The 55604-nt window shown below is 68.7% G+C and carries 51 protein-coding genes and 1 pseudogene (2 of these 52 running past the window's edge); 38 read left to right on the forward strand and 14 right to left on the reverse strand.

All coding sequences use genetic code 11. The features are described 5' to 3' along the window. The 5 genes from ACTJI6_RS06795 to ACTJI6_RS06815 all read left to right on the forward strand — a co-directional run. On the forward strand, nt 1–1286 hold the 3' portion of the coding sequence (locus ACTJI6_RS06795; protein WP_440799002.1) for an ATP-binding protein. The gene continues 121 nt to the left of window position 1, outside the view; the window shows 1286 of its 1407 coding nt (coding positions 122–1407); the start codon falls outside the window, past its left edge; its stop codon occupies nt 1284–1286. Nucleotides 1287–1337: 51 nt separating this feature from the next. Continuing rightward, nucleotides 1338–2426 carry an ABC transporter substrate-binding protein gene (locus ACTJI6_RS06800; RefSeq protein WP_440799004.1) on the forward strand — a complete coding sequence of 363 codons (1089 nt, stop codon included), beginning with the start codon at nt 1338–1340 and terminating at the stop codon, nt 2424–2426. Next, complete coding sequence (locus ACTJI6_RS06805; RefSeq protein ID WP_440799006.1) at nt 2402–3460, forward strand: FecCD family ABC transporter permease; 1059 nt, start codon at nt 2402–2404, stop codon at nt 3458–3460. Before ACTJI6_RS06800 ends, ACTJI6_RS06805 begins: the two co-directional genes overlap by 25 nt. Further along, complete coding sequence (locus ACTJI6_RS06810) at nt 3457–4224, forward strand: ABC transporter ATP-binding protein (protein ID WP_440799008.1); 768 nt, start codon at nt 3457–3459, stop codon at nt 4222–4224. Before ACTJI6_RS06805 ends, ACTJI6_RS06810 begins: the two co-directional genes overlap by 4 nt. A 501-nt stretch (nt 4225–4725) precedes the next feature. After that, the gene (locus ACTJI6_RS06815; protein ID WP_440799147.1) at nt 4726–5922 is read left to right on the forward strand and encodes a winged helix-turn-helix domain-containing protein; all 1197 of its coding nucleotides are present in this window, start codon (nt 4726–4728) and stop codon (nt 5920–5922) included. 7 nt (nt 5923–5929) lie between these two features. Here ACTJI6_RS06815 and cobS read toward each other — a convergent pair whose 3' ends face one another. The 3 genes from cobS to cobU are packed head-to-tail and all read right to left on the reverse strand — an operon-like array spanning nt 5930 to nt 8189. Then, nucleotides 5930–6679: an adenosylcobinamide-GDP ribazoletransferase gene (gene cobS / locus ACTJI6_RS06820; RefSeq protein WP_440799010.1), complete on the reverse strand. Its 750-nt coding sequence runs from the start codon at nt 6677–6679 to the stop codon at nt 5930–5932. Continuing rightward, nucleotides 6676–7680: a nicotinate-nucleotide--dimethylbenzimidazole phosphoribosyltransferase gene (gene cobT, locus ACTJI6_RS06825; RefSeq protein WP_440799012.1), complete on the reverse strand. Its 1005-nt coding sequence runs from the start codon at nt 7678–7680 to the stop codon at nt 6676–6678. The genes cobS and cobT overlap by 4 nt, the downstream gene beginning before the upstream one ends. After that, nucleotides 7677–8189: a bifunctional adenosylcobinamide kinase/adenosylcobinamide-phosphate guanylyltransferase gene (gene cobU / locus ACTJI6_RS06830; protein ID WP_440799014.1), complete on the reverse strand. Its 513-nt coding sequence runs from the start codon at nt 8187–8189 to the stop codon at nt 7677–7679. Before cobU ends, cobT begins: the two co-directional genes overlap by 4 nt. A gap of 44 nt (nt 8190–8233) precedes the next feature. Here cobU and ACTJI6_RS06835 point away from each other — a divergent pair, with 44 nt between their 5' ends. Genes ACTJI6_RS06835 through cobD form a run of 4 tightly spaced genes read left to right on the forward strand, consistent with a single transcriptional unit; the run spans nt 8234 to nt 11511 of the window. Next, nucleotides 8234–8812 carry a histidine phosphatase family protein gene (locus ACTJI6_RS06835; protein ID WP_440799016.1) on the forward strand — a complete coding sequence of 193 codons (579 nt, stop codon included), beginning with the start codon at nt 8234–8236 and terminating at the stop codon, nt 8810–8812. A gap of 3 nt (nt 8813–8815) precedes the next feature. Next, a complete protein-coding gene (locus ACTJI6_RS06840; protein ID WP_440799018.1) occupies nt 8816–9601 on the forward strand; it encodes a propanediol utilization protein in 786 nt (261 codons plus the stop codon). Next, nucleotides 9598–10533, forward strand: coding sequence for an adenosylcobinamide-phosphate synthase CbiB (gene cbiB / locus ACTJI6_RS06845; RefSeq protein WP_440799020.1), 936 nt, complete (start codon nt 9598–9600; stop codon nt 10531–10533). The genes ACTJI6_RS06840 and cbiB overlap by 4 nt, the downstream gene beginning before the upstream one ends. Before the next feature lie 9 nt (nt 10534–10542). Continuing rightward, nucleotides 10543–11511 carry a threonine-phosphate decarboxylase CobD gene (cobD, locus tag ACTJI6_RS06850; RefSeq protein WP_440799022.1) on the forward strand — a complete coding sequence of 323 codons (969 nt, stop codon included), beginning with the start codon at nt 10543–10545 and terminating at the stop codon, nt 11509–11511. Between the two features lie 27 nt (nt 11512–11538). Here cobD and ACTJI6_RS06855 read toward each other — a convergent pair whose 3' ends face one another. From ACTJI6_RS06855 to ACTJI6_RS06865, 3 genes are all read right to left on the reverse strand, one after another. Next, on the reverse strand, nt 11539–12054 hold the full coding sequence (locus ACTJI6_RS06855) for a PEP-CTERM sorting domain-containing protein (RefSeq protein ID WP_440799024.1): 516 nt from the start codon (nt 12052–12054) through the stop codon (nt 11539–11541). Between the two features lie 72 nt (nt 12055–12126). After that, nucleotides 12127–18225 carry a hypothetical protein gene (locus tag ACTJI6_RS06860; protein ID WP_440799026.1) on the reverse strand — a complete coding sequence of 2033 codons (6099 nt, stop codon included), beginning with the start codon at nt 18223–18225 and terminating at the stop codon, nt 12127–12129. A gap of 375 nt (nt 18226–18600) precedes the next feature. After that, the gene (locus tag ACTJI6_RS06865) at nt 18601–19482 is read right to left on the reverse strand and encodes a LysR substrate-binding domain-containing protein (RefSeq protein WP_440799028.1); all 882 of its coding nucleotides are present in this window, start codon (nt 19480–19482) and stop codon (nt 18601–18603) included. Nucleotides 19483–19659: 177 nt separating this feature from the next. Here ACTJI6_RS06865 and phnC point away from each other — a divergent pair, with 177 nt between their 5' ends. The 5 genes from phnC to ACTJI6_RS06890 all read left to right on the forward strand — a co-directional run bounded on the left by phnC (nt 19660) and on the right by ACTJI6_RS06890 (nt 24301). Then, nucleotides 19660–20478 (forward strand): phosphonate ABC transporter ATP-binding protein, encoded by an 819-nt coding sequence (gene phnC, locus ACTJI6_RS06870; protein ID WP_440799030.1) that lies wholly within the window; start codon nt 19660–19662, stop codon nt 20476–20478. Between the two features lie 34 nt (nt 20479–20512). After that, nucleotides 20513–21415: a phosphonate ABC transporter substrate-binding protein gene (gene phnD, locus ACTJI6_RS06875; RefSeq protein ID WP_126154355.1), complete on the forward strand. Its 903-nt coding sequence runs from the start codon at nt 20513–20515 to the stop codon at nt 21413–21415. A 62-nt stretch (nt 21416–21477) separates the two neighbouring features. After that, entirely contained in the window at nt 21478–22356 is an 879-nt protein-coding gene (gene phnE / locus ACTJI6_RS06880; protein ID WP_440799032.1) for a phosphonate ABC transporter, permease protein PhnE, read from the forward strand. Further along, nucleotides 22353–23684 carry a phosphonate ABC transporter, permease protein PhnE gene (phnE, locus tag ACTJI6_RS06885; protein ID WP_440799034.1) on the forward strand — a complete coding sequence of 444 codons (1332 nt, stop codon included), beginning with the start codon at nt 22353–22355 and terminating at the stop codon, nt 23682–23684. Before phnE (ACTJI6_RS06880) ends, phnE (ACTJI6_RS06885) begins: the two co-directional genes overlap by 4 nt. After that, nucleotides 23684–24301 (forward strand): chloramphenicol acetyltransferase, encoded by a 618-nt coding sequence (locus tag ACTJI6_RS06890; RefSeq protein WP_440799036.1) that lies wholly within the window; start codon nt 23684–23686, stop codon nt 24299–24301. Before phnE (ACTJI6_RS06885) ends, ACTJI6_RS06890 begins: the two co-directional genes overlap by 1 nt. Here the strand turns inward: ACTJI6_RS06890 and phnF are convergent. Next, nucleotides 24298–25008, reverse strand: a complete 711-nt coding sequence (gene phnF, locus ACTJI6_RS06895) for a phosphonate metabolism transcriptional regulator PhnF (protein ID WP_440799038.1) — start codon at nt 25006–25008, stop codon at nt 24298–24300. The genes ACTJI6_RS06890 and phnF overlap by 4 nt on opposite strands. 102 nt (nt 25009–25110) lie before the next feature. Here phnF and phnG point away from each other — a divergent pair, with 102 nt between their 5' ends. The 8 genes from phnG to phnN are packed head-to-tail and all read left to right on the forward strand — an operon-like array spanning nt 25111 to nt 30631. After that, nucleotides 25111–25545: a phosphonate C-P lyase system protein PhnG gene (gene phnG, locus ACTJI6_RS06900; protein WP_440799040.1), complete on the forward strand. Its 435-nt coding sequence runs from the start codon at nt 25111–25113 to the stop codon at nt 25543–25545. Continuing rightward, nucleotides 25545–26111: a phosphonate C-P lyase system protein PhnH gene (phnH, locus tag ACTJI6_RS06905; protein ID WP_440799042.1), complete on the forward strand. Its 567-nt coding sequence runs from the start codon at nt 25545–25547 to the stop codon at nt 26109–26111. Before phnG ends, phnH begins: the two co-directional genes overlap by 1 nt. Continuing rightward, entirely contained in the window at nt 26111–27202 is a 1092-nt protein-coding gene (locus ACTJI6_RS06910; protein WP_440799044.1) for a carbon-phosphorus lyase complex subunit PhnI, read from the forward strand. The genes phnH and ACTJI6_RS06910 overlap by 1 nt, the downstream gene beginning before the upstream one ends. Further along, entirely contained in the window at nt 27199–27786 is a 588-nt protein-coding gene (locus ACTJI6_RS06915; protein ID WP_440799045.1) for an HAD family hydrolase, read from the forward strand. Before ACTJI6_RS06910 ends, ACTJI6_RS06915 begins: the two co-directional genes overlap by 4 nt. Further along, a complete protein-coding gene (locus ACTJI6_RS06920; RefSeq protein WP_440799047.1) occupies nt 27783–28643 on the forward strand; it encodes an alpha-D-ribose 1-methylphosphonate 5-phosphate C-P-lyase PhnJ in 861 nt (286 codons plus the stop codon). The genes ACTJI6_RS06915 and ACTJI6_RS06920 overlap by 4 nt, the downstream gene beginning before the upstream one ends. Continuing rightward, complete coding sequence (phnK, locus tag ACTJI6_RS06925; protein ID WP_440799049.1) at nt 28643–29416, forward strand: phosphonate C-P lyase system protein PhnK; 774 nt, start codon at nt 28643–28645, stop codon at nt 29414–29416. Before ACTJI6_RS06920 ends, phnK begins: the two co-directional genes overlap by 1 nt. A 4-nt stretch (nt 29417–29420) precedes the next feature. Next, on the forward strand, nt 29421–30104 hold the full coding sequence (gene phnL, locus ACTJI6_RS06930) for a phosphonate C-P lyase system protein PhnL (RefSeq protein ID WP_440799051.1): 684 nt from the start codon (nt 29421–29423) through the stop codon (nt 30102–30104). Further along, nucleotides 30101–30631, forward strand: a complete 531-nt coding sequence (phnN, locus tag ACTJI6_RS06935; protein WP_440799053.1) for a phosphonate metabolism protein/1,5-bisphosphokinase (PRPP-forming) PhnN — start codon at nt 30101–30103, stop codon at nt 30629–30631. The genes phnL and phnN overlap by 4 nt, the downstream gene beginning before the upstream one ends. On the opposite strand, the gene ACTJI6_RS06940 is transcribed toward phnN, so the two are convergent. After that, the gene (locus ACTJI6_RS06940; protein WP_440799055.1) at nt 30613–31293 is read right to left on the reverse strand and encodes a DUF1045 domain-containing protein; all 681 of its coding nucleotides are present in this window, start codon (nt 31291–31293) and stop codon (nt 30613–30615) included. The two genes, phnN and ACTJI6_RS06940, sit on opposite strands and share 19 nt — an antisense overlap. A 92-nt stretch (nt 31294–31385) precedes the next feature. Between ACTJI6_RS06940 and ACTJI6_RS06945 the strand changes: the two genes are divergently transcribed. Then, a complete protein-coding gene (locus tag ACTJI6_RS06945; RefSeq protein ID WP_440799057.1) occupies nt 31386–32528 on the forward strand; it encodes an alpha-D-ribose 1-methylphosphonate 5-triphosphate diphosphatase in 1143 nt (380 codons plus the stop codon). 80 nt (nt 32529–32608) lie between these two features. After that, a complete protein-coding gene (locus ACTJI6_RS06950) occupies nt 32609–34084 on the forward strand; it encodes a pyruvate kinase (RefSeq protein WP_440799059.1) in 1476 nt (491 codons plus the stop codon). A 116-nt stretch (nt 34085–34200) separates the two neighbouring features. On the opposite strand, the gene cobO is transcribed toward ACTJI6_RS06950, so the two are convergent. The 3 genes and pseudogenes from cobO to ACTJI6_RS06965 all read right to left on the reverse strand — a co-directional run bounded on the left by cobO (nt 34201) and on the right by ACTJI6_RS06965 (nt 36211). Beyond that, on the reverse strand, nt 34201–34809 hold the full coding sequence (cobO, locus tag ACTJI6_RS06955) for a cob(I)yrinic acid a,c-diamide adenosyltransferase (RefSeq protein ID WP_440799061.1): 609 nt from the start codon (nt 34807–34809) through the stop codon (nt 34201–34203). Nucleotides 34810–35141: 332 nt separating this feature from the next. Next, nucleotides 35142–35417 (reverse strand): annotated as a pseudogene (locus ACTJI6_RS06960) (transposase); the annotation flags it as partial. A gap of 92 nt (nt 35418–35509) precedes the next feature. Continuing rightward, nucleotides 35510–36211 (reverse strand): GntR family transcriptional regulator, encoded by a 702-nt coding sequence (locus tag ACTJI6_RS06965; protein ID WP_440799063.1) that lies wholly within the window; start codon nt 36209–36211, stop codon nt 35510–35512. Nucleotides 36212–36368: 157 nt separating this feature from the next. On the opposite strand from ACTJI6_RS06965, the gene ACTJI6_RS06970 reads away from it, so the two are divergent. From ACTJI6_RS06970 to tcuB, 5 genes are read left to right on the forward strand one after another with little or no spacing between them, the layout of a single operon-like run. Beyond that, complete coding sequence (locus tag ACTJI6_RS06970) at nt 36369–37481, forward strand: ABC transporter substrate-binding protein (RefSeq protein ID WP_440799065.1); 1113 nt, start codon at nt 36369–36371, stop codon at nt 37479–37481. Nucleotides 37482–37484: 3 nt separating this feature from the next. After that, the gene (locus tag ACTJI6_RS06975; RefSeq protein ID WP_440799067.1) at nt 37485–39158 is read left to right on the forward strand and encodes an ABC transporter permease; all 1674 of its coding nucleotides are present in this window, start codon (nt 37485–37487) and stop codon (nt 39156–39158) included. After that, on the forward strand, nt 39151–40206 hold the full coding sequence (locus ACTJI6_RS06980) for an ABC transporter ATP-binding protein (RefSeq protein ID WP_126154371.1): 1056 nt from the start codon (nt 39151–39153) through the stop codon (nt 40204–40206). The genes ACTJI6_RS06975 and ACTJI6_RS06980 overlap by 8 nt, the downstream gene beginning before the upstream one ends. Nucleotides 40207–40208: 2 nt before the next feature. Then, nucleotides 40209–41615, forward strand: a complete 1407-nt coding sequence (tcuA, locus tag ACTJI6_RS06985; RefSeq protein WP_440799069.1) for an FAD-dependent tricarballylate dehydrogenase TcuA — start codon at nt 40209–40211, stop codon at nt 41613–41615. Beyond that, nucleotides 41602–42756 carry a tricarballylate utilization 4Fe-4S protein TcuB gene (gene tcuB, locus ACTJI6_RS06990; protein ID WP_440799071.1) on the forward strand — a complete coding sequence of 385 codons (1155 nt, stop codon included), beginning with the start codon at nt 41602–41604 and terminating at the stop codon, nt 42754–42756. The genes tcuA and tcuB overlap by 14 nt, the downstream gene beginning before the upstream one ends. 15 nt (nt 42757–42771) lie before the next feature. Here the strand turns inward: tcuB and ACTJI6_RS06995 are convergent, their stop codons facing one another. Both ACTJI6_RS06995 and ACTJI6_RS07000 read right to left on the reverse strand, forming a co-directional pair. Further along, nucleotides 42772–43803, reverse strand: coding sequence for an extracellular catalytic domain type 1 short-chain-length polyhydroxyalkanoate depolymerase (locus ACTJI6_RS06995; RefSeq protein ID WP_126154373.1), 1032 nt, complete (start codon nt 43801–43803; stop codon nt 42772–42774). 20 nt (nt 43804–43823) lie between these two features. After that, the gene (locus tag ACTJI6_RS07000; RefSeq protein ID WP_440799073.1) at nt 43824–44240 is read right to left on the reverse strand and encodes a CopG family transcriptional regulator; all 417 of its coding nucleotides are present in this window, start codon (nt 44238–44240) and stop codon (nt 43824–43826) included. Between the two features lie 176 nt (nt 44241–44416). On the opposite strand from ACTJI6_RS07000, the gene ACTJI6_RS07005 reads away from it, so the two are divergent. The 9 genes from ACTJI6_RS07005 to ACTJI6_RS07045 all read left to right on the forward strand — a co-directional run bounded on the left by ACTJI6_RS07005 (nt 44417) and on the right by ACTJI6_RS07045 (nt 55100). After that, nucleotides 44417–45913, forward strand: coding sequence for a phospholipase D-like domain-containing protein (locus ACTJI6_RS07005; RefSeq protein WP_440799075.1), 1497 nt, complete (start codon nt 44417–44419; stop codon nt 45911–45913). A gap of 124 nt (nt 45914–46037) precedes the next feature. Then, entirely contained in the window at nt 46038–46418 is a 381-nt protein-coding gene (locus tag ACTJI6_RS07010) for a hypothetical protein (protein ID WP_440799077.1), read from the forward strand. Continuing rightward, entirely contained in the window at nt 46415–48658 is a 2244-nt protein-coding gene (locus ACTJI6_RS07015) for a 4Fe-4S binding protein (protein WP_440799078.1), read from the forward strand. The genes ACTJI6_RS07010 and ACTJI6_RS07015 overlap by 4 nt, the downstream gene beginning before the upstream one ends. A gap of 15 nt (nt 48659–48673) precedes the next feature. Beyond that, a complete protein-coding gene (gene nosZ, locus ACTJI6_RS07020) occupies nt 48674–50623 on the forward strand; it encodes a TAT-dependent nitrous-oxide reductase (RefSeq protein ID WP_440799080.1) in 1950 nt (649 codons plus the stop codon). A 3-nt stretch (nt 50624–50626) separates the two neighbouring features. Beyond that, complete coding sequence (locus tag ACTJI6_RS07025; protein ID WP_440799082.1) at nt 50627–51955, forward strand: nitrous oxide reductase family maturation protein NosD; 1329 nt, start codon at nt 50627–50629, stop codon at nt 51953–51955. Then, nucleotides 51921–52817 carry an ABC transporter ATP-binding protein gene (locus tag ACTJI6_RS07030; protein WP_440799084.1) on the forward strand — a complete coding sequence of 299 codons (897 nt, stop codon included), beginning with the start codon at nt 51921–51923 and terminating at the stop codon, nt 52815–52817. Before ACTJI6_RS07025 ends, ACTJI6_RS07030 begins: the two co-directional genes overlap by 35 nt. Beyond that, nucleotides 52814–53635, forward strand: coding sequence for an ABC transporter permease (locus tag ACTJI6_RS07035; protein WP_440799086.1), 822 nt, complete (start codon nt 52814–52816; stop codon nt 53633–53635). Before ACTJI6_RS07030 ends, ACTJI6_RS07035 begins: the two co-directional genes overlap by 4 nt. After that, nucleotides 53632–54207 (forward strand): nitrous oxide reductase accessory protein NosL, encoded by a 576-nt coding sequence (locus ACTJI6_RS07040; protein WP_440799088.1) that lies wholly within the window; start codon nt 53632–53634, stop codon nt 54205–54207. The genes ACTJI6_RS07035 and ACTJI6_RS07040 overlap by 4 nt, the downstream gene beginning before the upstream one ends. Beyond that, entirely contained in the window at nt 54204–55100 is an 897-nt protein-coding gene (locus ACTJI6_RS07045; protein WP_440799090.1) for an FAD:protein FMN transferase, read from the forward strand. Before ACTJI6_RS07040 ends, ACTJI6_RS07045 begins: the two co-directional genes overlap by 4 nt. A gap of 4 nt (nt 55101–55104) precedes the next feature. Here ACTJI6_RS07045 and ACTJI6_RS07050 read toward each other — a convergent pair whose 3' ends face one another. Further along, nucleotides 55105–55604 carry the end of a glycosyltransferase family 4 protein gene (locus ACTJI6_RS07050; RefSeq protein WP_440799092.1) on the reverse strand. The gene runs 541 nt beyond the window's last position, so only the last 500 of its 1041 coding nucleotides appear in the window; the start codon falls outside the window, past its right edge; the stop codon is at nt 55105–55107.

Raw genomic sequence — 55604 nt, forward strand, 5'->3', positions numbered from 1 at the left:
TCGGCGATGTCGCCGTTCAGGCGCCGAACCGCGCCCCCATCCATGCGGGCACGAAAGTCACCATCTCGGGCGAGGATCTGGCCCCCGGCCAGCAGATCACCCTGATGCGCGGCACCACGGTGCTGAACGCCGACGGGCCGCTGACCGTGGCCGAGGACGGCACCTTCAGCTTCGACGTGACGGTGGACGAGGAAGCGGCCACCGGCCTGCAACCCATCGTCGTCATCGGCGAAAATCCGGCGGCGGCGACCGTGGTGGACCTGAAGGTCTCGCCGCAGATCCCGGTGTCGGGGGCCGAGCAGTTCACCATCCTCAGCCAGCCGGTGACGCGCGGGCTGTATCAGGTGGCCTACAGCCGGAAATCCGACGCGCTGTTCGTCACCGCCGCCGTGGGACGCCCGCCGGTCAAGGAATCGGCGCTTGTGAAGGTGAACCCGGACACGCTGGAAACTGTCGCCTCGGTCGCCCCCGAGGCCGCCCCCGCGCGCGAGGATGGCAGCGACGGCGGGGTCTTCGCGGTCTATGGCGTCGCGGTCGATGACGCGAACGGCACCGTCTGGGTGACCAACACCCGCCAGAACACGGTGGCGGTCTATCGGCAGGACGATCTGTCGCTGGTCAAGCAGTTCGAACCCGGCGCCGCCACCCATGGCCGCGATGTCGTGATCGACGAGGCGAACGGCCGCGCCTATGTCAGCACCAGCTTCACCCCGGAAATCCTGGTCTTCGACACCAAGACGCTGGAGCCGCTGGACCCGATCACCGTGCAGTCCGCCATCCGCGGCGAGGATTTCGGGACCATGGCCCTGGATCTGGACGCCCAGTCCGGCAAGCTGGTCACGGTCAGCCTGAACACGCCCGAAGCCGCGGTCATCGACCTGAAAAGCGGCGAGGTGAAGGTGATCCCGGCGAAAGGCGCGCAGGGCGCGTCCGGCGCGGCCTATGACGCCCAGGACGGGCTGATCTTCGTCGCCTCGCAAAAGACCGACAACCTGCTGATCCTCAAGGCCGACACGGGCGAGGTTCTGCATGATGTCGAGGTCGGCGCGGGCCCGCTGAACGTCACCTTCGAACCCGTCAGCCGCCATGCCTTCGTCGCCAATCGCGGGTCGGGCACGATCACGGTTGTGGATACCCAGGGCCAGATCGTCGCCAACCTGGACGCGGGCAGCTTCCCCAACCAGTTGCGCGCCGACGGCAAGGGTAATGTCTATGCCGTGAACAAGTCGCGCGGCGAAAACGACGAGGCGGGCGACCGCGTGTGGCGCATCCACGCCGCCGACTGATCGATACCGGCGCGGGCAGCAAAGCCCGCGCCATCAGCTTAAGGAAAGCCCATGCTTCTGCGTTCCCTTGCCCTTGCGGTCTGCACCGGCCTTGGCTTTCCGGCGTTTGCCGACATCACCGTTACCGACATCCTGGACAGGCAGGTGACGATCCCCGAACCCGCCCATCGGATCGTCCTGGGCGAGGGGCGACACCTGTCGGTCCTGGGCCTGATCCACGACGATCCGGTGTCGCTGGTGGCGGGATGGCGGCTGGAACGCGCCCTGGACGAGCCGACCATGGCCGCCTATCGCACGAAATTCCCGGCCATCGACGCGATCCAGACGGTCGGCGGCGGCGCCCGCAGCATTTCCGCCGAAACCGTGATCGCGCTGCAACCCGACCTGCTGGTCATGTCGCTGATGGACGTGAACGACCCCGCCATGCAGCGCGCCCGCGACCAGATCGAGGCGGCGGGCATCCCGGTCGTGCATGTGGATTTCTTTTCCCATCCGCAGGAAAACTCGATCCCCAGCCTGCGGATCCTGGGCAAGCTGACCGGGGCCGAAACGCGGGCCGAGGAGTTCGCGCAGTTCTATCAGGAGCGCCTTGACCGCGTCCGCACCCGTCTGGCCGATCCGGCGATTTCCCGGCCAAGCGTGTTCTTTCACGTCCACGCGGCGCCGCAGGGATGCTGTTCCACGGTCGGGCGGGGGGTGTTTCACGACTTCATCGCCACGGCGGGCGGGCGCAACATCGCCGACGCCGCCACGGGCGTGCAGGCCAGTGTCAGCCTGGAATACCTGATCGGCGCCGATCCAGACTTCTATATCGCCACCGGCGGCACGCATCTGGCGGCGCGGGGCGGGCTGGTGCTGGGATCGGGCGTCGACCCCGACGAGGCGCGTCGGACCTTTGGCGCGCTGATCGGCGCGCCGGGCTTCAACGCGCTGTCCGCCGTCCGCGACGGCCGTGCGGCGGGCGTCTGGCACATGTTCAACGACTCGCCGATCCACATCGCGTTGATCGAATACCTGGCCAAGACCTTCCACCCCGATCTGTTCGCGGATCTTGACCCCGCCGCCACATTGGCCGAGATCGAGGCGCGGTTTTCGCCGGTGGCAGTGGACGGGACGTGGTGGATCGACAATCGGCAATAAGCGGCGTCCTGCTGGATCGCTATCACCGGCAGAACCGGCGGCGCGCGGTTCTGCTGGGCGTGATGGTGGTGATGGCGGCGGTTGGCGTCGTGATGGACCTGATGACCGGCCCCGCGGGCCTGCCACTGGCCGATACGCTGCGCGCCCTGACCGGGGCCGAGGTTTCGCGCGCGACCGAGGTGATCGTCTGGCAGGTCCGCCTGCCCGTCGCCGCGATGGCCCTGTTGGTCGGCGCCGCCCTGGCGCTGTCGGGGGCGGAAATGCAGACCGTGCTGGAAAACCCGCTGGCGGAGCCGTTCACGCTGGGCGTGTCGGCCTCGGCCGCCTTGGGTGCGGCCACAGCGGTCGTGCTGGGCATGACGCTGCCCTTCCTGCCCGCGCAATGGTCGATTTCAGCCAATGCCTTCCTGTTCTCGCTTGGCGCCCTGATGCTGCTGCAACTGCTGGGCCGATTGCGCGGCGGCGGACCCGAGGTGCTGATCCTGTTCGGCATCGCGCTGAATTTCGCGGCGGGCGCGTTCCTGTCGATCCTGCAATTCGTGGCATCCGCCGATGCGTTGCAGCAGCTGGTGTTCTGGACCATGGGCAGCCTCGCCTCGGCCACCTGGCAGGGGGTCACGGCCCTTGTCCTGGTGCTGGCGGCGTGCGTCCCCTTTTCGATCCGCGCCGCCTGGCAGCTGACCGCCCTGCGCATGGGCGAGGATCAGGCCCGCAGTTTCGGCGTCGATGTCGATGCCCTGCGCCGCTGGGCGCTGCTGCGGGTCGGGCTGCTGGCCGCGACGGCGGTGTCGCTGGTGGGCGTGATCGGCTTCGTGGGCCTGGCCGGGCCGCATATCGCCCGGATGCTGGTGGGCGAGGATCACCGCTTCTTCCTGCCCGCCAGCCTGCTGACCGGCGCCCTGGTCATGTCGCTGGCCTCGACGCTGTCCAAGATGGTGGTGCCGGGCGTCCTGCTGCCGGTGGGGCTGGTCACGTCGCTGATCGGGCTGCCGATCTTCTTCTGGCTGATCCTGCGCGGGCGGGCGCGGCGATGACCGGCTTGCGCATCCGCGATGTCAGCCTGCATTACGGCAGGCGGCCCGTGCTGCGCGGGCTGAGCCTGCCCGAATTGCGGGCGGGCGAGGTCACGGTTCTGGCCGGTCCCAACGCCGCCGGGAAATCGACGCTGCTGCGCGCCATCGCCCAGCTTGCCCCCTATCGCGGCCGGATCACGCTGGACGGCGAGGATCTGGCCCGGATGCCGATCCGCCGCCGCGCCCGGCTGATCGGGGTGATGCCGCAGGCGCTGCCCTCGGGGTCGTCGCTGATCGTGCTGGAAAGCGTCATCGCCGCCCTGCGCGCGGGCAGCGACGGGTTCGGCGCCCAGGCGGACGCCCAGGCCATGGCGGTGCTGGACCGCCTGAGCATCGCCGATCTGGCGATGGAGCCGATGGAGCAGTTGTCGGGCGGCCAGCGGCAGATGGTCAGCCTTGCCCAGGCCATCGTCCGCGACCCGCGCGTCCTGCTGCTGGACGAACCGACAAGCGCCCTGGATCTGGCCCGGCAGGTGCGGCTGCTGGGGGAGTTGCGCGCCCTTGCCGCCGAGGGCCGGATCGTCGTCGCCGTGCTGCACGACCTGGCGATGGCCGCGCAATGGGCGGACCGCATCGTCCTGCTGCATCGCGGGGAACTGCACGCCAGCGGCCAGCCCGCCGCCGTCCTGACCCCCGCCATGCTGGCCCAGGTCTATGGCGTCAGCGCACGGGTCGAGCGGTGTTCACAAGGCCGCATCACCGTCCTCATCGACGCCGAGATCTGAGGCGGGCAGCGTGATCCGCGCCGCCAGCCCGGCCCCCTGTCGCGGACGGTGACGGTCACGCAGCCGCCGTCGCGGGCCACCGCCCCATCGGCCCCGCCCGCAGCGCAACGCGTTGTCGATCAGCTTTCCGATCGCGCGCCATGGCCACCCTGCGCACCGCCGCCACGGCGGGTGGAGCTGCTGATCTGGGAGGCCGCCGCAGGCCATGAAGTGGACCTGGATCTGGCATTCTCGCGTCAGGGCAGCACGCCGCGCCTGGAATCGCCCGAAGGCGATCCGACGACCGGCACGCTGGTCAATGTCTCGCGCGGCTGGGTCGTGGACGACCCGGCGCTGAAGGCGCTGCCCGATGTCACGCTGTATCCCCACCATGCCAGCGGGACCGAGGAAACCCGCGACCGCATGGCGCAACTGACGCGGGACAACCTGGACGCGTTCTTCGCAGGCCGCCCGCTGCCGACGCCGATTGCGGTTTTCGTGCCCGCCGCTAGTCTGGCCCGCATGACCGTGCCCCTGCTGACAAATCCCGATGCGCGCCGGCTTTTCCTGGACCGCCACCTGCTGCTGGGGCAGGGGTCCGGCCCGGCCAGGGGCGCCGATCTGGCCGGGGTGCTGGATGATCTGGGCTTCGTGCAGGTGGACAGCGTGAACACGCTGGCGCGGTCCCATGACCTGATCCTGTGGTCGCGGCGCGGGCGGTATCGGCCCGCTGCCCTGGATCACCTGGTCGCCCGCCATCGCGCCGCCTTCGAACACTGGACCCATGACGCGGCGATCGTGCCGATGCGGTTCTATCCGATGTGGCGGCTGAAATTCGCCCGCGACGAGGCGCGGATCCGGCAACGCTGGCCCGCCTGGCAGGGCGAGGGCTGGGATCGAGAGATCGATGCGGTCCTGCAACGCATCGCCGATCACGGCCCGGCCAGTTCGCTGGAGGTGGGCGACGACGCGCCGCGCAAGGGGGCGGGGTGGTGGGACTGGCATCCCTCGAAGGTGGCGCTGGAATATCTGTGGCGGTCCGGGCGGCTGGCGATCAGCCATCGCAGCGGTTTCCGCAAGGTCTACGACCTGGCCGAACGGGTGATCCCGGCGCAGGTCCGCGATGTCCGGCTGGAGCCGCCCGAGGTGATCGACTGGGCAATGTCGGCGGCCATGGACCGGCTTGGCTTTGCCACCAGCGGCGAACTGGCCGCCTTCTTCGAGATCGCCACCCGCGACGAGGCGCGGCAATGGTGCGCCGACGCCCTGTCCGCAGGCCGGATCACCGCCGTGGATGTCGAGATGGCCGACGGATCGCGGCGGCGCAGCTTTTTCACGGCATCCCTGCTGGACGGGCTGGCGTCGCTGCCGCAGCCCTCGGGGCGGGTGCGGCTGCTGTCGCCCTTCGATCCGGCGCTGCGCGACCGGGCGCGGGCGGAACGTCTGTTCGGCTTTCGCTACAGGATCGAGATCTTCGTGCCCGCGCCGCGACGACGCTATGGCTATTACGTCTTTCCCGTCATGCAGGGCTGCCGGTTGATCGGGCGGCTGGATGCGAAGCGCGAGGGCGGGGTGCTGGCGGTCCGCGCCTTCTGGCCCGAGGCAGGGGTCCGCATGGGCCGCGCCCGGCAGGCGGGGCTGACCGCCGAATTGCAGCGCATCCTGCCGCTGGCCCAGACGGCCGAGATCCGCTTCGCCCCCGACTGGCTGCGCGCCTGAACCGCCCTTACCAGGCGGACAGGACAAGCCAGCCGGTGACTTCGGTCGCCAGTTGGACGGCGCCCAGGACGTCGCCGGTCTGGCCGCCCAGCCGCCTGCGCGCCAAGGCGGCGGTGCCGAAGGCCACCGCCGCGCCGACCGCCAGGATCCAAAGGCCCGGCCATCCCACGACCGCCGCCAGGACGACCGACAGGACCAGCCCGGCGGCCCAGACCGAACCGGCCTGACCCGCCGCGCCCCGGCCCAGCCCGTCGGGCCGCGCGGGCGGCAGCAGGATCAGCGCCGCCAGCATCGACTGGCGCGACCAGACCGCCACCAAGACCGCCGCCGCCAGGGACAGGCCATCGGCGATCTCGGCCAGGGCGGCGGCGCTTGCGAAGACGGCCAGGATCAGCGCCAGGGCGCCATAGCTGCCGATTCGGCTGTCGCGCATGATCCGCAGGCGATCCTCGCGGTCCTTGCCGCCGCCGATCCCGTCGGCGACATCCGCAAGCCCGTCGTGATGAAGCCCCCCCGTCGCCAGCGTTGCCGCCCCCAGGCCGATCAGCGCCGCCGGCAGCAGCCCCAGCCCGACCGCCATGGCCGCGTGCAGGACCGCCCACAGGATCGTCCCGACGATCAGCCCGACCAGCGGAAAGGCCCATCGCGCCTGGGCCAGCGACGGCACGGGTTCGCGCAGCCGCCCCGCCGGGATGCGAGTCAGCAGCATGATCGCCAGCCGCGCCTGGTCGATGCGGCGCAGCAGGGTTCCGGTCATCCGATTCCAGCCTCGGCAAAGGTCGCCATGCCGTCGTGGCAGGCCAGGGCGCCGCGCAGGATCGTCAGCGCCAGGGCCGCGCCGGTGCCTTCGCCCAAGGCCAGGCCCAGATCCAGGATCGGCTGCTTGGCCATCGCGGCGCACAGCCTTGCATGGCCCGGCTCGGCGCTGCGGTGCCCGATCAGGCAGTGGTCCAGCAGATGCGGGTCGGCCCCATGCAGCGGCGCCACCGCCGCGGTGCAGATATAGCCGTCCAGCATTACCGGGATGCGGGCCATGCGCGCGGCCAGCACGGCGCCGCACAGCGCCGCCTGTTCCCGCCCGCCAAGCGCGGCCAGCAGGTGCAGCGGCGGCAACCCGGCATGGCGGGCCACGCCCTGCGCCACGACCCGGCTTTTCAGCGCCAGCCCGCTGGTGTCGCTGCCGGTTCCGCGTCCCACCCAATCCTCGGGCGCGCCGCCGCAGACCGCATGGGCCAGGGCGGCCGAGACGGTGGAATTGCCGATCCCCATCTCTCCCAGGATCAGCAGGTCGGCCCGGTCGTCCACGGCATCGGCGCCGCGCAGCAGGGCGTCCAGGCATTCGGCCTGCGACATCGCGGGCGCTTCGGTGAAATCGGCGGTCGGGCGGTCCAGGTCGATCGCCACGACGCGCATGTCGGCGCCCGCCACCCGGCACAGCTGGTTGATGGCCGCGCCTCCGGCGGCGAAATTCGCCACCATCTGCGCCGTGACCGATTGCGGAAACGGGTTCACGCCCTGCGCGCAGATGCCATGATTGCCCGCGAAGACCAGGGCCTGCGCGCGGTCGATGCGGGGGCGGTCGGTCCCCTGCCAGCCCGCCATGAAGACGGCCAGATCCTCCAGCCGCCCCAGCGATCCGGGGGGCTTGGTCAGTTGCGCCTGGCGGTCGCGCGCGGCCTGCGCGGCGGCGGTGTCTGGACCGGGCAGGTCCAGCCGCAGGATGTCGTCAAGCGCGGTCAGCGCGGAAATGGGGGTCATTGCGGTTTTACCTTCAGGGGATGGCCGGCGACGCACAGCCACAGTTCGTCGCAGGCGGTCGCGATCCGCTGGTTCGTCAGACCGGCGGCGTCGCGGAATGCCCGCGCCAGGGCGTTGTCGGGCACGATGCCGGAGCCGACCTCGTTGGTGACCAGGACCACGGGCGAGGCCAGACGCGGCAGCAGATCGGCCAGTTCCTGGACCGCGGCCTCCCAGTCCTGGCCCGCCAGCATCAGATTCGACAGCCACAGCGTCAGGCAATCGACCAGCCGGGGGGCCCGGCCGTCGCTGTCGCGCAGCGCCTGTGCCAAGGCGACGGGCTCGGCCAGGGTGGACCAGCCCGCGCCCCGGCGGGCCTGGTGGCGGGCGATGCGGTCGGCCATCTCGGGGTCGCGCGGCTCGGCCGTCGCGATATAGATCGCGGTCGGGCCCAGCGACAGCGCAAGGCGTTCGGCCAGGGTGCTTTTGCCCGAACGGGCACCGCCGGTAATCAGGATCGACTTCGTCATGGTGGCGTGAAAAAAGCAGGTTTGCCGCAGATTGGAAAGCCGCGATGTTGCCTTTGGCCCGTGACGAACTGGTCCTGATCCGCCACGCCCCCGCCGACAGCGAGGGGCGGATCTGCGGCCGTCGCGACGTGGCCGCGCGGCTGGGCGATCCGGCAGCGATCGACACCCTGGCGCGCAGGCTTGCGCCCTGCGCCCTGGTCGTCGGCAGCCCCGCCCTGCGCTGCCGCCAGACCGCCCGCGCGCTGTTTCCCGGCCGCGAGGTTCCGACCGATGCGCGTCTGTGGGAACAGGATTTCGGCGCGCATGAGGGGATGCCCGCCCAGGAACTGCCCGATCTCGGCCCGTTGGACCGGGCGTCGCTGGCCACGCTGTCGGCGCCCGGCGGCGAAAGCTTCGCGGCGATGGCGGCCAGGGTGACGCCCGCGCTGGCGGATCTGGCGGCCAGGGCGCGCGGGGGCGGTCCCGTGGCGGTCGTCGCCCATGCCGGGACGGTGCGGGCGGGGCTGGCCCTTGCCCTGGGCGACATTCCGGCCGCGCTTGCCTTCGAGGTCGCGCCGCTGTCGCTGACCCGGCTGCGCTGCCTGCCGGACGGGTTTTCCGTCATCTGCGCGAACGCCGTCTGAGCGATGGTGTTCGTCGCGGGGCATTTCGGCGAATGGCTGCAAGGCCGGGTCGGCCCGGCGGCCCAGGTCGCCTTGGTCACGATGGCCTGCCCGGCCTTCGGCGTACGGGCGCGGCGCGATGACGCCGACGGCCTGGCCGTCGCGGGTGGGCTGATCGGCTCCGACCGCTTCCGCGCCTTTCTGGACGCGCTCGGCCTGCCGCCGCGTGGATGGTTCCACGTCGCGGCGGACCTGCCGCCCGGCGGCGGGGCAGGGATGTCCACCGCCTCGCTGGTCGCCCTGGCCCGCGCCGCCGGGGCGGACGAAGGCCGTATCGCCGCCGCCTGCCTGTCGGTCGAGGGGGCGACGGATCCCTTGATGCTGTCGCGCCCCGATGCGGTCCTGTGGGCGCCGCGCCGCGCGCAGGTCATAAAGGACGCCCCGCCGCCGCCTGAGGCCGAGATCCTGGGCGGGTTCTGGGGTCCGATGCAGCGCACCGACCCGGCCGACCACGATTTTCCGGCGATCGACGATCTGGTCGCGGCCTGGATGGCAGGCCCGGATCTGCCCCAGGCCGCCCGCCTCGCCGCCCGTTCGGCCCGCCGCACCACCGCCCTGCGCGGCCCCTCGGACGACCCGACTCAGGCGATGGCCCGCGCCCTTGGCGCCCTTGGCCATGCCCGCGCCCATACCGGCCCGGCCCGCGCGCTGATCTTCGCGCCGGGCACCGTCCCCCCCGGCGGCCAGGCTGCGTTGGAATCCGCCGGCTATTCGACCTGCCTGCGCTTTCGCACCGGAGGCCGGGGATGAGCCTTGCCGCGATGATGGCCCTGGCGCTTGCCGTTGATGCCCTGGTCGGCTGGCCCGCCGGGCTGTATCGGCGCATCGGCCATCCGGTCGGCTGGATCGGCGCCCTGGTGTCGCTGCTGGACCGGCGCTGGAACAGGGGCCGCCCCGGACGGCGGCGGATCGCCGGGGCGTCCTGCGTGCTGGCGGTGCTGCTGGCCTGCGTCGTCCCGGCCATGGCGGTTCAGGCGGCCTTGCCCCAGGGACCGGCGGGCATCCTGACCGGGGCGATCCTGGCCTGGCCCTGGATCGCCGCCCGGTCGCTTCACGACCATGTGGCGGCGGTGGCGGGTCCGTTGCGGCGGGGCGACCTGCGGGGCGCGCGGGACGCGGTGTCGATGATCGTCGGCCGCGATCCCGCCCGCCTGGATCAGGCCGGGGTGGCGCGCGCGGCGCTGGAAAGCCTGGCCGAGAACGCCTCGGACGGGGTGGTGGCGCCGCTGGTCTGGGGCGCGGTGCTGGGGCTGCCGGGGCTGGTCGCCTACAAGGCCGTCAACACGATGGATTCGATGATCGGCCATCGCAACGATCGATACGAGGATTTCGGCAAGGCCGCCGCGCGGCTGGACGACCTGATGAACCTGGTCCCGGCGCGGCTGACCGGCGCGCTGATGGCCCTGGCCCATGGCAGCCCGCTGCGGCCGCTGCGGGTGATGCTGCGCGACGCGGGCGCGCATCGGTCGCCCAATGCAGGCTGGCCCGAGGCGGCGATGGCGGGCGCCTTGGACATCCGGCTGTCCGGCCCGCGCCTCTATGCGCAGCGCGTGGCCGATGAGCCCTGGGTGAACGCGACGGCCCCCGACCCGGCCCCCGATACGCTGCGGGCGGGCCTTGCGCTGTATCGCCGGGCCATGGTCCTGTGCGGGCTGGGGCTGCTTGCCCTGGGGTTGATCTGAAGGGGAACCATGCGCGATCACGGCGGCGATCTGGACCGGGCCAGGGCGGTCCATGGCGACGGCGACTGGCTGGATCTGTCCACCGGCATCAACCGGCTGGCCTATCCCCTGCCGGACCTGCCGCCCCATGCCTGGACGGCGCTGCCCGTGGCGGCGGATCTGGCGGGGCTGGAGCGGGCGGCCGCGCGGGCCTTCGGGATCGGCGGGCCGGTGGTGGCCCTGGCGGGCGCGCAGGCGGCGATCCAGCTTGTGCCCCGCCTTGCGCCGCCCGGCCGCGCCGCCGTGCTGGCGCCCAGCTATAACGAACATGCCGCCGCCTTGGCCGCGCAGGGCTGGACGGTGGATCACGTCCCCGATCCGGCGGCGATGGAGGGCGCGGATCTGGCGGTCGTCGTGAACCCCAACAATCCCGACGGCCGCTGCTGGAGCCCCGACGACCTGCGCAGCCTGGCAGGCCGGGTCGGCCGGCTGATCGTGGACGAGAGCTTTGCCGATCCCCACCCGGATCTGTCACTCGCGCCCCGGCTGGGCGATCTGGGCGAAGGCGCGGTGATCCTGCGGTCCTTCGGCAAGTTCTATGGCCTGGCGGGTCTGCGGCTGGGCTTTGCGCTGTGCGGGCCGCAGACGGCGGCGCTGCTGCGGAGGCTGGCCGGGCCTTGGGCGGTGGGCGGCCCCGCCATCGCGGTGGGCACCCTGGCCCTGGGCGACGAGGATTGGAAACGCGTCACCACGAGGCGGCTTCTGGCGGATGCCGCGCGGTTGTCAGCGCTACTGGACGGCGCGGCGGGCTGGCCCACCGTGGGACGGACTGCGCTGTTCGTCACGGCCCGGACGGGGGATGCCGCCGCGGCCCAGGCCCGGCTGGCGCGGGCGCATATCTGGACGCGGCGTTTCCCCTATGATCCGGGCTGGCTGCGGCTGGGCCTGCCGGGCACCGAGACCGAATGGCGCCGCCTTGCCGCCGCCCTGGCGGGCTGATGCCCAGCCCGTTCAGGCCCGGCCCGTTCAAGCCTGGCGGCGGCGGACGAAGGCCCCGGCGGCGACCAGCCCCGACAGCAGCATCGGCAGCGCGGCCGGAACCGGGACCGGCGCCAGGTCGGGGCCGGTGGTGATGGACATCCGCGCGTCATAGGTCGCGTTGTTGGCCTGATCCAGCGGGCTGGCGATCATGCCCGCGAAGGTCAGCGTAACCTTCAGCCAGTCGCCAAAGCTGCTTCCGTCGTCCAGATCGAACAGGAAGCTGAGGACGTTGCCGCCCTCCAGGCTCCAGTCGCTGGTTTCCGCCAGCAGCACGCGGTCGGTGCCGTCCATCAGCTCAAGCGCCCACAGGGGCGAGAACCCCAGGCCGCCGGTCATATAGACCTGATCCACGGCATAGTCGGCCGAGAGCGGGGCGGTCGATTCCAGGTACAGGTCGCCCTGGAACAGATCCAGCAGGGCGCGGTCGTCGGTGATCGTGCCCGCCTGGGCGACGGCGCCCGTCATCAGGGTCGCGGCGGCGAGGGTGGCGAGAAAGCGCATGTCAGGTTCCTTCGTGCATTCGGATTCGGAAAAGGGGTCTGCCGCCCGGCTGTTACCGGGCGGCTGTGACGGTCAGGCAAAGGTCAGGTCGTCGATGCCGGTCAGCCCGTTCAGGATGATCTGGTCCTGATCCTCGCCGACCCACAGGGTCAGGGTGCCCCCGGCAACACGCGACTTGACGATCTCGGCTCCGCCCAGATCCAGGGCGTCTTGGCCCGCCGCGTAATCCGTGATGCGGGTGGTCTGGCGCGTCCCGTCCGAGAGCAGGGCGCCGAAGTCGAAGACATCCGCGCCCGCGCCGCCGGTGACGACATTGCTGCGCCCGGCGCCGATGTGGAACAGTTCGTCCTCGGCGCTGCCTGTCAGGACGCCGCTGCCGTGGATTTCCACGCGGAACGGGTCGGTCAGATCGACGATGGCGATATCGTCGAAGCTGGCGCCAGCCGCCCCCCAGGACCAGACCCCGGCCGCGCCGGTTTCCAGGTCGCGCACCCCGACCGGCTGGGCGAAAAGCTCCATCCCATCCAGCCAGGCCTGGATCCGACCATCGACGATCTGGGCCTTCAGCGCGAATTCATCGCCCGGCGTATAAGTCGTGGTGCCGCGCGCAAGGTTGGTCTCGTAGCCATCGACGACCTGCACCAGCGTGGTATAGCCGACGCGGGCGTCGATTTCGATCTTGTAGTAGTTGTCCTCGTCCTGCCAGTTCAGCATCAGGCCGACCGCGCCCTTCGGCGCAGTGACAAGCGTCTGGATGCTGTAATCCGACAGCGCGGTATCGCCGTCCCACAGGGCATAGCTGCCCTTGTGCAGCGCATAGACCCCGTCGCCCTGCGGCGACCAGCCCTTCTGCCAGACATCCGCCGCATCGGCGCCGGTCCAGGTCAGTTCCCGGCTGTAGGCGCCCGATTGTTCGACCAGCCTGCCGTCCTTGACCGTCCAGTCGGCCGCGCCGCCCAGTTCGGTGGTATCGACGATCCGCCAGCCGTCATGGTCGCCGTCGTCGAAGCGGTCCCCGGCGATCAGCCGGTCGCCCGAGGCGACGTTGACCCGCAGCTTGTCGGTGGTGTCGTCCACCGTCAGGGTAAAGCTGTTGGCCCCGGCCTGCGCCGTCATCACGGCGTCCCGACTTTCCGCCTGCTGGCCGCGGCCCGCCCAGGCGACGGCTTCGCCGCCCGTGGGCAGGATCGACAGCGCGCCGTCCAGGGTCACGAGCTCGAATCCGTCGCCGTCCCAGTCGATCAGCGTCAGATCGGCCCCGGCATCGGCTTGCGTTTCGGGGGCGCGGACGATGATGTCGTCGAAGATCGAACTGCGCTGGTTCGACGAATAAAGCCCGACCGTTCCCGATCCCAGCGGATCGGCGTCGATCACCGCGCCGCCGAACAGCGCCACCCCGTCGGCCGAGACGGTGATCCGCCCGTCGACCACCGCGATCTTGACATCGAAGGCGTCGTTGAAGCGATAGCCGCCGGCCTCTCGCGCCAGCACCGTGGTCACGCCATCCTCGATCCGCAGAAGCTGGCGGGTGTTCGAGGCGTTGTCGAAGGTCAGCAGATACTGGTTCGCCTGATCCTGATGGCGGAAGGCGATACCCATCGTGTCGCGATCCATGGACCGCAGCGTCGCCTCGATCACCTGGTCGTCCCAGTCGCCGTCCTGCCAGACCACCATATTGTTGGCGGTGTTGGACTGATCGAACAGCGCCCCTTCGGCAGAGCCCACCGTCTGGGTGCCGGTGGTGGCCGATCCCTTGACCAGGAACTGGCCCAGCTTCGATCCGGTGGACAGATCGACCAGCGACACGTCGGCCTGCCCGACATTGGCGGTATCCAGCGCGCCGTCGAAGGTCAGCTGCACGGTCCCGGCGGTCGTCTCGCCGTTCAGCGGTCCGTCGCTGTCGACGCCCCCCATCGCCGCCACCTCGGCCGCCGACAACACGCGCGGGGTGAAGGCCACGGATGAGGCGTAAAGGGCCGAAGTCTCGCCATCCTCGTCCGCGAACAGCAGGAAGCCGGTGTCGCTGTCGATGGCCCAGCGGGTGCCGTCCGCCACATTGCCGTCAACGGTCTGGGTGCCGATCAGCTGGCCGTCCAGGTATTTGCGCAGCACCTGCGCGCCATCCTCGACCGAGAAGGTGAGGGTGATGCGGTTCCAGCTGTCGAAGGGGATATTGCCCTGATAGTTCCCGCTGATCCCGATTCCGGCGCTGTCGCCGGAACGGTTCAGGAAGATCTCGGCGTCGTTGCGGTTTCCGGTATGGGTCTGCAGTAGCGCGGTATAGCCCTTGGCGCCCTCCAGCGGCACATAGAGATCGTAGACCAGCGAGAATTCGGTGATCGTGCCGGTCGTCTGCGGCTTCACCAGCAGGCCCTGATCCGCCGTCATCGCGGCCACCCGCAGAACCGGGGTCGGTGCGTCGCCGATCTGCGGCAGGCCGAAGCCCGCATCGGTTCGGAAGCCCACCGGGTTCGCCGCCGCCGCGCCGCCCGCGCTGACCCAGCCGTCGGCATTGCCGTCGTTGAAGGTCTCGGCCAGCCAGACCTTGTCCGTCTTGACGATGACCCGCTGTTCGTCGGTCGAGCGGACGCCGTCCGCGGTTTCGATCACCAGCGTCAGGTCGTGGACCCCGGCGCCCAGATCGACGCTGGCCTCGCGGCCGGTGGCGATGACGGTGCCGTCCTCTGCCTGCCAGGTATAGGAGACGATGTTCGAATTCGGATCGGTGGACCCGGCCGCGCTCAGACTGACGGTGGCGGTATCGGCACCGGCGTCGGCCGTGACCAGCCGGTCATCGCCCGCATCGACCTCGGCCACCACGGTGCGGTCCAGCTTGGCGTCGAACAGTTCCTCTTGATGGCCTGCATATTTGCCGGTCAAGCCATCGCGGTCATAGTCCTCCTTGCCGCGCGAGCCGTCGAAATAGGTGTCAAGTTCGGTGAAATAGGTCTCGGTATAGATGGCGTCGTTGTCGGGATCGATGGTGACCAGCCGGATCGCGCCGTTGCCGCCGTTGCCGCCCCTGGACGGATCGCCCGCGCCCGTCGTCTCAAGCGCGACGCCGTTCTGATAGTTCACCAGGAACTGATAGACCGGATGCCCGTAGGCGTTATAGGAAACCTGCGTCTGCGCGCCGTCTCCGAAGATATGCCCGCCCGCCGTGAAGACCACGTTGGCATGGGACGAGATCACCTCGCGCCAGATTTCCTCGCCGTCCCAGGCCCCGGCCGGGTCGCGCCCCAGGCCATAGTCATAGGCCGCGCCCTCGGCTTCCAGCGGACTGCCCAGCGGGTCGTGGCGGCTGTCGAAGTTGTTGTACGAATGCGTCGTGACCGTTGCCTTGCGGTCCGCATATTGGGTCAGGATCTGATCGGCCCAGTGCAGAACGTCGTCGCGCGGCCCGAATTCCAGGCTGAGAGAGATCCATTCGGTGCCGTCCGGCGCCGTCCACAGCATGAAGTTGTTGTCGAACCGTTCAGGCTCGGCCGCATAGACGCCGCCGAAGGCCGGATCCTCGGACATGTAGCCGATCGAGAAGGCGTCGTTGAAGGCGGGCGTGTCGCGCACGTCGGCCGAACCGCCGGTCCCGATGTCGTGGTTGCCGGGCGTGACCGAGAACGAGATCCCCGCCTTCCGCAGGATGTCCATCGCTTCCTTGGCCAGCCCGAAATTGCCCGCCGTCGCATAGGGGGTGATGTCGCCCACATGGGTGACGAAGCCCAGGTTCTTGCCCCCGGCATTGTCGGCCAGCCATTGCGTCATATTGACGAAAGTCTGGTTGAGATTGGCGTTATAGGTATAGTCCTGCGTATCGGGCAGGATGGCGATGGTATAGGCGTTCTCGCCCGCCACGCGGAAGCGCACCTCGTCTGTCATCACCTGGCCCACCGGCCCGGTGGCCGAGATCACCAGGTCGGCCAGCCCGTAGCCGCCGAATTCCAGCGTCATCACGCCATCGGCGATGGTCGCCGACACCGCCTCGCCATTGCTGGTGGTGACGGTGAAATCCCTGGCGCCGGGGCCGAACACCTCGGCTAGGTCGAAGGTCATGCCGCTGTCCTTCAGCGAGACAAGCTGGTCCTTCAGCCCGTTCACCAGCGTCGCCTCGTCGGTCAGTTCGCTGTCGACGAAGCCGAATTCCGGGGTCGGGGCATTATTGTCGAAGCCGATCTGCATCGGTCCCGCGGGGTCGATCTGGCTGGGTTCCAGCCGGGTCGCGCCGCCCAACAGGTCGATGGCGTCGCCCCCTTGGGTCAGCAGCGCGCCGTCGGGGCCTGCCGGATCGTTGGTGGCGATCTGCCAGTCGAGGATGTCGAGCTGGTTATAGGTGCCGCTGAACCCCGCGCGGGCTGTTTCCCCCAGGACCGAGGTCAGGTCCAGAGCCACGTCGATCACCGGCTGGCCGGGCTTGGCGGCATCGTCCGCGACATAGACCCGCAGGTTCGTGCCGTCATAGTCGATCCAGACCTTGTTTTCGGTATTGTTGGCCAGCAGGAAGGGCGCATCGACCGAGACCAGAGGCTCGGACCAGGCGTCGTTGCCGACCATGACGCGGATCTGGTTGGCGGCGGCATCGACGCCTTCGTTGAGATAGGTGTCGAACACGACCGCGATGGTGGGGCTGCTGCCAGCAGGCACGCCAAGCGCGCCGCCGGCCTCGCCCAGTATCAGCGATCCGTCGGCTTGGGGGCTTTGCAGCTGGAAGGCGAAGCCGTCGGCGGTGAAGCCGTTCTCGATGATGCGGAAGGTGAACTCGGTCTCGAAGGTCAGGCCCTCGGTCCTCACGGCCTCGGCGGCGAAGGCGCCGCCCACGTCCAGCCAGTCGCCATGCGCCAGACGAATCGGGGCAGGGGCGCCGGGATCGGTCAGCGGCGGGGCGGCGGTGAAGGGGCCGTCCGCGTCGACGCCGCCCAGTTCGGCGATCTCCTCGGCCGTCATGGCGCGCGGCATCAGGCCGAAATGGGCCAGGGCCGAGGATCCGACCTCGCCGTCATTGTCGGTCAGCAGCAGGATGTCCTGACTGGCGGTCAGGGCGAAGCGCGCGGTGGGCACCGTCTGCTCGCCCACCGGGGTGCCGTCGATGTATTTCGCAAGCGTCGAGGTGCCGTCGCCGTTGTCCGACACCGAAATCGCGATCCGCGACCATTCGCCGAACGTGACCTGACCGTCATAGCGGCCGCTGATGCCCAGACCGCCGTCGGCATTCACGAACAGATCCGCGTCGTCGCCGTTGTCGGCCGACAGTTGCAGCAGCGCCAGGAACCCGGCGGGCGCGGATTGGATGTTGATGTCCCAGACGGCGGTGAAGCTGGTCAGCACATCGACCTCCAGCGGCATCCGCACCGACAGGTGTTCGTCCGGTCCAAAGCCCCCGGCCATCAGCACCGGAATATCGGCGCCGCCTGGCCCCTCGATCCCCAGTTGCGAGGCAAGGCCGATCACGCTGTCACCCTGAATGACCGGGTCCGGTGCCGTATCCGACCCTTCAAGGCGCACGGTCGCCTCGCCATAGCGGAGGTTCACCGCCGCATCCGCGAAATCGACCTCGATGGCGCCGGGGGCCGGGCTGGCCGGGAAGAAGCCCGCGGCCGAAGGCCCGCCCGCCTGCGCCACCATCGCGGCAAGATCGGCGGCGGCCGGCGGATCCTGCAGGAAGAACAGCGACGAGACATAGCCCGGACTGGTTTCCCCGTCGTCGTCGGTGAACAGGCGCAGCCCTTCCTCGGCATCGACGGCCCAGCGGCTGCCGCTGCCCAGGTTCTGGGTGCCGATCAGCTCGCCATTGGCGAACTTGCGCATGACGGTGTTGCCGTCCTCGACCGTGACCGAGATCACCAGCCGGTTCCAGCCGTCATAGGCGATGGCGCCCGGATAATCGCCCGAGATGCCCAGCCCGGCCGTCCCGTCGCCATTGTCGCGCAGGAACAGGTCGGCATCGCCGCTGCCGGTCTGGACCAGCCCGGTAAAGCCGCTGGCGCTGTCCGCCGGGATATAGACATCCATCCCCAGCACCCAGCTGGTGACGCTGGCCCCGGAATGGGGCCGCAGGACCACCGATTGATCGGCGGTCAGCTTGTCGAAGGACAGGACCGGCGCGGTCTGCCCGTCGATACCGGGGATGCCGAAATCTTCGGTCGTGCCCAGGGCGTGGGCGGTCATGACTTGTGCCATTGCAATATCCTCTGCTCGGCGCCTGCTGGCGACGTTGGGGCATGAGCGAGGCTTGCCCCGGCAGGATCGATAGGACAAATACGTTGTTCTGGGGTGTCCGATAGGAAAAGACGATGGGTTTCGGGCAATCCGACCGTCCTCTCTGGATGACCGCGAATGCCCAAGCCGTTCTGCCGCCGGGGCTAGGGGCGGATCGCAACCGCCGCTTTCCCGCGATCTCAACGGCTTGGCAGGGCGCATCCGCCATGGCCGCCGGGGCAGGGCCGGACTTTCATCGGAACCGGCGCTGCGCGATTGGTGTGACAGGTCGGTTAAGCAAACAAATCGACCAAATCAGGGACAGCCCTGCCGCTGCGGCGACGGGCAGGCCGGGAATCACGCCTGCGCGCCGCTTTCCTCGCGGGCGGCCAGGATGAAATTGCGGATCGCGGGTTCGTGGCGGCGTTCCCGTCGTACCATCAGATTCTCGACATAGGTCGTCCGGCCCTGCCGGGACGCCACCGGCAGATAGGCCAGGCGCGGATCGGGGGGACATTCCGACCGCGCGAAGAACGATACGCCCAGCGTCAGGGCCACCGCCTCGCGCACGACCTCGGCGCCTTCGACCTCGATGATCCCGGCGGGCGCAATGCCGTCGGCCAGCAGCGCGCGTTCGACCAGGGCGCGGGTCCGTGACCCCTTTTCGCGCTGGATCAGGATCTGGCCCGCCACGGCGGACAGCGGAAAGGCCGTGCCCTGCGCCAGCGGGCTGTCCGCGGGCAGGCAGGCATACAGCCGTTCGGTCCACAGCGGCGTGATCTGCAAGGTGGTGCCGATCAGCGGATCGACGGCGATGGCGATGTCGGCGCGCAGGTCCATCAGCGCCTCGACCGCCGCGTCGACGCTGGCCTTGCGGATCGAGATCGAGATGTCGGGATGGTCCGCCAGCAGCCTGCGCACGATCCTGACCGCAAGGGGCGGCGAATCGCTGACGATCCGCAACCGGCCGGTGGCGGTCTGGTGACGGCGGTCCAGAAGATCCTCGATGGCGCCGGCCTGTTCGATCAGCGGACCTGTGGCGTTGAACAGCTGCGCCCCGATCTCGGTCAGCACCAGGCCCCGGCCGCGCTTGTCGAACAGCCTGACGCCGTGGCGTTCCTCCAACCCCTTCAGGTGCTGGGACACGGTGGGCTGCGAGACGCCCATGACCTCGGCCGCGCGGCGGACGCTGCCTTCCAGGGCCACCAGATGAAAGGCCCGGATCTGTAGGTAATTCATGGGACTGGCCTGACGGGACGGGTCGGGACGAAGGATATTTCCATCGAGATCCCCAGGGCAAGCCCCCCTTTCTTCAGGCGCCGTGACCCGTGCCGGTGTCATGGGAATTTCACCTGACTGTCGAAGAACTGAGACACTGCCGACCTATCAGCCCCCCGAGGTCAGCGGAGAGAGCGAGTGCTGGAAGTCAGGAACGTCACGCGGATTTTCGGCCAGAAGGCTGCGGTGGACGATATCAGCTTCACCGTCGAAGGCCCCGCCTTCGTCGGCATCATCGGCCGTTCGGGGGCGGGAAAATCGACCTTCCTGCGGATGATGAACCGGCTGACCGATGCCAGTTCGGGCCAGATCCTGGTCGAGGGGCGCGATATTCTGGCGCTGCGCGGATCCGCCCAGCGGCAATGGCAAAGCGACTGCGCGATGATCTTCCAGCAGTTCAACCTGGTGCCGCGCATGGACGTGGTGTCGAACGTGCTGCACGGCATCCTGAACCGCCGGTCCACCGTGCAGACCATGTTCAACCTATGGTCCCAGGCCGACATCCTGCGCGCCCTGTCCATCCTGGACCGGCTGGGCATCGTCGAACAGGCCCCGAAACGCGCCGAGGCGCTGTCCGGCGGCCAGCAGCAGCGCGTCGCCATCGCCCGCGCGCTGATGCAGGATCCGAAGATCATCCTGGCCGACGAACCCATCGCCAGCCTGGATCCGATGAACGCGCAGGTGGTGATGGACACGCTGAAGCGCATCAACGTGGAAGATGGCCGCATGGTCATCGCCAACCTGCACACGCTGGACACCGCGCGGCGCTATTGCGACCGGGTGATCGGAATGCGCGACGGGCGCATCGTCTTCGACGGAACGCCCGCGCAGCTTTCGACCGGCGTGGCCCGCGACATCTATGGCGCCGACGCGAGCTTCAACGAGGCCGCGACATCGACCGCCATCCCCGCCGATCACGGCCCCGACGACGCCTATGCGGCGAAGATGCTGGCCTGAACCCCACTTCTTACGATCAACCCACGGAGAGACCATGAAAGCCCTTGTCCTGGCCCTTGCGGCCGCCACCGCCCTGACCCCGATCGCCGCCGCCGCGCAAGAGATCACCCAGTTCAACATCGGCATCCTGGGCGGCGAGAACGCGCAGGACCGCATGAACTCGAACGAATGCTACCGCGTCGCCATCGAAAGCGCCCTGGGCGTTCCGGTCAAGATCTTCACCCCCGCCGATTATGACGGCGTGATCCAGGGCCTGCTGGGCGGCACGCTGGACATGGCCTGGCTGGGCGCTTCGGGCTATGCCAAGATCTACCTGACCGACCCCGAGGCCGTGACCCCGGTTCTGACCAAGCAGAACATCGACGGCTCGACCGGCTATTACTCGATCGGCCTGGCCCGCAAGGACAGCGGCATCACCTCGATCGAGGATGCCAAGGGCAAGCGCTTCGCCTTCGCCGACCCGAACTCGACCTCGGGCTATCTGGTGCCGGGCGCCGAGCTGACCGAAGAATTCGGCCCGCTGGACCAGTATTTCAGCGAAGTCCGCTTCTCGGGCGGGCATGAGCAGACCATCGTCGGCGTCGCCAACGGCGATTTCGACGCGGGCGTGACCTGGACGGACGGCCTGGGCGACTGGGAAGACGGCTACAACTCGGGCGCGCTGCGCAAGGCCGTCGATGCCGGTCTGGTGGACATGAACGATATCGTGGAGATCTGGAAATCGAACCTGATCCCGGAAGGCCCGATGGTGGTGCGCAACGCCCTGCCGCAGGACGTGCGCGACAAGGTCACGCAGCTGACCGCCGACCTGCACGAGACCGACAAGCAATGCGCCTATGGCGTGGCCCATGGCGAGGCCAAGGACTTCGTTCCGGTCGAACACAGCGCCTATGACGGCGTGGTCGCCGCCCGCAAGCTGGAAGAATCGAACAGCTGATCCGCTGACATCCATCCGGCCGCGCCCCCATCGGGCGCGGCTTTCCGTTTGAAGGGGGCTTCATGGCCGATACGGCATTCGGACCGCATCCCGACCGCGGCGTCCGGCAGGTCGAGACCGCCTATCTGGATCTGGTCCGCCGCCGCCGCATGTATGGCGGCATCCTGCTGATCGTCTTCGTGGCGATGATGGCGGCGGGTTTCGACCTGGCGCAGTCGCGCAATGCGGGCCGCTTCATCGACGGTCTGCCGATGGTGCTGTCCTTCCCGTCCGAGGTGATCTCCGAGGCCTGGGACAAGCGCGGCAACATCCCCGCCATGCTGGCCGAGCATCTGCCCTCGCTGATCGAGACGGTGAACATCGCGGCCGTGTCCACCCTGCTGGGCGGGCTGGCCGCGATGGTGCTGGCGCTGCTGTCCACGCGCGGACTGGCCCGCTGGCCCCGGCTGACGCCCCTGTTCCGCCGCCTGATGGACGCGACCCGCGCCATCCCGGAAATCGTCATCGCCTTGATGCTGATCTATATCCTGGGCGGCGGGCCTGTCCCCGCCGTCGCCGCCATCGCCCTGCACACGGCGGGCGCCCTGGGCAAGCTGTTTTCCGAGGTGGCCGAGAACGCCGACCTGAAGCCGGTCGAGGGGCTGACCTCGGTCGGCGCCAGCTGGGGCCAGAAGATGTGGCTGGGGATCATCCCGCAGGTGGCGCCGAACTGGCTGTCCTACGGCCTGATGCGGTTCGAGATCAACGTCCGCGCCAGCGCCATCCTGGGCTTCGTGGGTTCCGGCGGGATCGGCTATGACCTGAAGATCGCGATGCAATGGGGCCAGGGCCGCTATGATCAGGTGGTGGCGATCTTCCTGTTGCTGTTCGTGACCATCGTCGCCATCGACCGCCTGTCCGACCACGCCCGCGCCCGCCTGGTGAAAGGCCGAAACGCATGACCGACGCCACCCTGATGCCCCCGGCCCGGCCCGCCGCGCCGATCCTGGCGGCCTTCGCCCGCCGCCGCCTGATCGCCTTTGCGGTGCCGCTGGCGATCCTGGCCTATCTGGTCTATGCCGCGATCTCGTTCGATCTGGCCGGGCTGGCGCAGCGGGCGCGGATGGACAATGCCGCGATCCTGTTTTCCGATTTCTGGCAGCACAAGACCCATGTCACCCGCGACAACCGCGACGGCGCCCTGACCGTCGCGGTCGAGGGCGAGGCCAAGGGTACCTATCCCCAGGGCCGCTTGCCCAATTACGTCACCGTCGCGGGCGACACGACCAGCATCGACCTGGGCGACGGCAATCTGGTGACCTATTTCCCCGGCGGCGCGCGCTATGCCGTGCCCGATTACGGCACCATCGAGATCCGGCAGACCTCGGGCGGCCTGGTCCTGACCGCGCCCGAGCCGCGCCCCGACTGGATCAACGCCTCGGACAGCCGGGTCAGCGTCACCACTCCGGCCGGGCGCTTCGCCTATACCCGGTCCAAGGTGGAAACCTTCCGCTATTCCCCCGGCTGGCCGCTGTTCTTCTTCACGCTGGACAGCCCGTTTGCCTATATGACCTGGCCGGAACTGGCCGCCTCGGCCCTGTGGGAGGAACGGGTCGACCCCGAGCGTCCCAATATCGCGGCGATGGCGCATGACTTCTGGACCAACGCGATGTGGCGGCATGGCGATGTCGCCTGGGCGATGTTCGAAACCGTGCTGATGGCCTTTCTGGGCACGATGGGGGCGGCCATCCTGTCGCTGCCGCTGGCCTTCGTGGCGGCATCGAACATGAACCCGGTCGGTCCGCTGCGGTTCGCGCTGCGCCGGATCTTCGACTTCATCCGGGGGGTGGACGCGCTGATCTGGACCATCGTGCTGGCCCGCGCCTTCGGCCCCGGCCCGATGACCGGATCGCTGGCGATCCTGCTGACCGACACCGGCAGCTTCGGCAAGCTGTTCTCGGAAGCCCTGGAGAATATCGACGAAAAGCAGGTCGAGGGCGTCCGCTCGACCGGGGCGAACCGCCTGCAACGCGCCCGCTTCGGCGTGATCCCGCAGGTGACGCCGGTGCTGCTGTCGCAGGTTTTGTATTTCCTGGAATCGAACACGCGCGGCGCCACCGTGATCGGCGCCATCGTCGGCGGCGGGATCGGGTTGTTGCTGACCCAGGCGATCCAGACCCAGAAGGATTGGGAGGACGTGGCCTATTACATGGTGCTGATCGTCCTGACCGTGATCGCGATGGACAGCCTGTCGGGCTGGCTGCGCCGCAAGCTGATCAAGGGCACCTGATGACAGGTCTTTCTGCGGATGCGCCGCTGGTCCATCCCGGCGCGGTGGTGGTGAATTCGACCTTCGGCGGCTGGTGCGAGGTCGGCGCGGGGGCGAATGTCCTGAACAGCGAATTCGGCGACTACGCCTATTGCGAGCGTCTGTGCGACATCGCCAATTCCAGCATCGGCAAGTTCGCCAATATCGCCGCGATGTGCCGGATCGGGCCGACCGACCACCCGATGACGACGGCAAGCCTGCACCATTTCCTGTATCGCTCCAGCCGCTATTGGGACGATGCGACCGATGATGCCGCCTTCTTTGCCGCCCGCGCGGCCCGGCGCACGGTGATCGGGCCGGACACCTGGCTGGGCCATGGCGTGATCGTCAAACCCGAGGTCACCATCGGCGCGGGTGCCATCGTCGCATCGGGGGCGGTGGTGACCAAGGATGTGGCGCCCTACATGATCGTCGCCGGGGTGCCTGCCGTGCCGCTGCGGGCGCGGTTCGCCCCCGATATCGCCGAACGGCTGCTGGCTCTGGCCTGGTGGGACTGGTCCCATGACCGGCTGCGCGCGGCGCTGAGCGATTTCCGCGCCCTGCCCGCCGAAGCGTTTCTTGAGAAATACGGCGGTTAGTCCGGGCTGACGGTCAGCGTCACCCGATCCCCCGCGAACCATGTGGTGCCGTATTCGACCGGCACGCCCTGCGCGTCCACATTGACCGCCACCGACCGCAGCACCGGCGCGCCCTGCGGCAGTTCCAGCGTCAGCGCCATCGTCGCCGGCGCGGTCTTGGCGGTCAGCCGGGTCTCGGCGCGGGTATAGTCGGCCAGCCCGCTCTGCGCCAATGCACGGGTCACGGAAGGCTCGGCCTTCAGATGCGCCAGCAGGCCGGGAAAACGCGTCGCGTCGAAGACCGATCGGAACACCGCGACCGGCTGGCCATCGACCAGCGACACGCCCTCGAAAACATGGACCGGGGCGCCGGGGGCCAGGCGCAGCGCCTCGGCCTCTTTCGCATCGGCCGCGCGGGTGTCCAGCAGCGTCACCCGGCGCGAGGCGGTGCGCCCCGAGGCCGCGACGTTCTGGTGAAATCGCACCCGCCGCCCCAGCGGATAGTCGGTCGGGGCCGAGGCGACGAAGACCCCCGCGCCGCGCCGCGTCCGCAGCACGCCCGTTTCGGCCAGCGAGGCGATGGCGTGGCGCACCGTGTGGCGGTTCACGCCGAAGCGGGCGGCAAGCTCGGTCTCGGTCGGCAGGCGGTCGCCGGAGCGGTAATGGCCCGCCGCGATCTCGGCCCGCAGGCTGTCGGCGATGGATTTCCAGATCGGCTGTCGTGTCATCGAAAATTCACATCTTCGTCCTTGAGCCAGAAAGCGGGTCGCGGTATCACTTGTCTAGTTGTATAGTAATCTAGACAAGCTGGCAAGATGTCGAGGCCCGGAATGTCCGAAACCACCCCCCTGCGCCGCGACTGGATGTCGCTTCTGGCCAAGGCCCCGCCCGCGCGGCTGGCGGAACTGGCCCCGGACCTGCCGCCGCACGACCTGCTGCGCGCGCCCGAGATCGGCGCGATCATGATGGAGGGCCGGATCGGCGGCACCGGCGGCCGCTTCAATCTGGGCGAGATGACGGTGACGCGCTGTTCGGTCCAGGTGGGCGGGGCAGTGGGCCATGCCTGCGTGCAGGGCCGCGACAAGGATCACGCCCGCCGCGCCGCCGTGCTGGACGCGCTGATGCAGGGCGAGGGCGCCGCGCGGATCCGCGACGCCATCCTGATGCCCCTGCAAGCCGAGGCCGCCGCCCGCGCCACCGCCCGCGCCGAAAAGGCCGCCGCCACGCGGGTCGAATTCTTCACCCTGATGCGCGGAGAGGATTGATGAACGCCCCGCTTCTGACCGGCGGTTTCGCCGATCCCGCCCGCGACAGCGCCCGTGCCTTCCGCGCCGTGCTGGAGGCGATGGCCCGCCCCGGCACCATCCAGACCGTCGCGGGCCATGCCGCCCCCGGCCTGTCGCCCGCCGCCTCGACCCTGCTGCTGGCGCTGACCGACCAGACCACGCCGCTGCATCTGGCCGGGCCGCTGGACACCGACGACCTGCGCGGCTGGATCGCCTTTCACACCGGCGCGCCGCTTGCCGCCGCCCCGGACGCCGCCTTCGCGCTTGGCCGCTGGGCCGATCTGCATCCCGTGACGCGGTTCCGCATCGGCGATCCGTCCTACCCCGATCGCTCGGCCACGCTGATCGTGGAATGCGACCGGCTGGCGAATGACGGCCCGCGCCTGACCGGCCCCGGTATCCGCGACAGCGCCCGCCTGTCGCTGCCGGAAACGGCGGCCTTCCGGGCCAACCGCGCGCTGTTCCCGCTGGGATTCGACACGATCCTGACCTGCGGCGACCGGCTGGCCGCGCTGCCCCGCACCACCATCGTGGAGGAGAACTGATGTATGTCGCCGTCAAGGGTGGCGAACGCGCCATCGACGCCGCCCACGCCTGGCGGGCCCAGGAACGCCGGGGCGATCCCGCCATTCCCGACCTGACCGTGCCCCAGATCCGCGAGCAGATGGCGCTGGCGGTGAACCGGGTGATGGCGGAAGGCTCGCTTTACGATCCCGACCTTGCCGCGCTGGCGATCAAGCAGGCGCGCGGCGATCTGATCGAGGCGGTGTTCCTGATCCGCGCCTATCGCACCACGCTGCCGCGCTTTGGATCGTCGCAGCCGATGGATACGGCGGCGATGGCGGTGGACCGGCGCGTCTCGGCCACCTTCAAGGATCTGCCGGGTGGGCAGGTGCTGGGGCCGACTTTCGATTATACCCACCGCCTGCTGGATTTCGCCCTGCTGGCCGAGGGCGAGGTGCCCGCCGCCCCCACCGCGCCCACCGATCCGGCGCCGGTCCCCCATGTCACCGGTCTTCTGGACCGCGACGGGCTGATCCAGCCCGAGCCGCCTTGCGACGCCGCCCCCACCGACCTGACCCGCACGCCGCTGGAACTGCCCGCCGACCGGGCGCTGCGCCTGCAAGCCCTGGCCCGCGCGGACGAAGGCTTTACCCTGTCGCTGGCCTATTCGACGCAGCGCGGCTATGGGCGCACCCATGCCTTCGTCGGCGAATTGCGCATCGGCCGCGTGCCGGTCAGTGTCGAACTGCCCGAGCTGGGCTTCGCGGTCGAGATCGGCGAGGTCGAATTGACCGAATGCGAGACCGTCAACCAGTTCACCGGATCGAAGACCCAGCCGCCGCAATTCACCCGTGGTTATGGGCTGGTCATGGGCCAGTCCGAACGCAAGGCCATCTCGATGAGCCTGGTGGACCGGGCGCTGCGCTGGCAGGAACTGGGCGAGGATTTCACCGGCGCCCCGGCGCAGGACCAGGAATTCGTGCTGTCCCATTGCGACAACGTGCAGGCGACAGGGTTCCTGGAACATATCAAGCTGCCCCATTACGTCGATTTCCAGTCCGAACTGGAACTGGTCCGCCGCCTGCGGGCCGAGGCGATGGCGGCGACCGTCATGCAGGAGGCTGCGGAATGAACATCGTCTTCGACATCGGCAATGTGCTGGTCCGCTGGGACGCGCGGGCCGCCTTTGCCGCCCTGGACGCGGCTGCGGCAGATGCCTTTCTGTCGCGCGTGGGTTTCGCGGCGCTGAACCTGCGCGGCGACAGCGGCGAAACCTTTGCCGACCTCGCGGCTGAAATCGCCGACCCGGCGGACCGCGACCTGTTCCTGTCCTACCTGCCGAACTATGCCGCGACCATCGCCGAACCGATCGAGGGCACCTGGGCGCTGATGGACCGGCTGCGCGACCGGGGCCACGCGATCCACGCCATCACCAACTGGTCGGCGGAAACCTGGCCGGTGGGCCTTGCCACCCATCCCCGGCTGGGCACGGCGTTTGCCACCACCATCGTCTCGGGGCACGAGCGTGTGCTGAAGCCCGACCCGGCCATCTTCGCGGCGCTGTGCGACCGCGCGGGCATCACGCCCGAAACCTGCGTCTTCATCGACGACAGCGAACGGAACGTGGCAGGCGCGCGGGATTTCGGCATGGACGCGATCCATTTCACCACGCCCGAGGCGCTGGAAACCGCCCTGACCGAAAGGGGCCTGCTGTGAGCGATTACAACTTCGCCTATCTGGACGAACAGACCAAGCGCATGATCCGCCGCGCGCTGCTGAAGGCCCTGGCGATCCCCGGATACCAGGTGCCCTTCGCCAGCCGCGAGATGCCGATGCCCTATGGCTGGGGCACCGGCGGCGTGCAGGTGACGGCGGCCTGCCTGACGCCCGACGACCGGCTGAAGGTCATCGACCAGGGCGCCGACGACACCACCAACGCGGTCTCGATCCGCCGCTTCTTCCAGCGGACGGCCGGGGTCGCGGTGACGGAATCGACGGCGGATGCCTCGATCATCCAGACCCGCCACCGGATCCCCGAACATCCGCTGACCGAGGGGCAGATCCTCGTCTATCAGGTGCCGATCCCGGAACCGCTGCGCTTTCTGGAACCGCGAGAGACCGAGACCCGCAAGATGCACGAGCTTGAGGAATACGGGCTGATGCATGTCAAGCTGTACGAGGACATCGCCCGGCATGGCGAGATCGCGACCAGCTATGACTATCCGGTCAAGGTCGAGGGGCGCTATGTCATGGACCCTTCGCCCATCCCGAAATTCGACAACCCCAAGCTGGCGGGCAATCCGGCGATCCAGCTGTTCGGCGCGGGCCGCGAAAGCCGCATCTATGCGGTGCCGCCCTATAGCGACGTGATCAGCCTGGATTTCGAGGATCACCCCTTCGTCGCCTCGAAGGCCGATCACGACTGCGACCTGTGTGGCGCGTCCTCCAGCTATCTGGACGAGGTGATCACCGACGACGCGGGCAGCCGGATGTTCGTCTGCTCGGACACGGATTTCTGCAACTGCCGGCAGGCCGCAGGCCATCGCGGGCGCCTGTCGCCGGAGGTGGCGTGATGGACGGATCGGCTGTGACCATGCCGCTGCTGGCGGTCCAGGGGCTGACGAAACGATACGGCCCGCGCATCGGCTGCGCCGATGTCGGCTTCGAGCTGTGGCCGGGCGAGGTGCTGGGCATCGTCGGCGAAAGCGGTTCGGGCAAATCGACGCTGCTGTCCTGCCTGGCCGGGATGCAGCGGCCCGACGAAGGGTCGATCCTGTGGGATGGCCGCGACGTGCTGGATTTTTCCGAGGCCGAACGCCGCCGCCTGCTGCGCGGCGACTGGGCCTATGTCCACCAGAACCCGTGCGACGGGCTGCGCATGGGCGTCAGCGCCGGGGGCAATGTGGGGGAACGGCTGATGGCCGTGGGTCAGCGCCACTATGGCGCGATCCGCGACACCGCGACCGACTGGCTGGGCCGGGTCGAGATCGCGGCGGAACGCATCGACGACCGCCCCTCGGCCTTTTCCGGGGGGATGCAGCAGCGCCTGCAGATCGCCCGCAACCTGGTCACCGGGCCGCGGCTGGTCTTCATGGACGAACCGACCGGGGGGCTGGATGTCAGCGTGCAGGCGCGGCTGCTGGATCTGCTGCGCGGGCTGGTGCGCGATCTGGGCCTGTCGGTGGTGATCGTCACCCATGACCTGGCCGTGGTGCGGCTGCTGGCCGACCGGCTGATGGTGATGAAATCGGGCCGCGTGGTCGAAACCGGCCTGACCGACCAGGTGCTGGACGATCCGCAGCACGCCTATACCCAGCTTCTCGTGTCATCCGTTTTGCAGGTGTAACGCCATGATCCGTATCGAAAACCTGTCCAAGACCTTCACCCTGCACAATCAGGGCGGCACCATCCTGCGGGTGATGGAGGGGGCGTCGCTGGCCGTCGCGCCCGGCGAATGCGTGGGCCTGACCGGGCAATCGGGGTCGGGCAAATCGACGCTGATGCGGATGATCCACGGCAATTACCTGGCGGCCTCGGGCCTGCTGGAGGTCGCCGGTCTGGACATCGTCACGGCCCAGCCGCGCCAGATCATCGCGCTGCGCCGCGACACGCTGGGCTATGTCAGCCAGTTCCTGCGCGTCGTCCCCCGAGTCCCGACCATCGAGGTCGTGGCCGAACCGCTGCTGCGCCTGGGCGTCGCGCCCAATGCCGCCCGCGCCCGCGCCGCCGACCTGCTGACGCGCCTGAACATCCCCGAACGGCTGTGGGGCCTGTCGCCCACCACCTTTTCCGGCGGCGAGCAGCAGCGGGTGAACATCGCGCGCGGCTTCGCCCATGCCTTCCCGGTGATGCTGCTGGACGAACCCACCGCCAGCCTGGATGCCGCCAACCGCGAGGTCGTGCTGGCCCTCATCGAGGAAGCCAAGGCGCGCGGCGCCGCGATCCTGGGCATCTTCCATGACGAGGGCGCGCGCGACCGCGTCTGCGACCGGCTGGTCGATGTGACGCGCTTCACGCCGGGGCTTGCGGCATGACGCGCGTGGTTGCCGTGGTCGGGCCTTCGGGCGCGGGCAAGGACACGCTGATGACGCTGGCCTGCGCCGCACGCCCCGACATCCGCGCCGCGCGCCGGGTCATCACCCGTCCGGCCGAGGCCGGGGGCGAGGATTTCGACGGCGTGACCGAGGCCGAATTCGCCCGCCGCCTGGCTGCGGGCGATTTCGCGCTGCATTGGCGGGCGCATGGTCTGGGCTATGGCATTCCCTCCGCCGAACTGACGGGCGCGGGCACGGTGCTGATGAACCTGTCGCGCGCCGTGCTGGCCCAGGCCTTGGCGCGCATTCCCGGCCTGACCGTGCTGCTGGTCACCGCCCCGCCCCAGGTGCTGGCCGCGCGGCTGGCGGGCCGGGCGCGCGAGACCGCCGCCGATCAGGCCCGGCGGCTGGACCGGGCCGGTTTCGCCCTGCCGGATGGCATCCCCTTCCGCACGGTCCTGAACGACGGGCTGCCCCAGCAGGGTCTGGCGCGGTTCCTGGACGCGCTTCAGCCGGTCAGGGCATAGCGATGGATCAGGCGGAACGGACCGTCGGCAGGCTCTCCGAACAGGCACAGATCCTCGATCGCGAAGGGGCGCGGCAGGACCGGGGCGAAATGCGCCACCAGCACCTGCTGCGCCCGCGCGGCCATGTCAGGGTCCAGCCGGTCGGTCAGGGTCAGATGGAAGCGGAACTCCTCCATCACGAAGGGATAGCCCCAGCGGTCCAGCAGCCCGCGCTGCCGTTCGGTCAGCCGTTCGGGACGGCGGCGGGCGATCTCGGCCTGGGTCAGCGGCGCACGCAGCGGATCGAGGACGCGCACCACCTCGGCCGCCAACCGCTGCAAGGCGGTGGCGTCGCCTTCGGGCACAAGCGCCAGGAAACCGTCCAGATTGGCGATCCCCAGCCCCGGCAGGGCCACGGGCTTCAGCGCCGCCGCCAGATCGGACAGCGCCGCGTCCAGATCGTCGGGGGTGGCACCCTCGGCCAGCCGGAAGGGCGGCTTGATCGTGCCGTGAAAGCCGTATCGGCGGGGCTCCTGCGTGATCTGCGCCGCGGGCAGGCCCAGGTCCGGCTGGTCAAGCGTCTGGCCCGTGGCGGGATCGCCGCCCAGCCAGCGATGCGCCAGATCGGCGAAGGCGCCGGGGCGCGGAGCGTAATAGATGGCAAAGCGTTTCATGACGGTCATGATGGCCGACTATCCCGGAACTGTCACACTGCTGTGACAGCACCGTGGCAAGCGGCGCGATCACGGGCCGACGACACAGACAGGACAGACAGATGACCGACACGATCCTTTCCAACGCCACCCTGGTCCTGCCGGACGAGGTGATCCGGGGCAGCCTGCGCCTGTCAGATGGCCGCATCGCCGAGATCTCTGCTGGTGGCACGGCGACGCCCGGCGCGGTGGATTGCGCGGGCGATCTGGTCATGCCCGGCCTGGTCGAGCTGCATACCGACAACCTGGAACGCCACCTGCAACCGCGCCCCAGGGTCGAATGGCCGCATCAGGCGGCGATCGTGGCGCATGACGCGGAACTGGCCTCGACCGGGATCACCACCGTCTTCGACGCGCTGCGGGTCGGGTCGGTCTTCACCAGCAGCAATGTGGGCTATGGCGAATATGCCCGCGCGCTGGCGACCGAAATCCTGGATCTGCGCGCGCAGGGGGCGCTGCGGATCAGCCATTTCCTGCATCTGCGGGCCGAGATCTGTTCGGAAACCCTGGTCGAGGAGATGGCCAAGTTCGGTCCCGAGGATCGCATCGGCATCGTCAGCCTGATGGACCACACCCCCGGCCAGCGGCAGTTCCGCGACGTGACGAAGCTGCGCGACTATGTGATGGGCAAGCGCGGCTTGTCGAAGGCCGAATTCGACGCCCATGTGGAAAGCCAGCAGGCGCTGAGCGAAAGGCTGGGCGCGCTGCACGAGGCGACGGCGGTGGCCGAGGCGCGCCGCTATGGCGCGGTGCTGGCCAGCCATGACGACACCACGGCCGATCAGGTGGCGGTCTCCGCCGCCCACGGCGTGCAGGTCGCCGAATTCCCGACCACGGCCGAGGCCGCGCGGGCCTGCCGCGACCGGGGCATTGCGGTGATGATGGGGGCGCCGAACCTGATCCGGGGCGGATCGCATTCCGGCAATGTCGCGGCGCATGACCTGGCCGAGACCGGGCATCTGGACATCCTGTCGTCGGATTATGTCCCGTCATCCCTGCTGACGGCGGCGCTGATGCTGGGCGATCTGTGGGGCGACGTTCCCCGCGGCGTGGCAGCGGTGACATCCGCGCCCGCCCAGGCCGTCGGGCTGTCCGACCGGGGATCGCTGCGCCCCGGCGCCCGGGCGGACGTGATCCGGGTGGCGCGGCTGGGCAAGGCTGGGGCGGTGCGCGGGGTCTGGGTGCAGGGCAACCGCGTCGCCTGACCGCGCGTCGCCCGCAGGCTATCCGCAGCGTTACCGGCCTGTCATCTTCCCGCCTCTCGAAAGCGGGAAAGGACACATCCGTGACCGGCACCGCAATCGCCGACACCCTGTCCCCGCTTGAGGCCTTGCGATCCCAGGTCGCGGCCGGGGCGGCCACGATCCTGGAAGGCTGGGCGCCGGTGATCCGGCGTCCCGAGTTTGCCGACAGCGCCGCGAATTTCGCCGCCTATCTGACGTTCCGCCGCCAGGACATCCGCCCGCTTCAGCGCCAGCTTGTGCGGCTGGGTCTGTCCTCGCTGGGGCGGGCCGAGGCGCGGGTGACGGCGGAACTGGACGCCGTGGCGGCCATGCTGCGCGCGGCCTTGGGCGGCGCGCCGTTCCAGCCGGTGCCCGCCGACCGCTTCTATGCGGGCGAGACGGCCATCGCCCGCCGGGCCGAGCAGATGTTCGGCCCGCTGTCGGTCCACAGCCCGGTGCGGCTGATGGTCACGCTGCCCTCGCAGGCCGCCGATGATCCCGGCTTTGCCCGCGATCTGGCGGGGCTGGGGGTCGAGGCGGTGCGCATCAACTGCGCCCATGACGACGAGGCCGCATGGACCCGCATGATCGGGAACGCGGCGGCGGCGGGGCAGCAGACGGGCCAGCGGATGAAGATCTTCATGGATCTGGCCGGGCCGAAGATCAGGACCGGGGCGCTGCGCCTCGGCAAGGGACGCAAGCGGGTCTTCAGGGGCGACGACATGGCCGTCGCGCTTCCCGGCCAACTGGATGCGGCGCCGGGGGGCTTGCCCGCCGCCGAATGCACCCTGCCCGAGGCGCTTGCGGCCGCGCAGCCGGGCCAGCGGGTGTTTCTGGACGACGGCAAGGTGGCCGCCGAGGTGATCCGGCGCGAAGACTGGGGCGCCGTCCTGCGTGTCACGAACGCCCCCGAGGGCAAGGGTTACAAGCTGAAGCCGGAAAAGGGCATGAACTTTCCCGATACCGATTTCGCCACCCCGGCCCTGACGCGCGAGGATCGCGAAACCCTGCGCTTCGTGGCCCGCCATGCCGACGCGGTGCAGTTTTCTTTCGTGCAGGATGCCCAGGACGTGTGCGAGCTTCAGGCCGCCCTGGCCCAGGAACGGCCCGACGACTGGCAGGAAATGGGCCTGGTCCTGAAGATCGAGACCGCCCGCGCGGTCAGGAACCTGCCCGAGATGCTGGTCCAGGCGGCAGGCAGCCAGCCCGCCGCCATCATGATCGCGCGCGGCGACCTGGCGGTCGAGATCGGCTTTGCCCGCATGGCCGAGATGCAGGAGGAAATCCTGTGGCTGGGCGAGGCCGCGCAGGTGCCGGTGATCTGGGCCACGCAGGTTCTGGAAAGCTATCTCAAATCCGGGTTGCCCTCGCGCGGTGAAATGACGGATGCCGCGATGGCCGCGCGGGCGGAATGCGTGATGCTGAACAAGGGGCCGTATCTGCTGAACGGCATCGCGGAACTGGACCGCCTGCTGGACCGGATGCGCGGGCATATCAACAAGAAGACACCGCAGCTTCGGCCTCTGCAAAGCTGGTAGGCGGATGCGGGATCGTCCTTACGCCCGGCGCCTTACAGCGCGCCGATGCGTTCGTGGATCTGTTCGGCGCGCCGCGGCATCGGCGGCCGAGGGGGGGGGCGGCGCCACGCGGCCGTTTAGAATTCGACGCCCTTCTGGGCCTTCACGCCGTCGCGGAACGGGTGCTTCAGCAGCGTCATTTCCGTGACCAGATCGGCGGCCTCGATCAGTTCGGCCTTGGCGTTGCGGCCGGTCAGGCACACATGGGTCATGGCGGGCTTCCGGGTCAGCAGGAAATCGACCACCTCGTCGATGTCCAGATAGTCGTAACGCAGCGCGATGTTGATCTCGTCCAGCAGCACGAAGCGGATCTGCGGGTCGAGGATCTGCCGTTTCGCGATCTCCCAGCCGTGGCGCGCGGCGGCGACGTCGCGGTCCCGGTCCTGGGTTTCCCAGGTGAAGCCCTCGCCCGAGACGAAGAACCGGCAGTCCTGGGCGAAATGCTGCTCCAGCAGGCTGCGTTCGCCGGTTTCCCAACTGCCCTTGATGAACTGGACCACCGCGCAGGGCATCCCATGGGCGATGCAGCGCATGATCATGCCGAAGCCGGACGACGACTTGCCCTTGCCCGCGCCGGTATGGACGATGACCAAGCCCCGCTCCTCGGTCTTGGTCCGCATCATCCTGTCGCGGGCGGCCTTGATCCGCTTCATCTTCTCGGCATGGCGAAGGGCGTCGTCGTCCATGGATCGGCTCCTCGGATTTGGCGGGCGGCTGGCGGCCGTCCTAGCAGAGGAACAGGGGATATGCGAGGCCCCGCCCGAGGCTTCCCAGGTTCCATCCCTAAAAATTTCTATTGTTGGGCAGTAGGTTAAGTGGTCCAGGCTTGTCATGAGCAAGCGAGACAAGCGATGCTTCTTGTTGAGCGCGCAACAAATGCGGCGACTTCGGCCCTTCTTTCCCAAGCTGCGGGGACGCTCGATCTGACGACTGAAAGGGCTGAGCGGGATCATGATGATGTCGCATGGGATGGTTGTCTCTGGCGGTGGGCCTTGCGCTTTGGTGCGGGCCGGGCTGATCAGTCGCGCTGCGCAGCATGCAGGCTGGCCATGACATCATCGCAGACCGGCGCGGGCGTTTCCTGCGTCAGGTAACATCCGCGTTGGGCGGTCCCTTCTTCGGTCTGCTCCATCGGGATCGCGCCGACCAGTCTCCGGATCGAGGCCTCGTTGGGGCAGATCCCGACGACGTCTGTGCGCCGCCTGATCTCGCCGTTCCGGCGCTCGATGGGATTTGCGCCGTGCAATTTTGCGCGGTGCTGGGCAGGAAAGGTCATGGAGGCCAGCACGTCCTTCCGGATCTGAAATTTATCGGGATGGAGCCTGGCAACGAACCGTCCGCAAGGCCATTCCAAGGCGGCGGGTGGAAACAGCGTTTCCGTTCCGGCTAGTCGGCGTTCAGCATCTTCAGCCGGGTCGCCAGGGCGCTGCGGATATGGTCGCGGGCGGCAAGTTCGGCGGCGTCGGGATCATGGGCGGCGATGGCGTCCAGGATGCGGCGGTGTTCGGCGGCGGCAGGCCCGGCGCGGCCGCTGACCGAAAAGGTCGTGGCCCCCAGCAGCGCCAGGAAATCCTGCAACTCTTCCAGCGGGCTGTGGAAGAAGCGGTTGCGGACGGACCCGGCGATGGCCTCGTGGAACTTCTTGTTCAGGCGCGCGCATTCGGCCACGTCGGCGGTGCCTTCGAACGCGGCCTGCAGATCGGTCAGCAGCGCGATTTCCGCGCCGGTGGCGTTTTCGGCGGCGAAGCGGGCGGCGGTGCCCTCCATGATCTCGCGCATCTGGTAAAGCTCGAACACCTCGGCCCGGTCCAGCCTGCGGATCATCAGCCCGCGCCCGCCCGACACCTCCAGCAGGCGGCGTTCCAGCATCCGGCGCAACGCGTCGCGCACCGGCGTGCGGCTGACCGAGAAATGCTCGGCGATTTCTTCTTCCCGCAGGCGGTCGCCGGGCTGGAAGATTCCCTGGCGCAGCGCCTGGCGTAGCACCGAAAAGACCGCATCGCCCAGGCCCGCGCCCCTGGTGCCCGTCACCGCATCGGGACGGATCGCGGCCAGCCGGGACGGGCCGTGGTCGGGACGGATGTTCATGCGCGCAGCCTCGTTCTTCATGTCCGGTCAGGATAGGGGGGCGAAAAGGGAAAGGCCACCGTCCAGAATTTTATTGCTTTTTATTGTATACAATAATATCCAATAAAAACGAGAGCCAGATTCCGATTCGACCCCGCTTTCGCCAGGGAGGAAGTCCATGAAGACGCTGAATGAAACGGCCGTGCGCCGTCTGCTTTTGCCTGCCCTTTTGCTGGCCGCGCCCGTCGCGGCCTGGGCCGAGATCCCGGCGGGCTATCCCGCCGATTACGCCGATATTCTGGCCGCTGCCGAGGCCGAAGGTTCGGTCGTGATCTATGCCAATACCGAACATGCCGCGGTCGAGCCGATCCTGGCCGATTTCCAGAAGGCGTTCCCGAAGATTCGCGCCGACTATATCGAGATCAAGGCCGCCGACCTGTTCAGCCGCGTCAGCAGCGAAGCCGCCGCCGGGGCGCTGAAGGCCGACATCGTCTGGTCCTCGGCGATGGATCTGCAATACCAGATGGTCGAGGACGGAATCGCCGCCGAATACGCCTCGCCCGAGAAGGGATCGATTCCCGACTGGGCGTCGGACAGCGACCGCATCTATGCCACCACCTACGAACCCGTGGTGATGGTCTATAACAGCAAGGTCATCCCCGAGAGCGAGATGCCCGACACCCGCGCGGGCCTGGCCGCCTGGCTGACCGAAAACCGCGACGCCATGGCGGGCAAGGTCGCAACCTATGACCCCGAGCGGTCGGGCCTGGGCTTCTTTGCCGTGAACGAGGATGCCAAGCACGGCGACGACCTGTGGCCGCTGGTCACGGCCTTCGGGGCGGTGGATGCCAAGTTCTACACCTCGACCGGGACGATGCTGGAAAAGATCAGCGCGGGCGAACATGCCATCGGCTATAACATCGTCGGTCCCTATGCCTATCTGCGGGCGGAACGCGACCCGAATGTCAAGGTCGTGGTGCCGCAGGATTATGCCGTGGTGCTGTCGCGGCTGGCGATCATCACCGAACAGGCGGACCATCCCCATGCCGCGCGGGTGTTCCTGGACTACCTGCTGTCCAAGCGCGGTCAGACGGTCGTCGGCAACGAGGCGCATCTGTTCGCCATCCGCCCCGATGTCGAGGGCAAGGCGACCATCGCCGGCCTGACCGCCGAGAACGGCGACCGGCTGAAACCCGTGGCCATCGGTCCCGAACTGCTGGATGCGATCCAGCCGATGGAACGGCTGGCCTTCTTCCGCAAATGGGCCGACGCGTTGAAGGCGGGGCGATAAGCCATGCGCAGCGATTTCTGGCGCAACAACGTCGTCCTGCTGACGGCGCTGTTCATCCTGGCCCCGGTCGGGCTGATCCTGTGGCAAAGCTTCCTGACCGACGCCTTCTTCAGCGCGCGGGCCAGGACCACCGCGGATACCTATGGCTTCGTGCTGGGCGATCCGGGGTTCCGCGACGCCCTGCTGAACACCGTCATCCTGTCGGCGGGCATGGTTTCGATCGCGGTTCCGCTGGGGTCGCTGCTGGCCTTCCTGATGGTCAGGACCGACATGCCTGGCCGCAAGTGGATCGAACCGGCGATCTTCCTGCCGCTGTTCATGTCGCCCATGGTCCTGGCCTTCGGCTATATCGTGTCGATCGGGCCGTCGGGATTCTGGTCGGTCTGGTGGCAGCAACTGTTCGGCGGCGCGCCGTTCTGGAACGTCTATTCCATGCCGATGCTGGTCCTTGTGGTCGCGCTGACCCATGTGCCGCATGTCTATATCTATGTCTCGACCGCGCTGCGCACCGTCCCCTCGGATCTGGAGGAGGCGGCCCGCGTCGCCGGAGGCTCTCCGCTGACGGTGGCGATGCGGGTCACGCTGCCGCTGGTCTGGCCGTCCATCGCGGTCAGCGCGGTGCTGGTGGCCTTTCTGGGGTTCGAACTGTTCGGCCTGCCTTATGTGCTGGGCGACCAGGACGGGCGGCTGGTGCTGGCGACCTATCTTTACAAGTTCAACACCCTGCTGGGGCGGCCCGCCTATCAGCTGATGGCGGTGGTGGTGATCTTCATCATGCTGGTGACGCTGCCGCTGGTGATGCTGCAACGGCGGATGCTGCGGTCGGCGCAGCGTTATTCCACCATCGGCGGCAAGGCCGCGCGCGCCCATCCCATTCCGCTGGGACCGTGGAAATGGGTGGCCCTGGCGGGGGTGCTGATCTGGCTTTACGCGGTCGTGCTGCTGCCCCTGTCGGGCGTCGCGCTGCGGTCCTTCGTCACCACCTGGGGTCCGCTGGTCGCGATCCGCGACGTGCTGACGCTGGACAACTATCACAAGCTGGCCGACCTGCCGCTGATCCGCCGGTCCATCGTCAACACGCTGATCCTGGCCTTCGCGGGCGGTTTCGCATCGCTCTGCGTCTATGCGGTGATCGGGCTGGCGTCGCATCGTTCGAAGGCGAAAAGCACCAAGGCGCTGGATTTCCTGGTGCTGCTGCCGCGCGCCATGCCGGGGATCGTCGCCGGTCTGGTGGTGTTCTGGATCTTCCTGTTCGTGCCGGTGCTGAAGCCCTGGGTCGCCTCGCTGGTGGCGATGTGGGTCGCCTATACGCTGGTCTGGCTGCCCTTCGGGTTGCGGCTTGTGTCCAATTCCTTCGGCCAGGTCGGGCGCGAGCTTGAGGAGGCCGCCCATGTCGCCGGGGCGGGTCAGGCCCGCGTCGCCCGCGACGTGATCCTGCCGCTGGCCCGGCACGGCCTGCTGGCCGCCTGGCTTCTGGCCTTCCTGCTGTATGCCCGCGAATATTCGACCGGCATCTTCCTGATGGGCCAGGGCAACGAGGTGATGGGCACCATGCTCGTCAGCCTGTGGAACGGCGGCAATATCGACGTGGCCTCGTCCCTGGCCGTGGTCAACACCCTTGTCATCGCGGGCGGCATCGCGCTGGCCCTGCGCTTCGGAGTGCGTCTCGATGCCTGAACTGATCGTTGAAAACATCCATCTGAAATACGGCGCCGTCGAGGTGCTGAAGGGCGCGTCCTTCGCCGTCGAAAAGGGCCGCATCGCCGCGCTTCTGGGGCCGTCGGGGTCTGGCAAGACCACGCTGCTGCGCACCGTCGCGGGGCTGGAACGCGCCTATCGCGGCAAGGTCTCGGTTTCCGGCAAGCAGGTCTTCGACGGCGAGTCGGGGCTGGATCTGCCCGCCGAAAAGCGCGGGCTGGGCTTCGTGTTCCAGTCCTATGCGCTGTGGCCGAACCGCACCGTATTCGACAACGTGGCCTATGGCCTGCGGCTGCGCAAGGCGCCCGAGGCCGAGGTCAAGCGCAAGGTCGGCACCGTCTGCGAGGTGCTGGGCCTGGGCCATCTTCAGGAACGCTTTCCCGCGCAACTGTCGGGCGGCCAGCAGCAGCGCGTCGCCATCGCCCGGTCGCTGGCCTATGACCCGGCGGTCCTGCTGCTGGACGAGCCGCTGTCGAACCTGGACGCCAAGCTGCGCGACGAGGCGCGCGCCTTCCTCAAGGAACTGATCACCCGAGAGGAGCGCGCGGCGGTCATCGTCACCCATGACCAGATCGAGGCGCTTGCCATCGCCGACACCATCGTGCTGCTGAACGGCGGCGTGATCGCGCAGGAAGGCAGCCCCGAGGATCTGTACAACCGTCCCCGGACGCTGTTCACCGCCGATTTCATCGGCAACAACGTGCGGCTGGCGGGCAAGGTGGTCGCGGCCAACGACGGCTTCGCCACGCTGGACTGCGACGGCATCCGCGTCACCGGCCGCATGGGCCAGCCCAAGACCGCCGGAGAGGCGGGGACCGCCATCTGCCGCATGGACCGGCTGGCCCTGGCGCAGCCGGGGGAACCCGACACGGTGGAAATGCACCGCGCCACCTCGATGTTCCTGGGCGAGAAATGGGAGCATGTCTATCGGCTGGGCGATCACAGCCTGCGCGTGCTGACCGAGGGGGCGGTGGCCAACGACACCTCTCCGATCCGCATTCCGCGCGAAAGCGTCTGGGTGTTCTGACCATGGAAAGGCCGGTCGATTTCACTCAATCCTATGATGTCGTCATCGCGGGGGGCGGGAACGCGGCGCTGTGCGCGGCCATCGCCGCCCGCAGGGGCGGGGCCAGCGTGGCCGTGGTGGAAAAGGCGCCGCGCTTCTATCGCGGCGGCAATACCCGCCACACCCGCAACATGCGCTGCGCCCATGACAGCGCCACCGAAACCCTGTCCGGCCCCTATACCGAGGACGAATTCTTCGACGACCTGCTGCGGGTGACGCAGGGAAAGACCAACCCGGATCTGGCCCGGATGATGATCCGGCGGTCCAAGGACATGCTGACCTGGATCACCGAACAGGGGGTGCGCTTCCAGCCGTCGCTGGGCGGCACGCTCAGTTTGGGGCGGACCAACAGCTTCTTCCTGGGCGGCGGCCGGGCGATGCTGAACGCGCTGTATCGCACCGCCGAAAGCCTGGGCGTGCATGTCGTCTATGACGCCGAGATCACCGATCTGGAGATGGACGGCCCCCGCTTCGTCGCCGCCGAGGTGACGACCGCCACCGGCAAGCGGCGGCTGGCCGGGCGCGCGCTTGTCGCGGCGTCCGGCGGGTTCGAGGCGAATATCGACTGGCTGAAGGAAGGCTGGGGCGAAATCGCCGAGAATTTCCTGATCCGGGGCACGCCGTATAATCGTGGATCCTTGCTGCGCACGCTGATCGGCAAGGGGATGCAGCAGATCGGCGACCCGACCCAGTGCCATGCGGTGGCCATCGACGCCCGCGCGCCGAAATACGACGGCGGCATCATCACCCGGCTGGACTGCGTGGTCTTCGGCATCGTCGTGAACCGCGACTGCCAGCGGTTCTATGACGAGGGCGAGGATATCTGGCCCAAGCGTTACGCCATCTGGGGCCGCCTGGTCGCAGCCCAGCCGGGCCAGATCGCCTATATCATCTTCGACGCGCGGTCGCTGAAGCTGTTCATGCCCTCGCTGTTCCCGCCCGTTACCGGCGCCAGCATCGAGGATCTGGCGGGCAAGCTGGATCTGGATCCGGCCGCCCTGCGCGCGACGGTGGACCGCTTCAACGCCGCCGTGCAGCCGGGCCAGTTCGACGACACCATCCTGGACGGCTGCCATACCGAGGGGCTGACCCCCGCCAAGACCAACTGGGCGCGCCGGATCGAGGAAGGGCCGTTCTATGCCTATCCGGTCCGTCCCGGCATCACCTTCACCTATCTGGGCGTCGCCGTCGATGACGAGGCGCGGGTGCAGCTGGCCGGCGGCGGGCGGGCCGAGAACATCTGGGCGGCGGGCGAGATCATGGCCGGCAACGTGCTGGGCCAAGGCTATGCCGCCGGGATCGGAATGACCATCGGCAGCGTCTTCGGCCGCCTTGCCGGAGAAGGAGCAAGCAGCCATGCAAGCCGCTGAATTCGTGATGCCCGGACAGCGGGCCGATGCGGCGGACGCCGCCCACCAGTCCCATCTGGACGAGGCCGAGCGGCTGATGACCGTCTGCAATTCCTGCCGCTATTGCGAGGGGCTGTGCGCGGTCTTCCCGGCGATGGAGATGCGCCGCGCCTTCACGGCGGGCGACCTGACCTATCTGGCGAACCTGTGCCACAATTGCGGGGCCTGCAATTCCGACTGCCAGTTCGCCCCGCCGCACGAATTCGACGTGAACGTCCCCAAGGTGCTGGCCGAGGTCCGCAACGACAGCTATGCCCGCTATGTCTGGCCCGGCTTCCTGGCACCGATGTTCCATCGCAATGGGCTGATGGTCACGCTGGTCGCGGCGCTGTCGGTCGCGGCTTTCGTCATCGGCTTTGCCGCCTGGCACGACCCGGCGGTGATGTTCAGCACCCATACCGGGCCGGGCGCCTTCTACCGGATCATGCCGCACAACACGATGGTGGCGATCTTCGGCGCGGCCTTCCTGTGGTCGATCCTGGCCATCGTGATGTCCTGCATCAGGTTCTGGCGCGACATCGGGGAACCGGCGGCGACCCTGCGCAACCCGGAGGCGCTTGCGGGCGGGGCGCATGACGCGGCGACGCTGAAATACCTGGACGGCGGCGGGGTCGGCTGCATGAACGACAGCGACAAGCCCGACGACAGCCGCCGCCTGTTCCACCACCTGACCTTCTATGGCTTCATGCTGTGCTTCGCCGCGACCTCGGTCGGGACGCTGTGGCATTACCTGCTGGGCCGCGACGCGCCCTATCCCTGGTGGGATCTGCCGGTGGTGCTGGGCACGCTGGGCGGGATCGGCATCACGGTGGGGCCGCTGGGCCTGCTGGCCGCCAAGTTCCGCCGCGACCGGCAGCTGATGGATGAAAGCCGCATGGGCATGGACGTGGCCTTCATCGTGATGCTGCTGCTGACGGGCGTCACGGGCCTGGCGCTGCTGTTCCTGCGTGCGACGCCGCTGATGGGCACGATGCTGGCACTGCATCTGGGGTTCGTCTTCGGCTTCTTCGTCACCATGCCCTATGGCAAGTTCATGCACGGCATCTTCAGGGGGCTGGCCCTGGTCCGATACGCGGCGGAAAAGCGGCGCCACCTGGGCTGACGCGCCGCCCCGCCGCTATCCCGGTCGTCCGCCGAGGGGCTGGTCCAGGAAAAAGCGCACCATCTCGGCGCTGGCGTCGGGACCGGCGGGATCCGTATAGGATCCGCCCGGACGGCCGCCCGACCAGGCATGGCCCAGCCCCTCGACGACCCAATGCTCGGTCAGCACCTGGCCGTCCAGGGTGGCGGTGATGTCGCGGCTGTGGCTGCGCCCGCCGGTCCTGGCCTTCGCCTGATCGACCAGCGTCTGGTCCGGCCCTGCGGCCAGCGTATCCGCCACGATCCGCTGGCCGTTCAGCGGATGCACGGTCCGGTCGGCGCTGCCGTGAAAGACGATTGCCGGAGTGGCGGCGGCCTTGCGGGGCCGCGCGGCTTCGGGCGCCGCCGTGCCGTTCATCGCCGCGAAGGCGCCCGGCACGTCCCTGGCCGCGCCGAAGGGCAGGCCGGAATGGGCGCCGATGGCCGCGAAGACATCGGGATGGGTCTGGCCCAGGATCACCGCCATGGCCGCCCCCGCCGACAGCCCGGCGGCAAAGACCCGCCCCTGCGGCACATCATGGCCGAGGGCCAGGGCAGAGGCCATCCGGGCCAGGATCTCGGGCTCTCCGCGGCCGCGGCGCTGATCGCCGGGGCTGAACCAGTTCCAGCAGGACTGGGCGTTCTCGCCGCGCGATTGCTGGGGATAGACGACGATCAGGCGGTGCGTCTCGGCCAGGTCGTTCATGCCGGTGCCGCACGCGAAATCGGCATGGGTCTGGGTGCAGCCATGCAGCATCAGGATTAGCCCCTGGACCCCTTGCGCCGCTGAGGACGGCACATAGACCATGTAATCCCGGCTGCCCGCCGCGCAGTCAAAGCGGTCGGCCGTGAAGCTGGCACCCTGGGGGACCGGCGGGGCAGGGGATCGCGCGGCAGCAAAGGGGGCCTGGACCCCCTGCGGCATGGACAGCCCGTGCTGGGCCAGGGTGCGTTCGACCAGAGCGTTGGCGCCGTCCAGGCGCAAACCGCCGATCGCCTGGCGCAGGGCGCCGACGTTGAAGTTCTTCATCTGCTTGGTCCTTCGAAAGGTCAGGAAATCCGGTCGGCCAGGGCCTTCTTCACCTCGGGCCCCGCTTGCAGCGCCCCCAGCACCGAGATCGATCCGATGGTGGCGCGCGCCAGATCCGGGGGAATGTCGGGGGCAAAGCGCGCCAGGCCCACGACCTTGATATGCAGAACCTCGCCCTTGTCGCGCAGCGCCTCAAGCTCGGCCCTGGTATAGTCGCGCAGGCCCAGTTCCATCGTATGCCGTTCGATCGACCGGGCGACGACATCGCGGTGGCCGTCCAGCTGGCTGCGGATGGCGGTGCGGATGAAATCGCTGCGGTTGGAATAGAAGCCCTCCTGCACCAGCAGGTCGATCCGGCCCAAGTCCACATAGCCCAGGTTGATGGTGATCTTTTCGGTATCAGGCGTCCTGTCGCGCAGACTGCGTATCTCGGCCATCGTGTTTCTCCATCCGCATGGATGGTATATGGATGGGAATAAGGCGATTACAAGTCTCCCTGCGCCCCTTTCCCTGCCTGTCCGCAGAACCCTCTGGAACCTGCCCCCGATCTCGGCGATTTTTCCCTGCGCGCGTTCCGGCAGGACGGCGATGCCATCGAAGGGAAGAACCGATCATGATCGAATTGCAGCCGGGCCGGAACTGCTGGCGGGTCGAAACGGCGGACCGCCTGTCCGTCATCATCGACGGCAAGGCCTATTTCCGCGCCCTGCGCGAGGCGCTGCTGAAGGCGGAACGGCTGGTGATGATGATCGGCTGGGATTTCGATTTCGAGATCGAGATGCTGCCCGGCGAAAGCGACGGCGACGGGCTTGCACCGGACGGATTCCCCAACAAGGTCGGGCCGTTTCTGGACGCCATCGTGGACCGCCGCCCCGGCCTGGACATCTATCTGCTGAAATGGAGCGGCGGCGCCCTGATCGCGCCCGGCGGCATCCTGCCCGCCCTTCAGGTCAAGCTGATGTCGCCCGACCAGATCCACCTGGCCTTCGACGGGCGGCACCCGCTGGGCGCCTGCCATCACCAGAAGATCGTCGTGATCGACGACAGCCTGGCCTTCTGCGGCGGCATCGACATGACCGACGGCCGCTGGGACGATCCCGGCCACAAGGACGACAACCCGCTGCGCTGCCTGAAGAACGGCGATGACGCGCAACCCTGGCATGACGCGTCCACCGTGCTGTCGGGACCGGCGGCGGCGGCGCTGTCGGAACTGGCCCGCGCCCGCTGGGCCCGCGCCCACGACGCCGAGGCGGACGAGACCTTCGAACCCGGCGCCGACCTGTGGCCCGACAGCATCGACCCGGTGTTCCGCGATATCCCCATGGCCATCGCCCGCACCGCCCCGCCCGAGGCCGACAGGCCCCCCATCCACGAGATCGAGGATCTGTATCTGGACGCCATCGCCGGGGCGCGCCGCTGCATCTATATCGAATCGCAGTATTTCTGCGCGGACAGCATCACCCGCGCCCTTGCCCGTCGCCTGGCCGAACCCGACGGGCCCGAGATCGTGGTGATCAACCCCTATGCCGCCCAGGGCCATCTGGAGGATCAGGCGATGCACGTCACCCGCAGCCGGATGATCCGGCAACTGCGCGCCGCCGACCCCCATCGCCGGTTCCGCATCCTGTATCCCGTGACCGGCAGCGGCCAGCCGATCTATGTCCATGCCAAGATCATGATCGTCGACGACGTGCTGTTGCGCATCGGCTCCAGCAACATCGACCGGCGGTCGATGGGCTTCGACACCGAATGCGACGTGGCGATCACCGCCCCCGACGATGCGACGCGACGCCTGATCGGCGACGTCCGCACCCGGCTTCTGGCCGAACATCTGGGCCTGTCCCCCGACCGCGTCGGCGCCGAGATCGAGCGGCAGGGCGGCCTGCTGCCCGCGCTCGACGCGCTGTGCCGCCCGCAGGGGCGCAGCCTACGCCCGCTGCTGCCGCGCCGGGAAACCTGGCTGGGCAGCATCTTGGCCGATACGCGCTTTTTCGATCCCCGCTATCGCCGCAGCGCACAGGCGCGGATGGGCATCACCACGCGCCATATGGTGATCGGCGCGGCGGTGCTGGCGGGCGGCGTGATCCTGTGGCGCCGGTCGCGGCGATAATCGTCTGGATAAGCAATAGCTTGTCCGAATGGGCGGGGCGGCGCGGCCGGCTGCCGGCCCGTCGCCTGCGCGATGTTTGATCCAACGCAAAGACGCCTTCTTCGCCGCGTCCTATGCGGAACCGATGAAACGCGCGTCCCATTCTGTTCCCTTGAGGCTCTGCCTGGCGATTCTGCCTGTGCTGATGCTGCTGGCCGGAACCTGGGCGCAGGGATTCGCGTCGGCGTCGCAGGCGATGACCGTGGTCATATGCAGCGACGGCGCCATGAAGACGATCACGCTGGACCCCGAGGACGCGGGCCATGGTCCGCAGGATTGCCGGGATTGTCCGGCCTGCCCGCTGCCGCTGCCCCTGGATCTGCCGCAATCGGCTGACGCCGCCGCCCCGCTGGCCTGGCATCAGGCCGTGTCGTCCTGGCGGGTCGCCGTTCCCCTCCTGTCGCGCCGGGCCGCCGCGCCCCTGTCGCGCGGCCCCCCGTTCCAAGCCCCCCGGTTCCGCGCATGACCCTGTTCCGCCCCCTCCATCGCCTTTTGCCGGCGGCCGTTTTGGCCCTGGTCTGCCTGGTCCTGCTGGCGCCCCTGCCTGCTGCCGCGCAAAGCGTCCTGGCCGATCTGCTGCCCGAACAGACCGCATCCGACCTGGTGGCGGGGGCCGAGGGCTTCGGCCCGATCCGCGACGATCTGGCGGCAGCCCCCGTCCTGAAGGGCGGAGAGACCGTCGCCTGGGCCTTCGTCACATCCGATTTCGTGGGCACCACGGGCTATTCCGGCAAGCCCATCCACACGCTTGTGGCCATCGGCACCGACGGCAGGATTGCCGGTGTCAAGCTGGTCAAGCATTCCGAACCCATCGTCCTGATCGGCATCCCCGAGGCCAAGGTCCGCGCCCTGGTCGAGGGCTACAAGGGCCTGGACCTGGTAGCCGAGGCGAAGTCGGGCGGCACCACGCATGACGTGGACATCATCTCGGGCGCGACGGTCACGGTGATGGTGATCGACGATTCGATCATCCGGTCCGGGCTGAAGGTCGCGCGCACGCTGGGCCTGGGGGGCCTTGCCCCCGAAGCCGCCGCCACCGGCCCGCGATACGAGATCGCCGCCGATGCCCCGGCCCCGGCCGACTGGCCGACGATGGAGGGCGACGGCACCCTGCGCCGCCTGTCGCTGGACGTGGGCCAGGTGAACGCGGCCTTCGCCGCCAACGCCGACCCCCGCGCCGCCGGGCGCGCCCTGACCGAGGCGCCCGAAACCACCTTCATCGAAATGCAGGTGGCGCTTGTCTCGGTCCCGGCCGTCGGCAAGGCGCTGTTGGGCGATGCCGCCGACGCCAACCTGCGCGGCTGGCTGGGTCAGGGCGATCAGGCCATCGCGGTGTTCGGGCGCGGCCTCTACAGCTTCAAGGGGTCGGGCTATGTGCGCGGCGGGATCTTCGACCGGATCGTGCTGATCCAGGACGACGTGTCGGTCCGCTTCCGCGACCGCGACCATCGCCGCGTCAATGCCATCGCGGCCCAAGGCGCGCCGGACTTCCCGGAAATGGATCTGTTCCGCATCCCCGCCGCCTCGGGCTTCGATCCGGCCAAGCCGTTCCGCATCCAACTGCTGGTGCATCGCGATGTCGGGCCGATTGAAAAGATTTTCCAGACCTTCGACCTGTCCTATCAGCTGCCGCAGCAATACCTGCGCATGGCGGCGGCCCCCGCCGCCGACCTGCTCGCGCCCGAAGCCGTGCCCGCCGCCGCCCAGCCGGTCGCCGCAGAAGGCGAGGTCCAGGCCCAGGCGCAGTTGTGGAAACGCATCTGGCTGGATTCCAAGCCCAAGATCGCCGTCCTGGGATCCATGCTGGCGGTGCTGACGCTGGTGTTCTTCTTCCAGCAATTCGCCGTCAGGAACGAACGCCGCTTCTATATCTTCCGCATGGCCTATCTGACGGTCACGCTGGTCGTGCTGGGCTGGATGTTCAACGCGCAACTGTCGGTCGTGAACCTGATGGCGCTGTTCGGCAGCCTGGTGAACGGCTTCAGCTGGCAGGCCTTCCTGCTGGATCCGCTGACCTTCATCCTGTGGTTCGCGGTTGCCGCCGCGCTGCTGTTCTGGGGGCGTGGCGCCTATTGCGGCTGGCTGTGCCCGTTCGGCGCCTTGCAGGAACTGACCAACCAGGTCGCGCGCAAGCTGCGCATCCCGCAATGGACCCTGCCCTGGGGACTCCACGAACGGCTGTGGCCGATCAAGTACATGATCTTCCTGGGCCTGTTCGGCGTCAGCCTGATGAGCGTGGAGCAGGCCGAACACCTGGCCGAGGTCGAGCCGTTCAAGACCGCGATCATCCTGAAATTCGTACGTGCCTGGCCCTTCGTCGCCTATGCGGTGGCGCTGCTGGTGGCAGGGCTGTTCGTCGAGCGCTTCTATTGCCGGTATCTGTGTCCGCTGGGCGCGGCCCTGGCGATCCCGGCGCGGGTGCGGATGTTCGACTGGCTGAAACGCTATCACGAATGCGGAAATCCCTGCCAGATCTGCGCCCACGAATGCCCCGTGCAGTCGATCCATCCGACCGGAGAGATCAATCCGAACGAATGCATCAACTGCCTGCACTGCCAGGTTCTCTACAATTCGCCCAAGGTTTGCCCGGTCGTCATCAAGAAGATGAAACGGCGCGACAAGCTGGCGGCAAGCGCGGTCCCCGATCTGGGCAGGCCCCCCGCGGGCCACCCGAACGCGGGCCGCGTCACCGAACCCACCACCTGAAAGCAACAGGAGACGATGATGGAAACGACCGACAAAAGGGGCCTCAGCCGGCGGATGCTGCTGGGCGCGACCGCCGGGGGCGCCGCAGTGGCGGGCACGCTGGGCGGGCGGCTGGCGCTTGGCCTGGGCGGCGCTGCGGGCCTGACCGCCGCCACCTCGGGCGCGGCGATGGCGGCGACCGGGGCCGACGGCGGCGTGGCGCCGGGGCAGCTTGACACCTATTACGGCTTCTGGTCGTCCGGCCAGACCGGCGAGATGCGGATCCTGGGCGTGCCGTCGATGCGCGAGCTGATGCGGGTGCCAGTCTTCAACCGCTGTTCGGCCACCGGCTGGGGCCAGACCAACGAATCGATCCGCATCCACCAGCGGACCATGACCGACAAGACCAAGACGATCCTGGCCGCCAACGGCAAGAAGATCCACGACAACGGCGACCTGCACCACGTCCACATGTCCTTCACCGAGGGCAAGTATGACGGCCGCTACCTGTTCATGAACGACAAGGCCAACAGCCGCATCGCGCGGATCCGCTGCGACGTGATGAAATGCGACGCGATCCTGGAACTGCCGAACGCCAAGGCCATGCACGGGATGCGCCCGCAGAAATGGCCGCGCACCAACTATATCTTCGCCAATGGCGAGGACGAGGCGCCGCTGATCAACGACGGCACCACGATGGACGACCTGTCCACCTATGTGAACATCTTCACGGCCGTCGACGCCGACAAGATGGAGGTCGCCTGGCAGGTGATGGTGTCGGGCAACCTGGACAACTGCGACGCGGATTACGAAGGCAAATGGGCCTTCTCGACCTCGTACAACTCGGAAATGGGGATGACCCTGGCCGAGATGACGGAATCCGAAATGGACCATGTCGTCGTCTTCAACATCGCCGAGATCGAGAAGGCCATCGCCGAGGGCCGCTTCGAGGAAGTGAACGGCGCCAAGGTGCTGGACGGCCGCAAGGACGCGAACAGCCCCTTTACCCGCTATATCCCGATCGCCAACAACCCCCATGGCTGCAACATGGCGCCCGACCGGAAGCACCTGTGCATCGCGGGCAAGCTGTCGCCGACCGTGACCGTTCTGGACGTGACGAAATTCGACGCGCTGTTCACCGAAAACGCCGATCCGCGCAGCGCCGTGGTGGCCGAACCGGAACTGGGCCTCGGGCCCCTTCACACCGCGTTCGACGGGCGGGGCAACGCCTATACCTCGCTGTTCCTGGACAGCCAGGTGGTCAAATGGAATATTGAGGACGCGATCCGCGCCCATAACGGCGAACAGGTCGAACCGATCAAGGACAAGATCGACGTTCATTACCAGCCCGGCCATCTCAAGACCGTGATGGGCGAGACGCTGGACGCCAGGAACGACTGGCTGGTCTGCCTGTGCAAGTTTTCCAAGGACCGTTTCCTGAACGTGGGTCCGCTGAAGCCGGAAAACGACCAGTTGATCGACATTTCGGGCGACAAGATGGTGCTGGTCCACGACGGTCCCAACTTTGCCGAGCCGCATGACGCGATCTCGGTCGATCCGGCGATCATGTCGGGGATCAAGTCGGTCTGGGACCGCAACGACCCGCTGTGGGCCGAGACCCGCAAGCAGGCCGAGGCGGACGGCGTGAATATCGACGATTGGGCGGACACGGTGATCCGCGACGGCAACAAGGTCCGCGTCTACATGACCAGCGTGGCGCCGAACTTCAGCCTGGAAAGCTTCACCGTGACCGAGGGCGACGAGGTGACGGTCATCATCACCAACATGGACGAGATCGACGACCTGACCCACGGCTTCACCATGGGCAACCACGGCGTCGCGATGGAGGTTGCGCCCCAGGCCACCACCTCCGTCACCTTCGTGGCGGGCGCGCCCGGCGTCTATTGGTATTACTGCCAATGGTTCTGCCATGCGCTTCACATGGAGATGCGCGGCCGCATGTTCGTCGAACCGAAGGCCGCCTGAGCGATGCGCCGGATTGCCCTGATCCTTGGCCTGCTGGCCGCCCTGCCCGCGCTTGGGGCAGAGCGCGCGGTTGCGCCGGGTCCGGGCAATCTGGCCGCCGCCATCGCCGGGGCCGCCCCCGGCGACGTGCTGACCCTGACCGGCGGGGCCTATCCCGGCCCCGTCGCCATCGACCGCCCCCTGACCATCACCGGCCCCGAGGGTGCGGTGGTGGACGGCCAGGGGCAGGGCACCGTCATCACCGTCGACGCCCCCGACGTGGTGCTGCGCGGCTTCACCGTGACCGGATCGGGCGGCCGGAACGAGGATCTGGACGCGGGCGTCAAGATCCTGAAGGGTGCCGACCGCGCCGTGATCGATGGCCTTGTGCTGGCCGACAACATGCACGGCATCGACGTGCATGGCGGGCGCGACGCGCGGGTCACGAACAACCGCATCACCGGGCGGCAGAACCGGCAGATGAACGAACGCGGCAACGGCATCTATGTCTGGAACAGCCCCCACACCCTGCTCGAGGGCAATGTGATCCGCTATGGCCGCGACGGCATCTTCTCGAACGCCAGCGCCGACAGCATCTATCGCGGCAATGTCATGCGCGACCTGCGCTTTGCCGTGCACTTCATGTATACCCGCAATACCGAGGTGTCCGACAACATCAGCATCGGCAACCATCTGGGCTTTGCCATCATGTTTTCCGACCGGGCGAAGATCCTGCGCAATCTCAGCCTGGGCGACCGCGAACACGGGCTGATGCTGAACTATGCCAACAATGCCGATGTGACCGGCAACCTGGTCCGGGGCGGCACCAAGAAATGCCTGTTCATCTATAACGCGCACAAGAACCTGATCTGGGACAACCGCTTCCAGGATTGCGGAATCGGCCTCCATTTCACCGCAGGATCCGAACGGAACGTGCTGACCGGAAACGCTTTCATCGGCAATCGCGAGCAGGTGAAATACGTCGGCACCCGCTTCATGGAATGGAGCCACGAGGGGCGCGGCAATTTCTGGTCCGACCATCCGGCCTATGACCTGAACGGCGACGGCGTGGCCGACGGCACATACCGCCCGAACGACCTGATCGACCATATCCTTTGGTCGCAGCCCGCCGCCAGCCTGCTGACCGGATCGCCCGCCGTGCAGCTGGTCCGCTGGAGCCAGTCCAGCTTTCCCGCCACCCTTCCCGGCGGCGTCACCGACAGCCACCCGCTGATGCGCCCCCTGACGATTCCCGTTCCCCCGCAGATCGCGGCCTTCGAGGCCGAGGCGGCGGGCCGATGGGCCAAAGGAACATACGATGACATCGACCCTGACGATCTCGCATCTCACTAAACGCTTCGCCGGGGTCGAGGCGCTGAGCGACGTGTCGCTGACGGTGGATGCCGGGCAGCGCGTGGCGCTGCTGGGCCATAACGGGGCGGGCAAGTCCACGATGATGAAGATCATCCTGGGGTTGATCCCCTTTGACGGCGGCGCGGTCACGGTCTGCGGCGCGGCGCCCGGATCGGCTGCTGCCCGCGCGCAGGTCGCCTATCTGCCGGAAAACGCCGCCTTCCACCCCGCCCTGACGGGCGAGGAGCAGATCCGCCATTACCTGTCGCTGCGCGGCGAAAAGCCCGCCCAGGCCGTCGACCTGCTGGCCCGCGTCGGTCTGGGCGATGCCGCGAAACGGCGCATCGGCACCTATTCCAAGGGGATGCGGCAGCGGGTCGGCCTGGCGCAGGCGCTGATCGGCAAGCCGCGCCTGCTGGTCCTGGACGAGCCGACCTCGGGCCTGGACCCGGTGTCGCGGCGCGATTTCTATGCGCTGCTGGACGATCTGGCGGCGGGCGGCACCGCGATCCTGCTGTCCAGTCACGCCCTGACCGAGGTCGAGGCCCGCACCGACCGGATCCTGATCCTGTCCAGGGGCCGGCTGATGGCGCAGGGCACGCTGTCCGATCTGCGCCGCACCGCCGCCCTGCCGGTGGCGATCAGCGTGGCCCCCGCCGCCGGACAGCGCGATGCCCTAACGCAGGCCCTGCCGATGGCGCGGGCCAATGGCGACGGACGGCTGCATCTGGATTGCGCCCAGGACGACAAGCTGGCGGTGCTGGCCCGCATCACCGGCCTGCCGCAGGTCGCGGATCTTGAGGTGATCCCGCCCAGCCTGGAAGACATCTATTCCCATTTCAGCCGTAGGGACGGGCAATGAGCCGCATCCTCTCCACCGCCGCCATCGAATTCCGCATCGCGCTGCGCAACCGCTGGGTCGCCATCGCCGTGGTGCTGATGGTTGTCTTCGCCCTGGTCCTGGCTGCCGCCGGGGCCGCGCCCACGGGCGACATCGGTGCCGACCGACTGTCGGTGATCGTCGCCTCGCTGACCTCGCTGGCGGTTTATCTGGTCCCGCTGATCGCCCTGCTGATGAGCTTCGACGCCATCGCCGGAGAGGTCGAACGCGGCACGCTGCCCTTGCTGCTGACCTATCCCGTCTCGCGCACGCAGATCCTGCTGGGCAAGCTGCTGGCGCATCTGGCGATCCTGACGCTGGCGGTCTGCGCGGGATACGGCGCGGCGGCGGTTGCGGCGATCTGGGCCGACCCGGCATCCGTGGCCGGGCTGCCGTCGCTGGCGCGGCTGATCTGGACCTCGGTCCTGCTGGGCGCGACCTTCCTGGGGGCGGGCTATGGCCTGTCGGCCCTAGCGCGGCGCCCCTCGGGCGCGGCGGGGCTGGCGGTCGGGCTGTGGCTGGGGGCGGTCGTGCTGTATGACCTGGTGCTGCTGGCGCTGATCGTGTCCGACGGGGGCGGGGCGCTGACCACCCAGGCGCTGCCCGCGCTGCTGCTGGCGAACCCGGCCGATGCCTTCCGCCTGTTCAACCTGGCCGCGGCCCAGGCCAGCGCGGCGGCGGGCGGCATGGGCGGCGCGGCGGCGGCGATCCCGCTGTGGCAATCGGCGCTGTCGGTCGCCCTGTGGCCGGTGCTTGCCCTGGCGCTTGCCGTCGCCGCCTTCCGAAAGGTCACGCCATGAGGCCCGCGCTGATCCTGGCCCTGTGCCTGTCCCTTGCCGCCTGCAAGCAGGAGGCCGCGCAGGACACCAGCCCGGTCGAACTGACCGCCCAGACGCTGGGCCATTTCTGCCAGATGAACCTGCTGGAACATCCCGGTCCCAAGGCGCAGGTGCATCTGGAGGGGATGCCGGGTACGCCCTTGTTCTTCAGCCAGGTCCGCGATGCCATCGCCTATGCCCGCCTGCCCGAACAGAGCCTTCCGATCCTGGCGATGCAGGTCAACGACATGGGCGCCCCCGGCGCCACATGGGACGATCCGGGCAAGGGGAACTGGATCGCGGCGGAAGACGCCTTCTACGTCCTGGGATCGGCCCGCGAAGGCGGCATGGGCGCGCCCGAGGCCGTGCCCTTCGGGACCGAGGATGCCGCCCGCGCCTTTGCGGCAGCGGAAGGCGGCAGCGTGATGCGCCTGTCGCAGATCTCGGACGATCTGGTCCTGACGCCCGAGGAGACCGCCCCCGACAGCGCCGGGGATGCCGATTTCGAAAGCCGCCTGCGCGCCCTGTCGCGCGCCCCGAGGGATAAGCCATGACCCTGAGCCGCCGCCGTTTCCTTGCCATTTCCGCCACCGTCGCCCTGCTGCCGGGCGCGCTTGCCGCCGCGCCGCGATACTGGACGGGGCAGGCGCTTGGCGCCCGCGCCTCGATCCGCTTGGACCATCCTGACGCCGCCGCGATCACCGCCCGTTGCCTGGCCGAGATCGACCGGCTGGAAGACATCCTGTCGCTGTATCGCGCGGACAGCGCCCTGGCGCGGCTGAACCGCGAGGGTCGTCTGGACGCCCCCCCGTTCGAGTTGCTGGAATGCCTGTCGCTGGCGGGCAGCGTCCACCGGGCCAGCGGCGGGCTGTTCGACCCGACGCTGCAACCGCTATGGGCCTTGTGGGCCGAAAGCGCCGTGCAGGGCCGCCGCCCGTCCGATGCCGAACGGCAGGCGGCCTTGGCGCGTGGCGGCTGGGGCGACGTGCATCTGTCCGAAGACCGCATCGCCCTGCGCCCCGGCATGGCGCTGACGCTGAACGGCATCGGCCAGGGGTATGTCGCCGACCGTGTGGCCGCCCTGCTGGAAGCCGAGGGGCTGACCGACATCCTGATCGACACCGGAGAGATGCGCGCCCTGGGCGGCCGCGCCTGGCCGGTGCGGATCGAGCGTGGCGGCAGCGTCGATCTGGCGGCCCGCGCGCTTGCGACTTCGGCCCCGTTGGCGACCTGCTTCGACGCGGGCGGGCGGGACGGCCATATCCTGGACCCGCGCACGGGTGGACCCGCGGCATCGGCCTGGGCGCAGGTTTCGGTATCGGCGCCGCAGGCGGCGCTTGCCGATGCGCTGTCGACGGCGGCCTGCCTGACGCGGGACCGGGAAGAGTTGGACGCGCTGATGGCCGCCGTTCCCGCCGCCCGGCTTGAGGACGCGCGCCCCGCCTGATGCCTCAGATCCGCGACAGCACAAGGCTGGCCCGGTCGGCCATCTGTTGCCAGCCGGGCAGTCCCGCGCCCGCCGCAAGCGCCGCCCCGGCCATGGCCCTGCGCCTGCCGGGCGCCTGAAGCAGCGACCGCAGCGCGGCCGCGAAGGCCTGGGCATCGCCCGGCGCGACCAGCAGGCCCGCCGCTTGGGGCACGGTGTCGGGCACCGCGCCCGCGTCGCAGCTGACGATGGGCAGGCCGCGCACCAGGGCCTCGTCGAAGACGATGCCGTGGCCTTCGTACCAGGTCGCCAGGGCGAAGATCGCGGCGCGGGCATACAGCGCCTGAAGGTCGTCGTCGCTGACCCGGCCCGCCAGCCTGATCCGATGCGCGGCGGGGCTGGCGGCCCGCTGGCGCGCCAGGGCGGCGGCATGGTCGCGGTCCCAGGGATTGCCGACGATCACCGCCTGCCAGTCCAGATCCGGCAGCAGCGACAGCGCCCGGATCAGGACATCGTGGCCCTTGC

It is taken from the genome of Paracoccus sp. 22332 (assembly GCF_052045125.1).
Lineage (GTDB): Bacteria > Pseudomonadota > Alphaproteobacteria > Rhodobacterales > Rhodobacteraceae > Paracoccus > Paracoccus haematequi_A.

What these genes read in the sequence shown, in the direction of transcription:
- ACTJI6_RS06800 (WP_440799004.1), top strand. Translation starts at nt 1,338, where the DNA reads ATGCTTCTGCGTTCCCTTGCCCTTGCGGTCTGCACCGGCCTTGGCTTT.
- ACTJI6_RS06810 (WP_440799008.1), top strand. Translation starts at nt 3,457, where the DNA reads ATGACCGGCTTGCGCATCCGCGATGTCAGCCTGCATTACGGCAGGCGG.
- ACTJI6_RS06815 (WP_440799147.1), top strand. Translation starts at nt 4,726, where the DNA reads ATGACCGTGCCCCTGCTGACAAATCCCGATGCGCGCCGGCTTTTCCTG.
- cobS (WP_440799010.1), bottom strand. Translation starts at nt 6,679, where the DNA reads ATGACCGGAACCCTGCTGCGCCGCATCGACCAGGCGCGGCTGGCGATC.
- cobT (WP_440799012.1), bottom strand. Translation starts at nt 7,680, where the DNA reads ATGACCCCCATTTCCGCGCTGACCGCGCTTGACGACATCCTGCGGCTG.
- cobU (WP_440799014.1), bottom strand. Translation starts at nt 8,189, where the DNA reads ATGACGAAGTCGATCCTGATTACCGGCGGTGCCCGTTCGGGCAAAAGC.
- ACTJI6_RS06835 (WP_440799016.1), top strand. Translation starts at nt 8,234, where the DNA reads ATGTTGCCTTTGGCCCGTGACGAACTGGTCCTGATCCGCCACGCCCCC.
- ACTJI6_RS06840 (WP_440799018.1), top strand. Translation starts at nt 8,816, where the DNA reads ATGGTGTTCGTCGCGGGGCATTTCGGCGAATGGCTGCAAGGCCGGGTC.
- cbiB (WP_440799020.1), top strand. Translation starts at nt 9,598, where the DNA reads ATGAGCCTTGCCGCGATGATGGCCCTGGCGCTTGCCGTTGATGCCCTG.
- cobD (WP_440799022.1), top strand. Translation starts at nt 10,543, where the DNA reads ATGCGCGATCACGGCGGCGATCTGGACCGGGCCAGGGCGGTCCATGGC.
- ACTJI6_RS06855 (WP_440799024.1), bottom strand. Translation starts at nt 12,054, where the DNA reads ATGCGCTTTCTCGCCACCCTCGCCGCCGCGACCCTGATGACGGGCGCC.
- ACTJI6_RS06860 (WP_440799026.1), bottom strand. Translation starts at nt 18,225, where the DNA reads ATGGCACAAGTCATGACCGCCCACGCCCTGGGCACGACCGAAGATTTC.
- ACTJI6_RS06865 (WP_440799028.1), bottom strand. Translation starts at nt 19,482, where the DNA reads ATGAATTACCTACAGATCCGGGCCTTTCATCTGGTGGCCCTGGAAGGC.
- phnD (WP_126154355.1), top strand. Translation starts at nt 20,513, where the DNA reads ATGAAAGCCCTTGTCCTGGCCCTTGCGGCCGCCACCGCCCTGACCCCG.
- phnE (WP_440799032.1), top strand. Translation starts at nt 21,478, where the DNA reads ATGGCCGATACGGCATTCGGACCGCATCCCGACCGCGGCGTCCGGCAG.
- phnE (WP_440799034.1), top strand. Translation starts at nt 22,353, where the DNA reads ATGACCGACGCCACCCTGATGCCCCCGGCCCGGCCCGCCGCGCCGATC.
- ACTJI6_RS06890 (WP_440799036.1), top strand. Translation starts at nt 23,684, where the DNA reads ATGACAGGTCTTTCTGCGGATGCGCCGCTGGTCCATCCCGGCGCGGTG.
- phnF (WP_440799038.1), bottom strand. Translation starts at nt 25,008, where the DNA reads ATGACACGACAGCCGATCTGGAAATCCATCGCCGACAGCCTGCGGGCC.
- phnG (WP_440799040.1), top strand. Translation starts at nt 25,111, where the DNA reads ATGTCCGAAACCACCCCCCTGCGCCGCGACTGGATGTCGCTTCTGGCC.
- phnH (WP_440799042.1), top strand. Translation starts at nt 25,545, where the DNA reads ATGAACGCCCCGCTTCTGACCGGCGGTTTCGCCGATCCCGCCCGCGAC.
- ACTJI6_RS06910 (WP_440799044.1), top strand. Translation starts at nt 26,111, where the DNA reads ATGTATGTCGCCGTCAAGGGTGGCGAACGCGCCATCGACGCCGCCCAC.
- ACTJI6_RS06915 (WP_440799045.1), top strand. Translation starts at nt 27,199, where the DNA reads ATGAACATCGTCTTCGACATCGGCAATGTGCTGGTCCGCTGGGACGCG.
- phnK (WP_440799049.1), top strand. Translation starts at nt 28,643, where the DNA reads ATGGACGGATCGGCTGTGACCATGCCGCTGCTGGCGGTCCAGGGGCTG.
- phnL (WP_440799051.1), top strand. Translation starts at nt 29,421, where the DNA reads ATGATCCGTATCGAAAACCTGTCCAAGACCTTCACCCTGCACAATCAG.
- phnN (WP_440799053.1), top strand. Translation starts at nt 30,101, where the DNA reads ATGACGCGCGTGGTTGCCGTGGTCGGGCCTTCGGGCGCGGGCAAGGAC.
- ACTJI6_RS06940 (WP_440799055.1), bottom strand. Translation starts at nt 31,293, where the DNA reads ATGACCGTCATGAAACGCTTTGCCATCTATTACGCTCCGCGCCCCGGC.
- ACTJI6_RS06945 (WP_440799057.1), top strand. Translation starts at nt 31,386, where the DNA reads ATGACCGACACGATCCTTTCCAACGCCACCCTGGTCCTGCCGGACGAG.
- cobO (WP_440799061.1), bottom strand. Translation starts at nt 34,809, where the DNA reads ATGGACGACGACGCCCTTCGCCATGCCGAGAAGATGAAGCGGATCAAG.
- ACTJI6_RS06965 (WP_440799063.1), bottom strand. Translation starts at nt 36,211, where the DNA reads ATGAACATCCGTCCCGACCACGGCCCGTCCCGGCTGGCCGCGATCCGT.
- ACTJI6_RS06970 (WP_440799065.1), top strand. Translation starts at nt 36,369, where the DNA reads ATGAAGACGCTGAATGAAACGGCCGTGCGCCGTCTGCTTTTGCCTGCC.
- ACTJI6_RS06975 (WP_440799067.1), top strand. Translation starts at nt 37,485, where the DNA reads ATGCGCAGCGATTTCTGGCGCAACAACGTCGTCCTGCTGACGGCGCTG.
- ACTJI6_RS06980 (WP_126154371.1), top strand. Translation starts at nt 39,151, where the DNA reads ATGCCTGAACTGATCGTTGAAAACATCCATCTGAAATACGGCGCCGTC.
- tcuA (WP_440799069.1), top strand. Translation starts at nt 40,209, where the DNA reads ATGGAAAGGCCGGTCGATTTCACTCAATCCTATGATGTCGTCATCGCG.
- tcuB (WP_440799071.1), top strand. Translation starts at nt 41,602, where the DNA reads ATGCAAGCCGCTGAATTCGTGATGCCCGGACAGCGGGCCGATGCGGCG.
- ACTJI6_RS06995 (WP_126154373.1), bottom strand. Translation starts at nt 43,803, where the DNA reads ATGAAGAACTTCAACGTCGGCGCCCTGCGCCAGGCGATCGGCGGTTTG.
- ACTJI6_RS07000 (WP_440799073.1), bottom strand. Translation starts at nt 44,240, where the DNA reads ATGGCCGAGATACGCAGTCTGCGCGACAGGACGCCTGATACCGAAAAG.
- ACTJI6_RS07005 (WP_440799075.1), top strand. Translation starts at nt 44,417, where the DNA reads ATGATCGAATTGCAGCCGGGCCGGAACTGCTGGCGGGTCGAAACGGCG.
- ACTJI6_RS07010 (WP_440799077.1), top strand. Translation starts at nt 46,038, where the DNA reads ATGAAACGCGCGTCCCATTCTGTTCCCTTGAGGCTCTGCCTGGCGATT.
- ACTJI6_RS07015 (WP_440799078.1), top strand. Translation starts at nt 46,415, where the DNA reads ATGACCCTGTTCCGCCCCCTCCATCGCCTTTTGCCGGCGGCCGTTTTG.
- nosZ (WP_440799080.1), top strand. Translation starts at nt 48,674, where the DNA reads ATGATGGAAACGACCGACAAAAGGGGCCTCAGCCGGCGGATGCTGCTG.
- ACTJI6_RS07025 (WP_440799082.1), top strand. Translation starts at nt 50,627, where the DNA reads ATGCGCCGGATTGCCCTGATCCTTGGCCTGCTGGCCGCCCTGCCCGCG.
- ACTJI6_RS07030 (WP_440799084.1), top strand. Translation starts at nt 51,921, where the DNA reads ATGACATCGACCCTGACGATCTCGCATCTCACTAAACGCTTCGCCGGG.
- ACTJI6_RS07035 (WP_440799086.1), top strand. Translation starts at nt 52,814, where the DNA reads ATGAGCCGCATCCTCTCCACCGCCGCCATCGAATTCCGCATCGCGCTG.
- ACTJI6_RS07040 (WP_440799088.1), top strand. Translation starts at nt 53,632, where the DNA reads ATGAGGCCCGCGCTGATCCTGGCCCTGTGCCTGTCCCTTGCCGCCTGC.
- ACTJI6_RS07045 (WP_440799090.1), top strand. Translation starts at nt 54,204, where the DNA reads ATGACCCTGAGCCGCCGCCGTTTCCTTGCCATTTCCGCCACCGTCGCC.